This is a genomic window from Bradyrhizobium betae (assembly GCF_004123905.1).
In the GTDB taxonomy this organism is placed as follows: domain Bacteria; phylum Pseudomonadota; class Alphaproteobacteria; order Rhizobiales; family Xanthobacteraceae; genus Bradyrhizobium; species Bradyrhizobium betae_A.
Genome location: NZ_MZXW01000016.1, coordinates 788,840 through 844,896, shown reverse-complemented (window position 1 = coordinate 844,896; position 56,057 = coordinate 788,840). Strand labels below are relative to the sequence as shown.

The window sequence follows — 56,057 nt, the reverse complement described above, 5'->3', positions numbered from 1 at the left end:
CTGCCCTACCATATCGGCAACGGCTGGTTCGGTGGTCTGCTGCCGCCGATTGCGGTCGCGCTGGTCGCCGCGACGGGCAACATCTACGCAGGTCTCTGGTACCCGATTGCGATCGCGTCGATGACCTTCATCGTCGGCCTGATCTTTGTCCCCGAGACCAAGGACGTCGACATCACCAAGACCTGATCGCGTCGCAACGCATCTCTGCAACCGGCCGCGGATCACTCCGCGGCCGGTTTTCTTTCGGGCTCTACTGATTGCTACCGATGAATTGCAGCACGATCTCGCGGCGATGCGGACGAGCACGGTGCTCGACCAGATAGATCGCCTGCCACGTGCCGAGCGCGAGCCTGCCGTTCAGGACGGGGATCTGAAGCGCGGTCTGCGTCAGCATCGTCTTGATATGTGCGGGCATGTCGTCCGGCCCTTCGGTGTCATGCGTCCACCCGGCGTTCTCCGGCGCAAGCCTGGCGAGCGACGTGGTGAGATCGACCAGCACGGAAGGATCGGCGTTCTCCTGGATGGTGAGCGACGCCGAGGTGTGGCGGATGAACAGCGTCAGCGCGCCGTCGCGGCCGTGAACTTCAGTGATGAATTTTGCGGCTTCGCTGGTGAGGTCGGTGAAGCCGCGGCCCGGCGTCTGCACGGTCAGCAGCGACGATGTGACGGTGGTGGCTTGCACGGACGACGGTGGTGAGCGCGTGATGGATTTGGCTGAGGTCATGAAAGGTCTCGATTGATCGAACGCTGCCGTAGGGTAGGCAAAGCGGAGCGTGCCCAAGTCTTCCTTCATCGTTGGAGAGCCATGGTGGGCACGGCGTAAGAACGCCTTTGCCCACCCTACGGCAGCTCAACGCGTGGATAGCGCGGCGGGGTCCTCAAATTTTCCCCGACACGTCCTTCTGCACGCGATTGGCCATGTCGATCAGCCGGCGCCAGGCTTTTTCGAGGAACGACATCACGCGGTCCATGTCCCGGTCGCTCGGCAGCGGGATCTCGATCTTGCGGTCGCCCTCGGCGACCTTTGGTTCTTGTGCCTGCGGCTCCGCCTTCTTCAGCAGGTCGGATTTCGGCAGCGCGTCGTCGATCTTGCCCGACACGGTCGGCCCTGCCGCCAGCTGGCCCTTCAGCTTCTCGACTTCAGCCTGGAGCCGGCCGATCTCGGCGTCGAGCGCGGTCCGTTCGTCCGGCACCGCGTAGCAGGCCCAGCCGGCGCCGTTCCTGCTGCAGATCGACACAGTGCCGGCGCGGGTATCGAGCCGCAGCACGCCCTCGGGGATGGGCGTCATGCTGTAGCGGCCGTTTTCACTGTCGGGCGCGGATTGCGCGGCGACGAGGCCGCCGCCGACGGTGACCGCAGCGAATGCCGCTGCCGCAAGCCATGATGCTGTGGATGAATTCGCTGGTCTCATCGCACTCTCCGCCACGACGCTTCTGCGGCTTCTCTTCAATTCTACACCCCGGCGAGGCAATCTGCCGCCCAAAACGCGCACCCGATATCAACGATCGCAGCGATCCCTTTGATCCCGTCAGCAGGGCGAAATGGCGGCTGCATCCGCCGATCATGAGCACAGCTGCTGCGGTGCGGCGTCACGCTGTGTGCAGCGCTGCCGCACATGCCAATATCGTCAAATAAATCAGATACATAATAGAAAGAGACGCAATCGTGACTTGGCTTGACTTGATTATAGGCCATCAGTATGGTCCGCGCGGCTTTTGAGGGTGGCGGGCGTAATTTCCATTCAGCCGCAGCGTTTCGGGTCTTCGTTGCATGACAAATGGCACGGGACACGGCGAGAATGGAGATCGCGATAGATCGCCCGAGGAAGCTGCGCTTTCCGAACGGCTCGGAAATCTTGACCAGCGGTTGTCCGAATTTCGCGACCGCCACGTCAAGACCGAGCAACCCGCAGGTGACGGTGAAGACAGAGCGGCCAGAGCTTCGGCGATGGCGCTTGGTTTCCGGTTATCCTCCGAGTTGGTCGCCGGTGTCGTTGTCGGAGCGGGGATTGGCTGGGGGTTCGACCGCTTGCTGTCGACGTCGCCTTTCGGATTTATCGTATTCCTGCTGCTGGGCTTCGTGGCCGGCGTGGTGAATGTGGTGAGAACGGCAGGTGCGGGTCAAAACAGGCGCGGTGGTTCTTAAGCGATCCGCCCAGGAGAGGAATGATCGTACCGGCCTCGCCGGTACGGGCCGGCCCGGCCGGCACACCGAGACCCGCCGGCATTGCCCGGCAGACCAAGAGATGCCGCGCTGATGAAAATCGACCCGATCCACCAGTTCAACATCGAGCCTCTCTTCACCCTGGGCCATATCGGCAATCACACGATCGCCTTCACCAATTCGTCGCTCTACATGCTGGTGGCGGTCGCGATCATCTCGATCCTGATGCTCGCCAGCGGCACGCAGCTGGTTCCCGGGCGCCTGCAGTCGGTCGCCGAGATCTCCTACGAATTCGTCGCCTCGACCATCCGCTCGACGGCCGGCTCGGAAGGCATGAAGTTCTTTCCGCTGATCTTCTCGCTGTTCATGTTCATCTGCGTCTCGAACCTGGTCGGCATCATTCCCTACACCTTCACGATCTCGAGCCATCTGATCGTGACCGCCGCGCTGGCGCTGCTGGTGTTCTTCACCGTCCTGATCTACGGCGTTGCCAAGAACGGCCTGAAATTCTTCTCGATCTTCGTGCCCCACGGCGTCCCCGGCTACATCCTGCCGCTGGTGATGTTCATCGAGATCCTGTCGTTCTTCCTACGGCCGGTCTCCCACAGCGTCCGTCTGTTCGCCAACATGCTGGCCGGCCACATCGCGCTGAAGGTGTTCGCGGGCTTCGTCGCCATGCTCGGCTTCTCGCTCGGGGCGCTGGGCTGGATCGGCGGCGTGCTGCCGCTGGCGCTCACGGTCGCGCTGTACGCACTCGAGATTCTGGTCGCGTTCCTGCAGGCCTATGTGTTCGCGATCCTGACCTGCATCTACCTCAACGACGCCATTCATCCGGGACACTAAGCGGTCCGGGGAATTTCCACCCACAACCCAATCTTTCTTCCAAGGAGTCTAAAATGGATCCGGCAGCAGCAAAACTTATCGGCGCGGGCATCGCATGCATCGGCATGGGCGGCGCGGGCGTCGGTGTGGGCGTGATCTTCGGCAACTACCTCGCCGCAGCCGTTCGCAACCCGTCGGCTGCTCAGGGCCAGTTCGGCAACCTGATCTTCGGCTTCGCCGTGACCGAAGCGCTCGGCATTTTCTCGCTGCTGATCGCGCTGCTGCTGCTGTTCGTTCCGCTCTGAGGACGACTTTTCGCGCCGCTTCAACCGAAGCGGCGCGCATGACGGCAACAGGAGTAATCCATGGCTGAAAGTCATGGCGGGGCGAAAAGTCCGGCGGCGGGCGCCCACACCGAGGCCGAAGGCGGTCACGGTGGCGGTTTTCCGCCGTTTGAGAGCAGCACCTACGCTTCACAGCTGGTCTGGCTCGCGATTTTCTTCGTCGCGCTTTACGTGATCGTGTCCAAGCTCGCTCTGCCGAAGGTCGGCGGTGCGATCGAGGCGCGTCAGAACAAGATCGAGGGCGACCTCACCGAGGCGCAGACGCTGAGGGACCAGTCCGACGCGGCGCTGAAGGCCTATGAAGGCGAGCTCGCTTCGGCGCGCTCGCGGGCGCAGGCGATCGGCAACGAATCCCGCGACAAGGCGAACGCGCAGGCGGACGCCGAGCGCAAGACGCTGGAAGAGCAGCTGGCGGCCAAGCTCGCCGGGGCGGAGAAGACCATCGCCGCGACCCGCGCCACCGCCATGAGCAACGTCCGCGGCATCGCGGCCGATGCGGCAGGCCAGATCGTGCAGCAGCTGACCGGCGTCGTTCCCGACGCTGGGTCGGTCAATGCCGCGGTCGATGCGTCCCTGAAAGGTTAGTCGAGATGTTCTTCGATCCTGAAACCTGGGTCGCCATTGCCTTCGTGATCCTGATGGTCTTGTTCGGCTATCTCGGGGTCTTCAAGAAGGCGATGGTTGCGCTCGACCATCGCGCCGACCGCATCAAGGCCGAGCTCGACGACGCGACGCGCCTCAAGCAGGAAGCGGCCAAGGTGCTTGCCGACTACAAGGTACGCAGCGCCACGGCCGAGCGCGAGGCAGCCGACATCATCGCCAACGCCAAGTCCGAAGCCGAGCGCATCGCGACCGAGGCCAAGGCGAAGATGGAAGACTTCGTCGCCCGCCGCACCAAGACCGCGGAGAGCAAGATCGCGCTCGCCGAAGCCCAGGCGCTGGCCGATGTCCGCGCCGCAGCGGCGGAAGCCGCCGTCCAGGCCGCCTCCACGATCCTGTCGCAGTCAGTCAAGGGCCAGGTCGCCGACGATCTGCTCGCCAAGGGCATCACCGAGGTCCGGCAGAAGCTGAACTGAGGGATTTCGCCTTCACCAATCAAAAAGCCGGCGCATGAGCGCCGGCTTTTTTGTTGGCTGTGTGAAAGACGCTCGTGTCCGCGGCCGGCATGAAATGACGCGACGCTGAGCCGGGACCCAGTTTGCCGCGGCATGGGCCCCGGCTCAGCAGCGCACCGCTGAAGAAGCGCTGCGCTGCGTCCGGGGCACGAGCCCTCCTTACTTCTTCTTCGGCCTTGCCTTCGGCTCGGGCGCGAGCGCCTGCGGGTCGAAGCCGACATAGAAGACGTAGGAATCGGCATCCTTGGCCGAGGGCACCGGATAGGACAGATCCTCGGCGACAAAGGTGAAGGGCACGCTGCCGCCCTCGGTCATCTCGACCGTGGTCCGGTAGGCCTTCGAGGCGATCACCTTCTCGCCGACTCCGCCGTGCACCACGGCGATACGCAAGGGGACCTCGACAGTCGCAGGCGCACCGGCGGGACCGGCGATGACACGGCCCTGGATGCCGATCCGGGCCGTGATGCCCTCGGCGCTGCGGGCGCATTCACGCGCCATCTTGGTGATCGAGGCCTGGAAGCGGATCTCGTTGCCGACGGCCGGCTTGCCGGTGGCGCCAACCGCGTAGGTCGAGGCCCCCGCGCGAACCGTGACCTGCGGGCAATCGAGATCGTCCTCGGCCGGCTGGCCGGGCGCAGGCGGCGGCTTGGGCGGGGCCGGCTCGTCGGACTTGCCGCCGAACAGGCCCTTGAAGCGGTCGGTGAGCGACTGGGCCGCCACCGGCGAGACGGAGGCGAGCGCAAGTGACACCGCCAGCGCGATCCCCGTCCCACGCCACAACGCATTTCGCGATGACCGAAGCTCCTGCACTCTCAACGCCCGTACTCCATGACAATTGTCCGGCCGATCGCCGGCCGGGGCATGCGCGTTATATCGCCAAAATCGGCGAACCCAAGGCAGCAGCAATCAAGGCAGCACGACGAGACTTTGGCCACATGAATGAACGGGCTCAGCCGCGGAAATCCTCGTGCAGCAGGCCGAACAGCAAATGGTCCTGCCAGACCCCGTTGATGCAGAGATAGCGGCGCGCCAGCCCCTCGCGGGAGAAGCCGCACTTCTCAAGAACCCGGATCGACGGCGCATTGGTCGGGATGCAGGCGGCCTCGACCCGGTGCAAATTGAGCTCGCCGAACAGCGTCGGCAGCAGCACCCGCAGCGCCGCCGTCATGTAGCCGCGATGGGCATGGGGCTTGCCAACCCAATAGCCGATGGTGCCGGCCTGGACGATGCCGCGGCGGACATTGGCGAGCGTGATGCCGCCGACCATGGCGCCGTCGAGCTCGCGGAAGATCAGGAAGGGATAGGAGCGGTCCGCGGAGATGTCCTCGGAATAGCGGCGCAGCCGGCGGCGGAAGCCGGACCTGGTGAGATCGTCCGACGGCCAGATCGGCTCCCAAGGCGTCAAATAATCGCGGCTGGACTCGCGCAAATGCGCCCATTGCAGAAAGTCCGACATCTGCGGCGCGCGCAGCAGGAGCCCGTTGCCGCGCGGAGCGAGGGCGGCGGGTCCACTGGATGGCAGGCGAAAGAGGGCCATGGTGATGCTTCCCGGGGCAGATCAGCCCGTGCGCGGCTCCTAATGCAGCCGCGCTTTGGCACGTGCCCGCGTCAATCCTTCCGCAAAAGACACCGCCGTGTCCAGACCCCTGCCACTGCCTAATGCGACAACTGCAGGGCGGCTCCGCGAAAGCAGTGCACGCGCCGCATCCCGGGTCGATTCGACGCTGACGGCGTCGATCCGGGCCACCAGCTCCTCAACCGTCTGCGGCCGGCCATAGGCCAGCACGTGCCGGGCGAGTTGCTCGGCACGGGACGAGCAGCTCTCCAGCGCCATCAGGAGGCCCGCCTTCATCTGCGCCTTGGCCCGTGCGATCTCGCCCTCGGTCAGGGTCTCCACCGAATCGTTCATGATGTCGACCACGACCTCCATCATCTCCGGCGCGTCGGCCGGATCGGTCCCGGTGTAGAGCCCGAAGAAGCCGGTGTCGGTATAAGGCGCGTGGAAGCTGTAGATCGAGTAACAGAGGCCGCGTTTCTCGCGCACCTCCTGGAACAGCCGCGACGACATTCCGCCGCCGAGGATGTTGGTGAAGACTTGAAGCGAAAAAAGAGACAAGTCGCCCTGCGGCACGCCTTCCAGCGCCAGCGTCAGATGCGCTTGCTCGAGCTCGCGATGCACTACCTTGGTGCCGCCCTTGCCGAACTGAGCTGCCTGCGGCTTCGGACCCGGCGTCCCCTCAAAGCTCGCAAAGCGCTTCTCGACCTCGGCGACCACCTGCTTGTGATCGACCGCACCGGCCGCCGCCACCACCATGTCGGGGCCGCGATAATGCGTCGAGAGATAGTCGCGCAGCGAATCGCGGTTGAAGGCGCGCAAGGTCTTGGCGGTACCGAGCAGCGAGCGGCCCATCGGCTGGTCGGGATAGCAGAGCTCGTTGAGATGCTCGAACACGACGTCGTCGGGCGTGTCCTGCGCAGCACCAATCTCCTGCACGATGACGTTCTTCTCGCGCTCGAGCTCGTCGGGCTCGAAGGCGGGATTGGCGAGGATGTCGGCGAGCACGTCGAGCGCCAGCGGCACGTCGGCCTTCAGCACCCGCGCATAATAGGACGTGGTCTCGGTCGAGGTGCCGGCATTGAGGTCGCCGCCGACCGCCTCGATCTCCTCGACGATCTCGCGCGAGGAGCGCTTGGTCGTGCCTTTGAACGCCATGTGCTCGAGCAGATGCGAAATGCCGTGCTCGTTCGGCTTCTCGTCGCGCCCGCCAACGCCGGCCCAGACGCCGAGCGACGCGGTTTCGAGATGGGGCATCTTGTCGGTGACGACGGTCAGGCCGGAGGCAAGCTTGGAAATCTCGACGCTCATCCGGCAACTCCTTGTTTTGCGGCGCGGCTGACCGACAGCACGAACCGCTCGACCTCGGCCTGGTCGTTCTTCATCACCTTCATGTGTTCGGATTTGGTCATGAGACCGTCGAGCCAAGCCGGCAGTTGCGGTCGCTGGCCGCAGGCCGCGTCGACGGCATCGGGGAATTTGGCGGGATGGGCGGTGGATAGCACGATGCTGGGAACCGTCGTATCCGTGGTGTCGCGGTCGGCGACCGCGAGTGCGACTGCGGTATGGGGATCGACCAGCTCACCCGCCTCGCGCCAGGCGGCGCGGATCGCAGCCGCGGTCTCGGTCTCGTCGGCGCGGCCGGCGTCGAACTCCTCGCGGATCGCGGCGAGCGTTGCGTCGGGCAGCACGAAGCGCCCCGACTGCTTCAACGAGTCCATGAGACGGCGCACGGCGGCGGCATCGCGTTTGCCTGCTTCGAACATCAATCGCTCGAAATTCGAGGAGATCTGGATGTCCATGGACGGCGACGCGGTGGCATGCACCTCGCGCACCTCGTAAATGCCGGTCTTGAGCGTGCGGGCGAGGATGTCGTTGACGTTGGCGGCGATGCGCAGCGTCCGCACCGGAAGCCCCATGCGCTTGGCGACATAGCCGGCAAAGATGTCACCGAAATTGCCGGTCGGCACGACGAAGTCCACCGCGCGCGCCGGTGCACCGACGGCAACGGCGGAGGTGAAATAGTAGACCACCTGGGCGACGATACGCGCCCAATTGATGGAATTGACGCCGGAGAGCGAGGTCGCATCGCGGAAGCGATGGTTGTTGAACATCGCCTTCACGAGCGCCTGGCAGTCGTCGAAATTGCCTTCGACGGCGAGCGCATGAACGTTCGCCGCGCCCGTCGTCGTCATCATCCGCCGCTGCACCTCGGAGATGCGGCCGTGCGGAAATAGCACGATGAGATCGACGTTCTCGAGGCCGGCAAAGGCATCGACTGCGGCACCGCCGGTGTCGCCTGACGTCGCGACCACGATGGTGGTGCGCTGGCCGCGCTTGGCGAGCACGTGGTCCATCAGCCGCGAGATCAGCTGCATCGCCACGTCCTTGAAGGCGAGCGTCGGGCCGTGGAACAGCTCCAGCACGAACTGATGCGGCGACATCTGGCGCAGCGGCACCACGGCCGGATGGCGGAAGGTGGCATAGGCCTCGTTAGCCATGCGGCCGAGCTCGGCATCCGAAATCTCGCCGCCGACGAAGGGACGGATCACGTCGACCGCGACCTCCCAATAGGGACGGCCGAAGAAGCCGGCGATGGCCTCCGTCGAAAGTTGCGGCCAGGTCGCCGGCACATACAGGCCGCCGTCACGGGCGAGCCCGGTCAGCATCACATCGCAGAAGCCGAGTTCGGGGGCCTCGCCCCGGGTCGAGATATAACGAGTCAAACTGCCCTCCAAAGGCCGGCCGCGCCGAAGCTCGACCCGTAAGCCTTTGATTTTATGAAACTACTTATCAACAGCCAGAGGCTTTGGGCCACCATAAAGTGTTTTGCGGCATCGGGAAACCGCTTCCCGCGTGCCCCCTGTCCAACGAAAAAGGGCTGCGGCGATGCCGCAGCCCTTCTCTTGGAAGGTCTGTCGTTGTGTGCAGACCAGTTTGGCTCGTCCGGCGCGCCGGCCCGCTAAAACTGTCGACCGAAGCTTTCGTCGCCTGTCACGAAATCGTCAAGGGCGAAAACGACGAGAGCGGGAAGATGTTCCTGTTTTTCCCGATGCGGTTCAGCTTCCGCGAACGCATCGGGCGACCATCCTGACCTGCAATTCCCCTTTTTCCCGACATCTTGGGCCACCTCAGGAACGTTTTGTCGCCTCGGCCGATTGTGTCGGCGGATGGTATCGGCGGTGTCCATGCATTGCCCGGCTGCACGCCGAAACCGCTCCGCCCCCACCGAACCGGCTGCATCCTGGAGCAGCCGGTTCGGTGCTCAGGCCGCCAGTGCCCGGGGCGTCAATTCATGCCGATTTCCACCGCGATCCGGATCAGGTCGGAATGGTTCTTCGCCCCCAGCTTCTGCTTGAGCAGGGACGTGGTGTTGGCGACGGTCTTGTAGGAGATACCGAGCGCCTCGGCGACCTCGACGATCTTGTCGCCGCGGCCGAGCAGGCGGAGAATTTCGAGCTCCCGCGGCGTCATCTGCGAGGCCGGATTGGCCTTGATCGCGGCGCCGGAGAAGGTCACGGCCTCCGCGAGCTGCGGCGAGATGTAATTGTCGCCCGCGACCACCTTGCGGACCGCCTTGAGCAGGATCCGGGGATCGTCGCCCTTGGAGACATAGCCCTGCGCCCCCAGCTCGACCGCCCGCACCACGAAGGCCGGATCGTCGTTCATGCTGAACATGATGATCTTGGCGTCGGGATCGTCCTTGCGGATCCGCCGCATCAGCTCGAAGCCGGAAACATCGGGCAGGCTGATGTCGATCACGGTGACGTCGGGCCGCTTGCTGATATAGGCACGATGCCCGGATTTGGCGTCCGTCGCCTCGTCAATGCGGATCGAATGGTCGGATGCGAAAAGGGTGCGGCAACCTGACAGCACTACGGGGTGGTCGTCGACGATCAGGACCCTGGTCGCCAGCTTGGCGGTATCTTGCATGGCGCACTCTCTTGTTTTTCGACTCATAAACCGGCGGGAACAAATGGAAAGAGAAAATCCCGCCAATGCGCGTTAGAATTGACCTAATGTGGCGACGGCTCCCCTTCAGAACCCAATTGTTTCTCCCGCTCGGCCTGAGCTTTCTCGCCGCGCTGGCGATGGGCGGCGTGCTGCTCCAGACATTCGCCACAAGCCAGCTGGCGGACGAGAACGAGCCGGGCCGGCGCTCGACCCGAACTATCGCCGTAGCGCTCAACGACGCCCTCGGCGCATCGGACAATCCGCGGAAAACGCTCGACGCGTTTGTCCGTTCTCTGGGCACCTCCTCGGATATCCAATTCCATCCTGTGGGTGCGGGTCCTTCGCCTTCCGTCAGGGACGGTCTGCGGAATGTACATGGCGTGCCGCAATGGTTCATCGACTTGATCGCCATCCCGGACCTGGACGCAGCATTTCCCGTCATCATCGATGGCAGGCATGTCGGCGACATCGTGTTCATGCCCGACCTGTCGGCCGATCTATTCGAGAAATGGATTGGTCTGGTTGCGCTGGCCGGCTTCATCGCTGCGCTCACGACACTCACCGGCGTTACTGCTTTTGCATTTTCCGGATCGGTTCTGCGCCCCTTACAAAATCTTGGTGCAGGCCTTACCCGAATCCGTCGTGGCGATTACGCGACGCCGATCCCGGTGAAGGGGCCGCCGGAAATCCGGCAGAGCTGCGAGGAAGCCAATGCGCTGGCGACGACGCTGGCGCGGTTGAGTCAGGACAATCGCGACCTGCTGCACCGCCTGGTGTCGCTTCAGGACGACGAGCGGCGTGATCTCGCCCGCGAATTGCATGACGAGCTCGGCCCACTGCTGTTCAGCATCCGCGCCGGCACGATCGCGCTGAGCGAGGCCTCGCCGGCGGGAAATCTCGGCAACTCTGTGCTGGAGGTGATGCGGTCGGTCGAAGCGCTCCAGCAGACCAACCGCCGCATCCTCGACCGGCTGCGGCCGCTCTATATCGAGGAATTGGGACTCGAAACCAGCATCCAGACGCTGCTCCAGAACTTTCGCAGGCAGGCGCCGCATATCGGCCTGACGGCCACCGTCGATCCTGATCTAAACCGGATCGACCGGCCGCTGGCCCAGACCGTCTATCGCGTGATCCAGGAGGCGCTGACCAACGTGCTGCGCCATGCCGGGGCGAGCACTGCCGATGTGCAGGTGGCCATTTCCGGCGAAATGCTCGCCATCGAGATATCCGACGACGGTGGGGGCTTTCCCGAGGGCAACGTCTTCGGCCGCGGCCTGACCGGCATGCACGAGCGCGTGCGTGCGCTCAGCGGATCGCTGTCATTGCTGCGCGCGGACGAACGGACCTATGTGCGCTGCCGTTTGCCGGTGCAGGCGGCGAGAGACGAACCGCCGCGTAGCTAACACACGCAGCCGTCGTGCGCGTTCTGTCTCGCCGGCTCGCAAACCGTGCTGTGGATCTTGCCTTCCGCGCTGAAGCGAAACGAGGCGTGAATGCGCAGCGAGCCCGCGACGGAATATTCGAGATCGATACCGTCAGCCGCCGGATTGATCTCCTCCAGACCGAAGCCGGCCGAGGAGAACGCGCTGAGCCGCGGTCTCCAATAGGTTTCGAGCTCGCGACGTCCGCAATAGGAAAAGTGCGTGCCGTTGCAGGTGCATTTGACTTCGGCGTCGTCGGCATAGAGGTCGAGCAGCGTTGCGAGGTCGCCCTTGCGACAGGCATCCAGCCAATCGACGACAATTCCCATCTGATCGAAATCGCTCAACGCCAACATCCTGTCTGCCGCGAAAATTCACGTGCGGCTTAGGATCACCCTCGTGAACATGCGCTGAATAATAAACCCCGGGCGATACCGGGTTCCCTCCGGGAACCTACGGACAATTCAACCCGGTCTTCGTCCCCTCACCCAGACGCCGAATGCAATCAGCACCGCGCCCGCGAGCGCGAACCAGGTGATGGCGTATTGCAGATGATCGTCCTTCAGATGCACGTCGAGCGGTCCAGGACGCGGAATGCCATTCTCGGGCACTGGCCGCTCCAGATCGATGTAGAACGGCGCGACCGTGCCCCAGCCGAGCGCCCGGGACATGGCGAGATGATCGCGAGTGAACCACAGCCGTTTGTCATGCTCAGCGTCAGGCATCAGCACGCTGGCTGCCTCGGGGAAGCGGACGTAGCCGGTCAACATCGCCGGCTTGTTGGTAACGAGCCGCGCGACCGCCCGATCCTGCAGGGCGCGGTCCTGTTGGGTGTTCGGCACGAAGCCCGCGTTGACCGCGACCATATCGCCGCCGGGCAGCCGTGCGGGAAGGAAAGCCCAGGTGCCGGGACCGGAAATGTCGGAGCGGATGGCGGAGCCGGAACTGTAGACCATGGCATCCAGACGGGACTCGTAGGTCGCCGCAAAAGTGACCCGGCGGAACTCGTCCCGCTCCGGCGTCAGCGAGCTCCATTGCGACGGCGGCGGCAACGCAACAGGTGCCGCCGCGAGGCGCTCGGTCAATGCTGCGATCAACTGATGTTTCGCGACGCGCCGCTGCAATTGCCAGAGGCCGAGCGCGACGCACACGGCGGCGAGGAAAAGCGTGAACAGCGCGAAGCCGGCCACGCGAGGCTTGCGTGCGGTCTCGTTCATTTCGCGCGGTCGACCAGCCGGCCCGGTGCCGCCTTGTGGTGGAATTGCAGCGCGATCAGCAGCGACTTCATCGCGCGCAGCGGCAACAGCGTGGTGGCGAGGATCAACGGCAGCCACAGCACCGCGTGCAGCCAGTACGGCGGCTGGTATTTGACCTCGACGACGAGCGCGCAGCCGACCACGATCGCGCCGGCCAGCATGATGATGAAGATCGCAGGGCCATCGCCAGTGTCGATAAAGGCATAGTCGAGGCCGCAGCGGTCGCAGGACGGCGCGAGCGTCAGGAAGCCCGCATAGAGCTTGCCCTGGCCGCAGCCCGGGCATTTGCAGGCAAGCCCGCGCATCGCGCTCTGCAGGACGGTGGTTTCGGGCTCGGACTTGCCGGCGGTGTCGTTCATGTCGCGGACCCTATCACAGTTTCCGCCAGAACTTCCGGCGGCCGAAAAGCGAAAGGGCGGCCCTGCGGCCGCCCTTTCTGATCAATCAGTCGCGGCTCAGTGCGCGCCGTGCGCCATGGACTCGGCGCCGTGTCCCCACACATAGATGCAGAGGAACAGGAACAGCCACACCACGTCAACGAAGTGCCAGTACCAGGCAGCAAACTCGAAACCGAGATGCTGCGTCGGCGTGAAGTGGCCGGCGTAAGCGCGGAACAGGCAGACCAGCAGGAAGATGGTGCCGACCAGCACATGGAAGCCGTGGAAGCCGGTCGCCATGAAGAAGGTCGCGCCATAGACGTTGCCGGCGAAGGAGAACGCCGCGTGGCTGTACTCATAGGCCTGCACGCAGGTGAAGAGCGCACCGAGCACGACGGTGAGGATGAGGCCGTATTTCAGGCCCTGGCGATCGTTCTCGAGCAGCGCGTGGTGTGCCCAGGTCACCGTGGTGCCTGACGTCAGCAGGATCAGCGTGTTGAGCAGCGGCAGATGCCAGGGGTCGAAGGTCTCGATGCCGTGCGGCGGCCAGGTGCCAGGGACTGCGCAGGCGCCGGCCGCAGTGCCGAGTCCGCAACCGAACACCGCGTCGCGGGTGGCGTGGACGGCGTCGGCGGGGAACAGCGCCGCGTTGAAATAGGCCCAGAACCAGGCCACGAAGAACATCACCTCGGAGGCGATGAACAGGATCATGCCGTAGCGGTGATGGATCTGCACGACACGGGTGTGGTCGCCCTTGTACTGGGCTTCCTTGATCACGTCGCCCCACCAGCTCGCCATCGTGTAGAGCACGCCGACGGTGCCGACACCGAAGATGATCGGCGCGGCCGAGAACATGTGGTGCATCCAGGTGATCGCACCGACCGCCATGATGAAGGCCGAGATGGAGCCGACGACGGGCCACGGAGAGGGATCGACCAAATGGTAGTCGTGATGCTTGCCTTGCGCCGTAGCCATTTCCGTCTCTCTCCTCAATCCCGTGCCTATCAGGCACTTATCCCCTTGTGTCCAACCCCCCGCGGCTTGAAGCCCGGCGATCAGAGATTTCCCTTGCGCTTGTCGTCGTCGCCCGATGCCAGCGGCTTCACCACCGGATCCTTCACCGGATAGAACGTGTAGGACAGCGTGATCGTGTTCAGCCCGTCGTTCTCGTGGTCGTCGGCGATCGACGGATCGACATAGAACACGACCGGCATCTCCCGCTTCTCGCCGGGCGCCATGGCCTGCTCGGTGAAGCAGAAGCAGTTGATCTTCTGGAAGTAGGAGCCGACCGTCAGCGGCGCGACATTGTAGGCGGCCTGGCCAGCGGTGGTCCGCGCGGCCTGGTTGGTCACGGTGTAAAAGACGGTCACGACCTGGCCGATATTGACCTCGATCTCGTTCTGCTCCGGCTCGAACTTCCAGGGCAGGCCGGGCGCGACATTGGAATCGAAGCGCACCGCGATTTTTCGCGCGATCGGGCCGCTTGCGGGCGCGGAGGTCGCGACCTGGGTCGTGCCGTTGAAGCCGGTGGCGCGGCAGAACCAGTTGTAGAAGGGCACCGCCGCGTAGGAAGCGCCGACCATCAGCGCGACCACGCCGCCGCAAATCGAGGCGACCAGCACGTCACGACCGAAGCCTCTGGAACGCCCCTTGGTGGCGATCCGGCTCTGATCCCGCGATATGGTCGGCTCGTGATCCATGTTTCCTACATCGGCCGGACGAGCACTGCCGGTCCCTTGACCATGGTAACGGCGAAGAACAGCACCACGAGGACGCCGAGCGCCAAAGCAATGGCAATGGAGCGCTGGCGACGGCTCTTCTTCTGCGCCTCGGTGAGGACGATTCCATCTATCTCGGGTTTGTCGGCCATTTCAGCGATCATGCGCCCCCAACCATCGGAGCAAGCGCCCGGAACACGACCTCGGCCAGCAGGGTCGCGAACAGCGCGAACAGATACAGGATCGAGAAGGCAAACAGTTTTCGCGTCGCGCGCAGCGACTGGCTGCGCTCGCGGCGGATGTAGACGTTGATCGCGAGCACCAGCATGCCAGCACCGAGGATCAGCGAGACGATGCCGTAGACGGCGTCGAAATAGCCGAGCGCCCAGGGCGCGGCGGCGACCGCGATCAGCACGATGGTGTAGAGCAGGATCTGGAGACGCGTCGCATCAGGACCCGCGACATTGGGCAGCATCGGAATGCCGGCGCGCGCATAGTCGTCGGAGCGGAACAGCGCCAGCGCCCAGAAGTGCGGCGGGGTCCAGAAGAAGATGATGGCGAACAGCAGCAGCGGCTCGACGTCGACGGTGCCTGTGACCGCGGCCCAGGCCACCACAGGTGGCAGCGCGCCGGCCGCGCCGCCGATCACGATGTTCTGCGCGGTCCAGCGCTTCAGGCCCATCGTGTAGATCACGACGTAGAAGAAGATGGTGAAGGCAAGCAGCGCGCCCGCGATCCAGTTGACGAGGATGCCGAGCGTCATCACCGAGAAGAAGGCGAGCGTCATGCCGAACGTCATCGCCTCGGGCTTCGTGATGCGGCCGCGCGGGATCGGCCGGTTCGCCGTGCGCGACATCTTGGCGTCGATGTCGCCTTCCAGCGCCATGTTGAGCGCGCCGGAGGCGCCGGCACCGACCGCGATGCAGAGCAGCGAGGTGATCGCCAGCACCCAGTGGAAATGTCCGGGCGCCATCGCCATGCCGACCAGCGCAGTGAAGATCACCAGCGACATCACCCGCGGCTTCAGCAGCGCGAGATAATCGCCAACCTCCGCTTCGGAGATGCGGGGATTGATGTCGATGGCGTTGTGGTCGAGGACGGACACTGACTTTAACTCGCTTCGTTATGGAGCCGCGGCGCCCGTGACGGGCGCCGCGAGAGATCGATTACTGCACGCGGGGCAGCACTTCGAACTGATGGAAGGGCGGCGGCGAGGACAGCGTCCACTCCAGCGTGGTCGCACCTGCACCCCACGGATTGTCGGCAGCCGGCACCTTTTTCGCGAAGGCGTCGATCACGCAATAGAGGAAGATCAGCACGCCGAAGCCGGAGATGTAGGAGCCGACCGACGAGACCAGGTTCCAGCCCGCGAACGCGTCGGGATAGTCGACATAGCGGCGCGGCATGCCGGACAGGCCGAGGAAGTGCTGCGGGAAGAACACCAGATTGACGCCGATGAAGGTGACCCAGAAGTGCGCCTTGGCCAGCGTCTCGTTGTACATGTAGCCCGACATCTTCGGGAACCAGTAGTACCAGCCGGCAAAGATCCCGAACACCGCGCCGAGCGACAGCACGTAGTGGAAGTGCGCGACGACGTAGTAGGTCTCCTGCAGCACGCGGTCGACGCCGGCATTCGCCAGCACGACGCCCGTGACGCCGCCGACGGTGAACAGGAAGATGAAGCCCACCGCCCAGATCATCGGCGCGCGGAACTCGATCGAGCCGCCCCACATCGTGGCGATCCACGAGAAGATCTTCACGCCGGTCGGTACCGCAATCACCATCGTCGCGGCGACGAAGTAGGCCTGCGTCGCCGAGGACATGCCGACCGTGTACATGTGGTGCGCCCACACCACGAAGCCGATGCCGCCGATCGCGACCATGGCGTAGGCCATGCCGAGATAGCCGAACACGGGCTTGCGCGAGAAGGTCGAGACGATCTGGCTGACCATGCCGAAAGCCGGCAGGATCAGGATGTACACTTCGGGGTGGCCGAAGAACCAGAACAGATGCTGGAACAGCACGGGGTCGCCGCCACCGTCGGGCGCGAAGAACGTCGTGCCGAAATTGCGGTCGGTGAGCAGCATGGTGATCGCACCGGCGAGTACTGGCAGCGACAGCAGCAGCAGGAACACCGTCACCAGGATCGACCACACGAACAGCGGCATCTTGTGCAGGGTCATGCCCGGCGCGCGCATGTTGAAGATGGTGGTGATGAAGTTGATGGCGCCGAGGATCGACGAGGCACCCGCCAGATGCAGCGACAGGATCGCGAAGTCGACGGCCGGGCCCGGATGCCCCGAGCTCGACAGCGGCACATACATGGTCCAGCCGGCGCCGACACCGTTGGCACCCGGCTCACCCTCGACGAAGGTCGACATCAGCAGCAGCGCGAAGGAGGCCGGCAGCAGCCAGAACGAGATGTTGTTCATGCGCGGGAACGCCATGTCGGGCGCGCCGATCATCAGCGGCACGAACCAGTTGCCGAAGCCGCCGATCATCGCGGGCATGACCATGAAGAAGATCATGATCAGGCCGTGAGAGGTCACGAACACATTGTAGGTGTGCGTCTCGTGGAAGATCTGCACGCCCGGATACATCAGCTCGGCACGGATCGCGATCGACATCGCGGCACCGATGACGCCGGCGATGACCGCGAAGATCAGGTACATCGTGCCGATGTCCTTGTGGTTGGTCGAATAGACGTAGCGGCGCCATCCGGTCGGATGGGCGTGCTCGTCATGTCCGTGGTCTTGCGCGTGATCGCCGTGTGCCGCTGCGCTCGTTGCCATTTTCAAATCCTGCCTTGCGTCCCATGCGGACCTTATGCGGTCCCGCCCTTTATATCGCTTTCAGTCCCCTCGAGCCGTCGCCCGGCGCTTACTGCGTCGGCCCTGCCGCGGAGGCGTAGCTGCTGGTGCCGCCGCTCGCATATTTCTTCTTCGCCGTCTCGACCCAGGAGGCGAACTCCTTGTCCTCCACGACGCGAATCGCGATCGGCATGAAGGCGTGATCCTTGCCGCAGAGCTCCGAGCACTGGCCGTAGAACATGCCGACCTTGGTGGCCTTGAACCAGGTCTCGTTCAGCCGCCCCGGAATGGCGTCGATCTTGACGCCGAAAGCCGGCAGCGCGAAGGCGTGGATGACGTCTGCGCCGGTCACCTGGACACGAACCACCTTGTTCACCGGCACGACCATCTCGTTGTCGACGCCGAGCAGGCGGGGCTGCTTGTCCTGGGCCATCAGCGAGTCGAACTCGAACTTGCCGTTGTCAGGGTAGGCATAGGACCAGTACCACTGCTTGCCGGTCGCCTTGATGGTGATATCCGCCTTCGGCACGTCAAGCTCAAGGAACAGCAGGCGAAACGACGGCACCGAGATACCGACCAGGATCAGGACCGGAACCAGCGTCCAGGCCACCTCGATCAGCGTGTTGTGGGTGGTCCGCGACGGCACCGGATTGGCCTTCGCGTTGAACTTCATGACCACGATCACCAGCAGCGCCAGAACGAACAGCGTGATCAGCGTGATCAGCACGAACAGGAAGTTGTGGAACCAGACGATGTTATCCATCACCGGAGAGGCGGATTGCTGAAGCGTCCACTCCCACGGTGCCGGTTGCCCGAGCTCGGCGGCGAATGCCGCACCGCCCGTCGCCAGCGTCAGACCCGCCACGGCCAATCCCAGCAAGTGTCGGCCGACCTGGCCCATCGACATCCTCATGCCGTTCGCGCTCCCCTAACGAAATCACCCCGAGTGCATCCCCCTATTTCCGGGAAACGCTTATTCGATCCGCCCGTCTGACAAACCGCCGCGCAAGAATACCTCTAAGAGGAATTGGGGCCAGATCGTGAGAACGCCGAAATCAAGCCTCTCAAACCATAATTCTTGATCTATCGCAATGCAGTCTTGAGCCGGGTCTGTCAGCCATCACCCGCAAGATATTTCCTAGTAAGATCAGACAAAAATACCGTTTCCCGGGATGCCGCCGCTTGACAGCGGAAATGCCCGTTGTAGGCACTGGCAGACAGCCGCGCAGGAACCTGATTCGTGCGGGCGATGGCAGTGTGGGCGGCGCGGAATTTGCTTGCGAATCGCCTTCAAGACGCCGTCATTCCCGTATGAGTCCACCCGCGCAAGCGACCTAGGCGAGCAGAGGGACCGACCCCGATGGGGCTTTCGAGATGCATGGCAAGGCCGGATAGCAGCCTCAACGCGCTGATCGGCCTCCTGGCCGCCGCCCTCCTCCTCGTCCTGTTCGTGTTCTTGCCGGGCCTCGCCCATGCGCAGGGCGCGGTGCGCTCCGTCCACGGCGACTGGCAGATCCGCTGCGACACCCCGCCGGGCGCCCAGACCGAGCAATGCGCCCTGATCCAGAGCGTGGTGGCCGAAGACCGCTCCAATGCCGGCCTCACCGTGATCGTGCTCAAGACAGCCGACCAGAAGAGCCGCCTGATGCGCGTGGTCGCCCCGCTCGGCGTCCTCTTGCCTTCCGGCCTCGGCCTCAAGCTCGACAACCAGGATGTCGGCCGCGCCGGCTTCGTCCGCTGCCTGCCCAATGGCTGCGTCGCCGAGGTCGTCATGGACGACAAGCTGCTGGGCCAGCTCCGCAGCGCCAAGACCGCGACTTTCATCATCTTCGAGACGCCCGAGGAAGGCATCGGCTTCCCGCTCAGCCTGAACGGGCTGGGTGAGGGGTATGACAAGTTGCCGTAGAGCGGCGGGTTGGGCCTCAGAACAGCACGGACATCATCACGACATCGTGGAGACCGCCGTCAACCTGGACGGCAGCGCGCTGACATCCCTCGACTTCAAACCCAACCTTCTTGTACAGTACGATCGCGTTGACGTTGTCGCGCCGGACCGTCAGCTCGACGCGACGGAATCCAAACGCCTTCGCCGCATCGAGAGCCCTCAGCATCAGCCTCTCGCCAAGCCCCTGCCGCCGGAACGCCGGCAGCAAGGCGATCCCGAGCACGCCGCCATGTGCATGCACCGGCCGCGCCTTACGAACCACGTCACACCAGCCAACCACCTCCCCCGCCGAAAGCGCTACAAACTGCGGATAGCCGTTCGCGATGTTGTCCAGAACAAAGGCCCGCGTGGATACGATCGGAGGCGCCTCGAGGAAGGCCAAATAGCGCCGTTCCCGCGCAACCGTATCGAGCGCACGGTGGAAGCTTTCGATATGCGCTTCGGATATCGCAATGATTTCAATCATGTCGTTTCCGTAATGTGACGGCCCGCCCTCTCGCCGAACGGCCGGGAAGCCATTATCTTGCCAGACATCTCTCCGACAATGGGTGATCGATGACCAACCCTGCCACAACCTCCCTGCTCGACCGCGCCAATCTCGACCGCGACCAGGTTCGCAACGAGCTCGCGCGCGGGCTTGCCGGCGCCGACGACGGCGAATTGTTCCTGGAATACAGCCAGACCGAAGCGCTGATGTTCGACAATGGGCGGCTGAAGCAGGCGACCTACGACACCTCGCAGGGTTTTGGCTTACGCGCGGTCAAGGATGATGCCGTGGGCTACGCCCACTCCTCCGACGTGTCGCTGCCGGCGCTGATTCGCGCCGCTGACGCGGTCGCGGCGGTGCGCGGCGGCTATTCCGGCAGTTTTGCCGCGCCGCCCCCTCACACCAATGTACGGCTCTATGCCGACGACAATCCGCTCGATGCGCCGGGCTTCGAGACGAAAGTCAAACTGCTCGCCGAGATCGACGCCTATCTGCGCGACAAGGATCCGCGGGTGCGGCAGGTCAGCGTCAGCCTGGGCGCGACCTGGCAGGTCGTCGAGATCCTGCGTCCCGACGGCGAGAGCTATCGCGACATCCGCCCGCTGGTGCGCGTCAACGTCTCCGTCGTCGCCGGCCAGGGCGACCGTCAGGAGAGCGGCAGCAAGGGTTATGGCGGTCGCGCCGGCTATGCCGAATTCATCGAGAGCAAGAACTGGCGCGACGCCGCCGACGGTGCGCTGCGCGAGGCGCTGGTCAATCTCGAATCAATTCCGGCCCCCGCCGGCGAGATGGACGTCGTGCTTGGTGCCGGCTGGCCCGGCGTGATGCTGCATGAAGCCGTCGGCCACGGCCTCGAGGGCGACTTCAATCGCAAGAAGACGTCTGCGTTTGCCGGCCTGATGGGCCAGCAGGTCGCGGCCAAGGGCGTCACCGTCGTTGACGACGGCACCATCGCCTCGCGCCGCGGCTCGCTGTCGATCGACGACGAGGGCACGCCGACCAACCGCACCGTGCTGATCGAGGACGGCATCCTGGTCGGCTACATGCAGGACCGCCAGAACGCGCGGCTGATGAACATGAAGCCGACCGGCAATGGCCGCCGCCAGGGCTACGCCCATGTGCCGATGCCGCGCATGACCAACACCTACATGCTCGCGGGCGACCGCGATCCGGCCGAGATCCTCGCCTCGGTGAAGAACGGCGTGTTCGCCGCGAATTTCGGCGGTGGTCAGGTCGACATCACCTCGGGCAAGTACGTGTTCCAGTGCACCGAGGCCTACAAGATCGAGAACGGCAAGATCGGCGCGCCGCTGAAGGGCGCCATGCTGATCGGCAACGGGCCGACCGATTTGCATCGCATCCGCATGATCGGCAACGACCTCGCGCTCGATACCGGCATCGGCACCTGCGGCAAGAACGGCCAGGGCGTGCCTGTCGGTGTCGGCCAGCCCTCTCTTCTGATGGAGCGTATTACGGTGGGTGGAACGGGCGCATGAGCGTTGAGAAGGTAACTGTCGCTCCCAAGCGGAAGAGCAGCGGCTGGGCCGGCCAGCTGATGCAGCTCGCCGGCATCGTCGCCGCCGTGTTCATCGCCAAGGGCGCACTCGCCGAGCCGTTCTACGTGCCGTCAGGCTCGATGGAGCCGACGCTGCTGATCGGTGACGCGCTGCTCGCCTCGAAATTCCCCTATGGCTACGGCACCTCGTCGCTGCCGATCCAGATCAACCTGCCCGAGACCGGTCGCGTCTTCGCCGAGACGCCGAAGCAGGGTGACGTCGTGGTGTTCCGCTGGCCGGGCGATCGCTCGCAGGCCTGGGTCAAGCGCGTGGTGGGACTTCCCGGTGACCGCATCCAGATGCGTCAGGGCCAGCTCTTCATCAACGACCGTCCCGCCGAGTTGAAGCCGGATGGCGTTGGCGCTGCCGAGGACGACAATGGCGGCAGCGAGCCCGCCTACCGCTATATCGAGACCCTGCCGAACGGCGTGTCGCATCTGATCTTCAAGATGCGCGACAACGGCCCGCTCGACAACACGCCCGAAGTGAAAGTGCCACCCGGCCATCTCTTCGTGCTCGGCGATAACCGCGACAATTCCGCCGACAGCCGCGTGCCGCTGCGCTCCGGCGGCGTCGGCCTGTTGCCGATCGACAATCTGGTCGGCCGTGCGGATGCCGTGCTCGGCTCCTGGGATCTCGGTATGCGCGGCCAGCCGGTGTGGACCTGGCTGTCCGGTTTCAGGCTCGCGCGGTTCTTCACCGCCGTGCACTGAGCTGATCCCAATGACCTTCGACGACGTCAGAAAATTTGCGTTGACGTGGCCGGAGGTCGAGGACGGCACCTCCTACGGGACGCCCGCTCTGAAGGTGCGCGAGAAGATGCTGGCGCGCCTGAAAGAGGATGGCGACAGCCTGGTGATGCCTGATGTCCCGATCGACGAGCGCGCGATGCTGGTCGAGAGCCAACCAAAAATCTTCTACTTCACTGACCACTACGCCGATTATCCGATCGTGCTGATCCGCCTGTCCAAGGCGAAGCGCGCGGTCGTGGAGCCGTTTCTGCGGCGGCGCTGGCGCACGCTCGCATCGAAGGCGGCGCGCGCAGATTATGATGCAGGCATGCGCGCGTGACAGACGCCATGGATGAGGCTCGCTTCCTCACGCTGGCGCTGAAGAATCCGGTCAACGTCGCGATCCTCGATGAGCTCCATCGCCTGGCCGTGCCGGATGCCTGGCTCGTCTCGGGATGCCTCGTGCAAACGGTGTGGAACGTGATGACCGGCCGCGCCGTCGATCATGGCATCGCCGATTACGACGTCTTCTACTTCGATCCTGATACGTCCTGGGACGCGGAGGACGCCGTGATCCGCCGGCTCTCGGTGCAACTTGCGCATCTCGCGGTGAAGATCGAGGCGCGTAACCAGGCGCGCGTGCATCTGTGGTACCCCGCCAAGCACGGCCTGCCCTATCCGCCGCTCAGCCGCGCGACGGACGGCATCGACCGCTTCCTGACACAGAATACGCAAGTTGGCGTGAGGCGCAGCGGCGAGGGTTACGAAGTCTACGCACCGCATGGGTTCGACGATATTGCAGGGCTGATCGCGCGGCCCAATCCGGGGGCGAATTTCTCCGCAGCGAATTACGCAGCGAAAGCGGCACGATGGAAGACGCTGTGGCCGGAGATCACGGTGATTGCAGCGGAGTGAGATGCCGTAGGGTGGGCAAAGCGTAGCGTGCCCACCACAACGAAACGCAGTTGAGGATCGATGGTGGGCACGGCGCTCCGCGCCTCTGCCCACCCTACGGCACCTTTTCTATCTCACCACGCCAGACGTGAATCCCGCCTTCCGCCGCGGCGGCTTGATGTCCTTTTTCAGGAAGCAGCGCGCTTCGCGGCCGGTGTAACCGGGCCGGGCATAGGTGAAGGCGCGGCACTTGTTGTCGGCGGTGCAGGCGGCCTTGCAGGCCTCCTCGCCCTCGCCGTCCTTGAGCTCGAAATTGCGCAGGTCCCCGCCGGGGCGGTCGATCGACGTCTCGACGCCCTCGACCCGGGGCTCGATCACGCCGGCACCGCGGACACCTGAGATGCAGCAATTGCCCGGCACGCGCTGGGGCACCGTGTTCTTGAGCCAGCACACCGCCGAGCCGCCTTCGATGTCGGGATAGCTGAAGCTCCAGGAGCGGCATTTGCGGTCGCGCTCGCAGAGCAGCGCGCAATCCTCGGGATCACCTGACGTGATCGGCTGGCTGAAATAGTCGCCGCCGGGCCGGTCGAACGCCGTCTGGGCGCGCGCAGGCCAGCTCGCAAGCACGAGCGAAAACAACGCGGCGCAGGCCACGACGCTTGCCAAGCCCTTTGCCATGACGGCCCCGGACAGGCGGCCCTTCCCCATCGGAACAGCTTTCGAGTTATTGACGACGCTCAGGTTTTTTCAGCCGGTCATTTGATCGCCGCAAACCTGTATGGGCGATGAACGGCTTAAGTCCTGGTCGTTGGCCTATCGGCCTAGAGCGTTTTCGAGCGGAGGTGGGCACCGGTTCGCGTCAAGAAAACGCGTCAAAATGAGAATCTAGAGCCCTGTTCCGATTTATCGGAACGGACATGGCTCTAGAACGCGTATTCCGCGTAGGCCGGTTCCACGGAGCCATTCCAGGGGCCGTTGAACTTCTCAAGCATGTCCTCGGCCGGCGTCCGGCCGGAATCGATGATGCGGTCGAGCGGCTCCAGATATCGCGTCTCATCGCGGCCGAGCTGGTCGATCCGGCCGCGCCGGCGCAGGCCGGCATGTGCCAGAACGAGGCTTTCCTTGGCGATCTCGAACAGATAGCGGTCCTTGATCCGCGACTTGAAGCCGAAGCGCGGCACGTCGTCGCGCAGGGCCTGACGCTCATGTGCGCTCCAGTGCTTCACCAGGTCCCAGGCCGCGTCGAGCGACACGTCGTCGTAGAGCAGCCCGGCCCAGAACGCCGACAGCGCGGGCAGACGGCCCCACGGGCCACCGTCGGAGCCGCGCATCTCGAGATAGCGCTTCAGCCGCACCTCGGGGAAGATCGTCGAGAGATGATTGGCCCAATCCGACAGCGTCGGACGCTCACCGGGAAGATTGTTGTTGCGACCGTCGAAGAAGGCGCGGAACGAGGAGCCCGACACGTCGATGTAGTCCTCGTCGCGCTTGACGAAATACATCGGCACGTCGAGCGCGTAATCGACATAGCGTTCAAAGCCCATGCCGTCCTCGAACGCCCACGGCATCATGCCGGCGCGTGCGTTGTCGGTGTCGCGCCAGATCTCGGAGCGGAACGACAGGAAGCCGTTCGGCTTGCCTTCGGTGAAAGGCGAATTGGCAAACAGCGCGGTTGCGACCGGCTGCAGCGCGAGCGAGACGCGCAGCTTCTTGACCATGTCGGCTTCGGAGGAGAAGTCGAGATTGGTCTGCACCGTGCAGGTCCGGTACATCATGTCGAGGCCGTACTGACCGACCTTCGGCATGTAATTGGTCATGATCTTGTAGCGGCCCTTGGGCATCACCGGGATGTCGGCCCGTGACCAGGACGGCGTCATGCCGAGGCCAAGGAAGCCGATGCCGAGCGGGGTCGCGATCTCGCGGACCTGCGCCAGATGCGCCATCAGCTCGCTCTGGGTCTGGTGCACGTTCTCGACCGGCGCGCCGGAGAGTTCGAACTGTCCGCCGGGCTCGAGCGAGATCGCGCCGCCGCCGGTGACGTCGTAGAGGCCGATGATGTTGCCCTTCTCCATGATCGGCTCCCAGCCGAGCAGGAGCTTCATGCCTTCGAGCAGCGCACCGATGCCGCGCGCACCTTCGTAGGGCACCGGGCGGTGGCCTTCGAGCGTGAACGGCGTCTTCTCGTGCTCGGTGCCCATACGGAATTCGGACGGGTCCTTGCAGCCGGCCTCGAACCACGCGACGAGCTCGTCGCGCGATTGCAGCGGCGTCATATCGATCTGGTCTCGCGCCATATCAAACTCTAATCAAAAGGGCGCTTCGACGGAACGCGCGCGGGTGACGGGGATGGTCCGCGAACCCACCGGGCGCACGGACGAGCTGGTGTGCCGCGCGATCATCGCGACGGCGTGGTTTCGTTGGAGTGGACGACGGGCGGCAGCTTCATCTCGCCGCACGAACAGCCGAGGCGGTCGAGCAGACCGCTGAGCTTGACGGCATCCGCATCGGACAGTTTCGAGCCGACATATTTCTCGATCGCGGCCGAATAGGCGCCCCACATTCGCTTCTGCAATTCACGGCCGGCCTCCGTGATCTCCACGAACTGGCCGCGCTTGTCGATCTTGCATTCGCGGCGCGAGGCGAGGCCTTCGTCGACCAGACGGTCGATCAGGCGCGACGTGGAATATTGCGGGATCAGCATCTGCCGCTCGAGTTCCACCGGCCGCAGCTCGCCCGAGGGCGCGCGCGACAATTCGAGCAGGGCGTCGTACCATGCCAGTGGCGGGAAGCCGGCCTTCTTCAGATCCTGCTCGACACAGTCGAGCACACGGCTCTGCACCCGCATCAGGCGGATCCAGGCCGAAGTAGCCTCGGTCGATGGTTTGCGTTTCATGGTCCCACTCAAGCTCGTCGCCCGTCTCTTACTCCACTCGATGCACCTGCATCAATCTTGACTCTTTCATGCAGGTGCATGTAGGCGTTCTTTCGCCCCAGCCAAGCAACAAGAGGAGGAAATTCCATGAAACTCTATTACACGCCCGGCGCCTGCTCCCTGTCCCCCCACATCGCGCTCCTGGAAGCCGGCCTGCCCTATGAGCTGGTCAAGGTCGATCTCCGGGCCAAGAAGCTCGAAAATGGTGAGGATTATCTGAAGCTGAACCCCAAGGGCCAGGTGCCTGCGCTGGGCCTCGACAGCGGTGAGATCGTGACCGAAGGCCCGGTCATTGTCCAGATGATCGCCGACCGGGCTTCAGCCAAGGCGCTGGCGCCCGCGCACGGCAGCTCCGAGCGCTACAAGCTGCTCGAATGGCTGAACTTCCTGACCTCGGAGGTCCACAAGAGCTTCGGTCCGATGTTTGCGCCGGCGCTGAACGACGAGGCCAAGGCGTTCTTCAAGGATCGTGTCATGGGCAAGCTGAAATACATCGACAGCCAGCTCGCCGGCCGCGACTACCTGATGGGCCAGCAGTTCACGGTGGCCGACGGCTACCTCTTCACGATGCTGACCTGGGGCGACCGGATGAAGTTCGACCTGTCGGCGATGCCGAACCTGACCGCCTACAAGGCCCGCGTCGCGGCGCGGCCGCAGGTGCAGGAGGCGCTGAAGAAGGAAGGTCTCGCGCAGGCGAAATAACCGCGCAGGACCCCAAGAGCGAAGGGTCTAATCGACGATCCGGTCCTTTTTCATGGTGATCCATTCGATCGGTGCCGGCGTCGAAGTCCCAGGACACCTCCTCGAGACAGCCGCCCCATGAACATCATCGTCCTGATGATGGCGGCCAGCACCGCTTGCGATGCTTGGCCTGTCGACGCCGGATCTGCCGCAGCGCAATTGCATCTTCATGATCCACCCGCAGATCACCTCGGCCGTGTTCACGAGCAAGGAAGGAAAGATCGTCTTTCCGGATCGGCCGACCGAATATCCGTGCGGCTATGCCAGGAAGACGGGCGGAACGGACATCGCCTTTACCAACCAGAATGGCTGGCGCTTCGAGGTACGCATTGGGTGCGGCGACGAGGGCAGCTGGAAAGCCAATCTTGCCGATGATGCGGTCTCGGGCCGGGCGTTCTCGCCGTTCGGCGGGACGGAAGGGGGCGAGCCCATTTACCTTAACGGAGTGGGCTTGAACCCATCCCGCGCGCTCATCGTAACTATTAATTAGAACTTATGAACCTCTGTTCGTACTATGTAAGCACTTCTGTCTTGTTCCCGCCCGCGAAGGGCGCGAAGCTTGAGTTGCAGACCAGACACGCTCGTATCGGGGTTGAAGTTGACCGTTGCCTTTATCCTGATTCTCGTCAGTGCGTTGGCAGGACTGGCTACCGGATTCACGTATCGGGTCTGGGCCTTGGTCCTGATCTCACCGCTCATCGCGCTGTTTGCCGCGATCATCCTTCACATCTACGAATTTGGCCTCGTCGGAGGCGTTACGATCATTACCGCCTGTCTCGTGGTTTCGGAGCTCGCCTACCTAGGTGCGACATATCTGATGCACAGGCGGGAGATTTCAGTTCAGGACGAGATCGACGGCGACCCAGGCGAGCAGAGCCAGCAACGCGTCCGCCGACAGCACAAGTAGGGCCAAAGCCGCCCAAAAGATCGGTCCCTTTCGCCGCAGACGCGCGCCATTTGGTTGCGGCGAGAGACGGGCAAATGCGGGTGCAGCTACATATTTCGTGGCCAGTTCGGGGGCGAGCGTGGTCTTCTGGAGTGCAAGCGCATTCATTGCAGAACTTTCCTCGTAATCTTCAACGTGTCGGCTTAAGGCGGCCGTAGAAGTGTCGGCTTAAGGCGGCCGTCGAACCCCGCCTGCCCGAATTTCGTAGCAAAACTAATGCCAGAGCCGAGCAAAAGAACGGCACCGCTTTGACGCGCCCATGGAATTTGCGCGATATTGCAGCGGGAACTATGGCACGGTACCTACGCGGATTTTGTGACGGGTTCCACAACCTGGGAACGTCATGACACAACCGTGATAGAAGGCGCCAAAACCTGAACGGCCGGATCGCTGACCCGGCCGCTCTGTTCCTGCATCATTCGGATTGCGTCAAGCGCAATCCGGGTCTTCACGTGTTGGAGCTGTCCCGAATGACGCTACGCTCAATCCGGGACACAAGGTCAATAGATCAGGCCGCCGCCTTCTTCGGCGCGAAGCGGCCGTAGAAGGTTTCGCCCTTCGCCGCCATCTCCTCGAGCAGCTTCGGCGGGGTGAAGCGCGAGCCGTATTTCGCCTCGAGCTTGTGGCAGAGCGCGACGAACTGCTTCGTGCCCATGAAGTCGATGTAGGAGAGCGTGCCGCCCGTGAACGGTGCGAAGCCGAAGCCGAGGATCGAGCCGACATCGGCCTCGCGCGGATCGGTGATGACGTGATCCTCCACCGTGCGCGCGGCTTCCACCGCCTGCACCACCAGGAAGCGTTGCTTCAGCTCCTCGATATCGAGCGTATCAGGGTCGAGCTGCTTCGGCTGGAGTGCCGAGAGGCCGGGCCACAGGCTCTTCGAGCCCTTGCCCTTCTCGGGATAGTCGTAGAAGCCTTTGCTGTTCTTGCGGCCGAGGCGGCCCTGCTTCTCGACCATCTCCACCATCAGCTTCTTCTGATCGGGATTGATGGCGTTGGGGCCGAGATCGGCCTCCGTCGCTTTCATGATCTTGAGACCGAGGTCGAGTGCGACTTCATCGGACAGCGAGAGCGGGCCAACCGGCATGCCGGCCATCTTGGCGCAGTTCTCGATCATCGCCGGCGGCACGCCTTCGAGGAACATCTCGTTGCCCTCGGCGACGTAGCGGCCGACGCAGCGGTTGGCGAAGAAGCCGCGAGAGTCATTGACGACGATCGGCGTCTTGCCGATCTGCCGGACGTAATCGAGCGCAGTCGCGAGCGCGACATCGCCGGTGTTCTTGCCCTTGATGATCTCGACCAGCATCATCTTCTCGACCGGCGAGAAGAAGTGGATGCCGACGAACTTGCCCTGGTCCTTGAAGCCTTCTGCCAGCGAGGTGATCGGCAGCGTCGAGGTGTTCGACGCGAAGATCACGTCCGGCTTCATATGCTCCTGCGCCTTGGCAAAGGTGTCGGCCTTGACCTTGCGGTCCTCGAACACGGCCTCGATGACGAGGTCGACATCCTTCAGCGCGGCATAGTCGGCGGTCGGCGTGATACGCGCGAGCAGCGCTTCGGCATCACCAGGTTTGGCGCGGCCCTTCTTGATCTGCTCCTCGATCACCTTCTGCGCATGCGCCTTGCCCTTGTCGGCGCTCTCCTGGTCGCGGTCGATCAGGACGACGTCGAGGCCAGCGCGGGCCGAGACGTAGCCGACGCTCGCGCCCATGAAGCCGGCGCCGATCACGGCGATCTTCTTCACCTTGGTTGCGGGCACATCCTTCGGACGGCGCGCGCCCTTGTTCAATTCCTGCATCGACAGGAACAGGCTGCGGATCATCGCGGCCGCTTCCTTCGAGCGCAGCACCGAAGTGAAGTAACGGGACTCCACGCGCAGCGCGGCGTCGATCGGCAATTGCAGGCCTTCATAGACGCAGCTCATGATCGCGCGCGCGGCCGGATAGTTGTCGTAGGTCTCGCGGCGATAGATCGCGTTGCCGGCCGGAAACATCATCATGCCGGCCTTGGAGAACACCGGACCGCCCGGGAGCTTGAAACCCTTCTCGTCCCAGGGCGCGACGGCCTTGCCGCCGCCCTTGATCCAGTCCTTCGCGGCCTTGATGAGATCGGCCGCGGGGACGATGGCGTGAATCAAATTCAGCGCCTTGGCCTTCTCCACCGCAACCGGATCGCCCTTGAGCAGGATCGTCATCGCGTCCTGCGGCGGCACCAGCCGCGGCACGCGCTGCGTGCCGCCGGCGCCGGGGAACAGGCCGACCTTGACCTCGGGCAGGCCGAGACGGGTCTTGGGGTTTTCCGCGGCCACACGATAGTGGCAGCACAGCGTGATCTCGAAACCGCCGCCGAGCGCGAGGCCGTTGATCGCGGCCGCCCACGGCTTGCCTGATGTTTCGATCGAGCGCAGCACCTGCGAGAAGCGGCGGGCCTGGTCGAACAGCATCTGGTTTGCCGCGGTCTCGTCCTGCTCCTTCAGCACCTTGGCGTAGGCCTGGTTCATGCCTTCGAGCATGGAGAGATCAGCCCCGGCGCAGAAAGCCTCTTTCGCCGAGGTGATGACCACGCCCTTCACCGCGGCATCAGCCGTGGTGTCCTTGACGATCGCGTCGAGCTCGCTGGTCGAGGTCTCGTCGAGCACGTTCATCGAACGGCCCGGGATGTCCCAGGTGACGAGCGCGATGCCATCAGAATCGGTCTCAACCTTGAAGTTCTTGTAAGCCATGTTGGTTGCTCCCTACCCTTAAACCCGCTCGATGATGGTCGCGGTGCCCATGCCGCCGCCGATGCACAGCGTCACCAGGGCCGTGGACTTGTTAGTGCGCTCGAGTTCGTCGAGCACTGTGCCCAAAATCATCGCACCGGTCGCACCAAGCGGATGGCCGAGCGCAATCGCGCCGCCATTGACGTTGATCTTGGCGTTGTCGATGTCGAAGGCCTGGATGTAGCGCAGCACGACCGAGGCAAAGGCCTCGTTGAGCTCGAACAGGTCGATGTCCGACTTCGTCATGCCGGAGCGTGCGAACAGCTTTTCGGTGACGTCGACCGGTCCGGTGAGCATCATCGCCGGCTCGGAGCCAATGTTCGCGAACGCGCGGATTTTTGCACGCGGCTTCAGGCCATACTTGCTGGCCGCTTCCTTGCTGCCGAGCAGTACGGCGCCGGCGCCGTCGACGATGCCCGAAGAATTGCCGGCGTGGTGCACGTAGTTGACGCGCTCGATCTCGGGATGCGACTGCACCGCGACGCCGTCAAAACCGCCCATCTGCGCCATCATCGTGAACGACGGCTGCAGCTGCGCCAGCGACTGCATCGTCGTCGAGGGACGCATATGCTCGTCCTTGGCGAGGATGGTGAGGCCGTTGATGTCCTTCACCGGCACCACGGACTTGTTGAAGCGGCCCTCCTCCCAGGACTTGGCCGCACGCTGCTGGCTCTGCACAGCATAGGCGTCGACGTCGTCGCGCGAGAAGCCATATTTGGTGGCGATCAGATCGGCCGAGACGCCCTGCGGCATGAAGTAGGACGGCACCGCCATCGACGGATCCATCGGCCAGGCACCGCCGGAGGCGCCGATGCCGACGCGGCTCATCGATTCGGCGCCGCCACCGATCACCAGCTCATGCTGGCCGCTCATCACCTGCGCGGCAGCAAAGTTCACGGCGTCGAGGCCGGAAGCACAGAAGCGGCTGATCTGCACGCCGGGCACGGCCTCGCCGAGGCCCGCCTTGAGCGCGGCGAAGCGCGCGATGTCGGAGCCGGCTTCGCCGACCGGATCGACCACGCCGAGAATGACGTCGTCGACGGAGTCTTCAGGAAGGTTGTTGCGGTCCTTCAGCGCCTTCAGCGGCACCGTCGCAAGCGCGAGCGCGGTCACCTCGTGGAGCGCGCCGTCGGCCTTGCCGCGGCCGCGCGGGGTCCGGACGTGATCGTAGATATAGGCATCTGCCATGGGAGCCTCCTGATTGCAGTTATTTTGTTATGACCGTCGCGCGGTCGCGATCATTCGTGGGCGAAAGCCTCAGAACGCTTCCGCCGGCAGTTCCATGATGGTGGCGCAGCCGGACTGGATGCGCGCGAGATTGGCGGCGGTCTCCGGCAACATGCGCTCCATGAAGAAGCGGCCGGTGACGAGTTTTGTGGAGAGATAGGGCGTCGCCCCGCTCTCGGCAATCTTCCCTAGCGTCACCTTCGCCATCTTCGCCCACATGTAACCGAGCGCGACGAAGCCGAAGAGATGCAGGTAGTCGGTTGCGGCGGCGCCCGCGTTATCCGGCTTCATCATCGCGTTCTGCATCAGCCACGTGGTGGCCTGCTGGAGATGCCCGAGCGAAGCCGACAGCGGGGTGACGAACGGCTTCATGGCCTCGTCGCCGCCATTCTCCTTGGCAAACGCGCCGACCTCACCGAAGAACGCCATGATGGCACGCCCGCCATCGCGCGGCAGCTTGCGGCCGACGAGGTCGAGCGCCTGGATGCCGTTGGCGCCTTCATAGATCATCGCAATACGCGCGTCGCGCACGAACTGCTCCATGCCCTGCTCGGCGATGTAGCCGTGGCCGCCATACATCTGCTGCGCCTGCACCGCATTGGCGAAGCCGTACTCGGTGAGAAAACCCTTCAGCACCGGCGTCATCAGGCCCATGTGATCGTCGGCGGCCTGGCGGTCCTTCGGATCTTCGGAGCGATGCGCGACGTCGCTCTTCAGCGCGGTCCACATCACGAAGGCGCGCGCGGCCTCGTTGAAGGCGCGGATCGACAGCAGCGTGCGGCGCACGTCGGGATGCACGATGATCGGATCGGCCTGCTTGTCCGGTGCCTTGGCGCCGGTGAGGGAGCGGCCCTGGATGCGCTCGCGGGCATAGGCGACCGCGTTCTGATAGGCGACCTCGGACTGCGCGAGGCCCTGCACGGCGACGCCGAGACGGGCTTCGTTCATCATCACGAACATGCCCTGCATGCCCTTGTTCTCTTCGCCGATCAGCCAGCCGGTGGCGCTGTCGTAGTTCATCACGCAGGTGGAATTGCCGTGGATGCCCATCTTGTGCTCGATCGAGCCGCAGACCACGCCGTTGCGTGCGCCGACCGAACCATCGGCATTCACCAGGAATTTCGGCACCACGAACAACGACACGCCCTTGATGCCGGCGGGCGCACCCTCGATGCGGGCGAGCACGAGGTGGATGATGTTGGGGGCGAGGTCATGCTCGCCGGCCGAGATGAAGATCTTGGTGCCGGTGATCTTGAAGCTGCCGTCGGCCTGACGCACCGCCTTGGTGCGGAGCATGCCGAGATCGGTGCCGCATTGCGGCTCGGTCAGGTTCATGGTGCCGGTCCATTCGCCGGCCACCATTTTCGGCACGTAGGTCTTCTTTTGCTCGGGCGAGCCATGCACGATCAACGCCGCGGTCGCGCCCATGGTGAGGCCGCCATACATCGAGAACGCCATGTTGGCGGAGATCTGGAATTCGTTGACCGCCTGGGAGAGTGTCACCGGCAGGCCCTGGCCGCCAAACTCGGTCGGCGCCGACAGACCAAGCCAGCCGCCCTCGGCGACCTGCTTGAACGCGTCCTTAAAGCCCTTCGGCGTGGTGACGCTGCCGTCGTCGGCGCGCTTGCAGCCTTCGAGATCGCCGACGCGATTGAGCGGCTGGAGCACCTCTTCGGCGAGCTTGGCGGCTTCGCCCAAAATCGCTTCGCGCACGTCGCTCGACGCATCGGAGAAGCCGGCGAGGTTGTCGTAGCGGTCGATCTGGAAGACGTCGTTGAGCAGGAAGTTCACGTCTTCGACGGGGGCTTTATAGATCGGCATAGTGGTCTCCCGGCATGGGCTCTGAAGTGGTGGAATTCTCTACGATTGGGCGGCCAACTGCTCGGCCATCAGGCGATGCAGCATGTTGATCGCCTTGAGCGGACGCACCATCACCTTGAAATGGGTGATGCGTCCCTCGGCATCGAAAGTGATGATGTCGACACCGTTGATCTCGATGCCGTCGATGACATTCTTGAATTCGAGCACGGCACCATTGGCGCTGCGCCACTCGCCGACATAGCTGAAGCCGGGACCGCCGAGCACCTTTTCGGCGCTGGCCAGGTATTTGAAGGTGATGTCGCGCCCGCGCTGCGGCGAGTGCACGACGGGGCTTTCGAACACGGCGTCGGGATGGAGCAGGTCCCAGAGCGCTTTGCCGTCATGGGCCTTCATGAAGGCGTACCAGGAATCGAGGCCGGTCATTGTCAGGTGCCTCCCTTGGATCAAAGGCCTTAACAAAAAACTCGAAAACAACCCCATACACAGTAGCGAAGGGGTTGATTCCGCTGGGTTTTTGGGTCGGGTCTCGAGGCCCGACCGTGGGCCGCTTCATATGCACATTGACGCATATGCACCAATGCGCATAAAGTCAAGTCAATTGGTCGAGACTTCTAAAGGGAGCTGGTGCCATGGCGCTGGGCGACGCAATCCTCGCATGCCTGACGGAACGTCCGATGACGGGCTACGAGCTCGCCAAGACGTTCGACTCCTCGATCGGCTTCTTCTGGAAGGCCGATCACCAGCAGATCTACCGCGAGCTCTCCAAGCTACGCGACCGCGGCTACATCCAGGGCCGCGAGGTCGTGCAATCAGGCAAACCCAATAAGCTCATCTATACGCTCACTCCGGAAGGGCGAACAGCGCTGCGGCACTGGGCCGCGCGGCCAAGCACGCCCCCCTCGATCAAGGACGACCTGCTGGTCCGCCTGCATGCGCTCGACAGCATCGACATCGAGCCGATGCGGACCGATCTGATGGCCCGCCTGGAGCACCACCGCGACCGCCACACCAATTACGAGCGCATCCTGAAAAAGCGTTTTCCGGAAGGGACGGCGTCCGGCGTGCTCGACCTCGGTAATCTGCTGCTGCTCCAGCTCGGCGCCCGCCACGAGCAGCTGGTGGCCGACTTTTGCGAGGAGGCCCTCGAGGCGCTGTCGGCGATGAGCGGCAAGGGTAAGGATACGGGCACGGTGGTGCCGCTGGAGGACGGCAAGCGGGAGGGGAAGGGCTAGTCGACCGCCCGATGCTGCGAGAGACTGTCATCACACCCACCGTGTCATGCCCCGCAAAGGCGGGGCATCCAGTACTGCGAGGGCGGCGCGGCTGGAATCGAGCCGCCGCGGCGTACTGGATCGCCCGCCTTCGCGGGCGACGACGCTGAGTATGTGGCGGCGGCAGCGGATGCAGCGACACCGGTCCAGCCAGCCACCCCCAGGGTTCCGGCCGCCCAACTTTAAGACACCGTCAACGGGTTCCTTAACCCGTTATTTACCGTAACAGACAAAAGTCGGTTTTCGAGGCAGACGACCCGCGCCAAATCCGATTGTCTTTGCAACCGGCACGCGAGGGAAGGCTGGAGGTGCCGGGTGGGGCGCCGAAGTCGGAACCGGACAGAGTCATGAATTCGCGCGTATCGTGGAGTGTTGACGGCATCGATCCATCCGTCAGGGAGCGGGCCGAAGCTGCTGCGCGTCGTGCCGGCATGTCACTCAACGATTGGCTGAACTCCACGCTCGGCGAGACTGCCCCGCCAAACTTTCGCGGCCCTTACGATCAGCGCCAAGATCAACGTCACGATCAACGTCAGGATCAACGTCACGATCCGCGCGCGCAGCAAATGCCGAGCCAGGCACCGAGCCAGGAGAGTCGCGAAGTCGCCGACATCCATCAGCGGCTCGACGCGATCACCCAGCAGATCGAACGGATTTCGAAGCCCTCACCGCGCCAGGACCCGTCTCGCGAAAGAGACGTCTCGCGCGAGCAGGGCGTTGCGCGTCAGCTCAACGACGCAATCTCGCGGCTCGATGCGCGCCTGTCGCAAATCTCAAAGCCGCAGCAACAGCCTCAGGCTCCGCGGCAGGCACCGGCACCCGTCGAAACACGCCAGCGCCAGGCCGATGCGGTCGAACGCGCGGCAGCGCAAGTCTATCGCAGCTCACCTCCCCTGAGCCCCGCGTCGTTCGACGTGGCCGTCGCCGAGATCACGGCGCGCCAGAGCGAGCTCGACGGTTTTGCGCCGCGCCAGGTGCCGCCGCGCGCTGCGCCCTCGATTGCGCCCAGTGCTGCTCCCTGGACTGCTCCTTACGCGCCTTCGATGGCGCCGCCCGCGCCTGCCTATGCTCCGCCGCCACCGCAAGCAGGGCCGGATTTCTCGTCGCTCGAACGCCATTTGCTGAAGATCACGAGCCAGATCGAATCGCTGCAGCGTCCTGACAATACCGAGCAGGCGATCAACGGCTTCCGTTCCGAGCTCGCCGAGATCCGCAACGCCATCACCGAAGCGATGCCGCGGCGCGCGATCGAGTCGATCGAGAACGAGATCCGCTCGCTGCACCGTCGCATCGACGAGACCCGGTCCAACGGCACCGACGGACAGGTGTTGTCAGGCATCGAGCGCGCGCTGTCCGACATCAAGCAGGTGCTGCGCACGCTGACGCCGGCCGAGCAGCTCACCGGCTATGACGAGGCGATCCGCAATCTCGGCGCCAAGCTCGACCTGATCCTGCGCGCCAATGACGATCCCTCGACGGTGCGTCAGCTCGAAGGCGCGATCGCCGCGCTGCGCGGCATCGTCTCCAACGTCGCCTCCAACGAAGCGCTGGCACGGCTTTCGGACGACGTGCAGCTGCTGTCGTCCAAGGTCGACCAGGTCAACCGCTCGTCCGGCAACGGCGACAGCTTTGCGGTGCTGGAGCAGCGTATCGCTGCGCTCACAGCCGCGCTGGAAACGCGCGAGCGACCGCAACCGACCGAGAGCAGCGAACATCTGGAAGCCGCGATCCGCGCACTGTCGGACCGGTTCGACCGTATGCAGGTCGGCAACGATTCCGCCTCGACCTTTGCCCATCTCGAACAGCGGGTCTCGTATCTGCTGGAGCGCATCGAGGCCGCCTCCGATCCGCGCGGCGGCAATCTCAGCCGCGTCGAGGACGGGCTGCACGACATCCTCAGGCATCTGGAACGGCAGCAGGCGACCTATTCGGCACTCGCCGAGAGCCGCAATTCCGCTCCCCCCGCCGATTCCGGAATGGTCGATCTCGTCAAGCGCGAGCTCTCCGACATCCGCTTCAGCCAGTCCGAGACCAACCGCAGCACCCAGGACTCGCTCGACGCCGTCCACAGTGCGCTCGGCCATGTCGTCGACCGTCTCTCGATGATCGAGGGTGATCTGCGCGCGGTGCGCACCGCGCCGCCGGCCCCCGCGCCGATGCCCATGACGATGCCGATGGCCGCCCCGATGGAGCCCGCGCCGATGGCGCGTGAGCCGCGGCCACAGCAGCAGCACCAGCAGCCGAAATACGATCCGAAGCCGGAGCTTCCCAACCCGGCCGCTGCACAACACGCGCAGTCGGCATTCGTCGCTGCGCCGCGCGAATTCCACGCTGCCGCCGCACCGGCCGCACCGCCGCCGCCAGTGCCGATGGCGCCGCAAGTCGCACCACCCTTGCCGCCGCGCGCGATCAGCGAGATCCTCGAGCCGCACACGGCGCCCGCGCGCGCCGCGATCGCGCCCGAATTGCCGCCGGATCATCCGCTCGAGCCGGGCACCCGGCCGGGCGGGCGCGTTGCCACGCCGTCGGAGCGCATTGCCGCCTCCGAGAGCGCGATCAGCGAAATTCCCGCCGCGCCGAAGGAGCCGGTGTCGTCGTCGAGCTTCATCGCCGCCGCGCGCCGCGCCGCGCAAGCTGCCGCCGCGCAACCGCCGGAAAAGCCCGCCCGCGGCGCCAAGGCCGCAATCGCTCGTGCCAAGGACAAGGGCCAGGAAGGCGCCTCGACCATCACCTCAAAAATCCGCTCGCTGCTGGTCGGCGCGAGCGTGGTCGTGATCGTGCTCGGCACCTTCAAGATGGCGATGAACCTGCTCGATGGCGGCAGCCCGCCGCCGTCACCGCAGGCGATGGAGAATTCCTCGCCCGCGCCCGCGCCGCAGGCACCGCCGCCGGTCGAGACCAAGCCGGCGACCCCCGAGCAGATCACGCCGTCGATGACTTCGCCGACGCCGATCGGCAAGCAATCGCAGAACAATGCCGCGCCGGCCCTGCCCGCGAACGCCGGCAGCTCGGCCTCGGTTGAAATTCCGCCGGCCCCAGTCGCGCCGCCGCCTGCCTCCAGCGACGTCACCGGCGCGCTGTCGGCCGCCAGCCGCGCGCGGCTCAGCATGGTGCAGGTGCCGCCCAGCGAGAAGCTGCCCGACGGCATCGGCGGCCCCGGCTTGCGTACTGCCGCGATGAAGGGCGACGCGACCGCGGCCTATGAGGTCGGCGTGCGCTTTGCCGAGGGCAAGGGCGTGGCTGCAAACTATGACGAAGCCGCGAAATGGTATGACCGCGCGGCGCAGGCTGGCGTGGTGCCCGCAACCTTCCGCCTCGGCACGCTCTACGAAAAGGGCCTCGGCGTGAAGAAAGACGCCGACATCGCCCGCCGCTACTACACCCAGGCCGCCGAGCGCGGCAATGCCAAGGCCATGCACAATCTCGCGGTGCTCGATGCCGACGGCGGCGGACGCGGCGCCAATTACAAGAGCGCGGCACAGTGGTTCCGCAAGGCCGCCGATCGCGGCGTCGCCGACAGCCAGTTCAACCTCGGCATCCTCTATGCCCGCGGCATCGGCGTCGAACAGAACCTCGCAGAATCCTACAAATGGTTCAGCCTCGCGGCCGCCCAGGGTGACGCGGATGCGTCCGGCAAGCGCGACGATGTCGCCACGCGTCTCGACCCGCAATCGCTCGCCGCCGCCAAGCTCGCGATCCAGACGTTCAGCGCCGAGCCGCAGCCCGACGACGCCGTCAACGTTCCGGCCCCGAACGGCGGCTGGGACAGCGCGCCGCAGGCAAACGCAAAGCCCGCGCCGAAGCCGGTCGCGAGCAAGAAGTCGGCGTCGGCCGCGCGCTGATCGACTTAGTACGCTCTTTCCTCTTGCTCTTGTCGTCGCCCGGCTTGACCGGGCGATCCAGTATTCCAGAGGCCGGCGTTAAGGAGCTCGCTCTCACAACAACGCGCGCGGCGTACTGGATGCCCCGGTCAAGCCGGGGCATGACAGCGGAGAATGTGGCGAGCTTCTCGGCAGGTAGTAACCTCCCATCTGATCCCCGCCGCCATCATTCACCACGCCCCAAATTCCTGATCCCTCCCCGCGATGAATTCCGCTATTGAGGGACGCGGCAATCGATCCGTCCCGCCGGTGCGTGGTTCAATGCAGCTTTATCTCCCGATCGCCGATCTTCCGGTCAACGTCTTCCTGGTGCTGGCGATGGGCGCGGCGGTCGGCTTCGTCTCCGGCATGTTCGGGATCGGCGGTGGTTTTCTGATGACGCCGCTTTTGATCTTCATCGGCATCACGCCGGCGGTCGCGGTCGCCTCCGTGGCGAGCCACATCGCGGCCTCCTCATTTTCTGGCGCGCTGTCCTACTGGCGGCGGCGCGCGATCGATCCGGCGCTGGCGAGCGTATTGCTGTGCGGCGGCGTGACCGGGACGGCGCTCGGCGTGTGGACTTTCACGCAGCTGCGCGCGCTCGGGCAGCTCGACCTGATGATCGCGCTGTCCTACGTCGTGCTGCTCACCACCGTCGGCAGCCTGATGTTCTCCGAGGGCCTGCGCGCGCTGATGCGGACCCGGCGCGGCGCGGTGCCGCCACGGCGCACGCATAACTGGATCCATGGCCTGCCGCTGAAAATGCGGTTCAAGCGCTCGAAGATCTATCTCTCGGTCATTCCGATCGTGATCGTCGGCATCGTGATCGGCTTCATCGGCGCCATCATGGGCATCGGCGGCGGTTTTATTCTCGTGCCGATCATGATCTATGTCTTGCGAGTGCCGACATCGACGGTGATCGGGACCTCGATGGTCCTGACGCTGGTCACCATGCTGTTCGCGACCTTGCTGCACGCGGTGACCAATCATCTCGTCGATGCCGTGCTGGCGCTGATCCTGATGGTCGGCGGCGTCACCGGCGCGCAGTTCGGCGCCCGTGCCGGCCAGAAGATCCGCGGCGAGCAGCTGCGGCTGCTGCTGGGCTTGCTGATCCTCTCGGTCGGCGTCCGCTTTGCGATCGAGCTGGTGATCCGGCCCGAGGACCTCTTCACCATCCGTGAGCTCGGGGTGAGCGGATGATGCGCACACTTTTGGCAGCCCTGCTCGTCCTGCTGCTCGGCTCAATCGCGCACGCCGAGCGGCTGATCGTGTCGGTCTCCAACCACCGGGTCACCGTGACGCCGAATTATTCGGGCGAGGAGCTGGTGCTGTTCGGCTCGGTCGAGAAGGACGCCACGACGCCTGCCGACCGCACCGCTTACGATCTCGTCGTCACCGTGATGGGCCCGCGCGCCGACATGGTGACGCGGCGCAAGGAGCGCACCTTCGGCATCTGGATCAACACGGATTACCGGCAGTTCCTGCAAGTGCCGAGCTATCTGGCGCTGTTCGCGAACCGCTCCTTCGACGTCATCACCTCGCCCGAGATCGCGCGGCGGCAGCAGATCGGGCTGAACAACGTGCTGCTGACCCAGCGTGTCAGCGGCGATTATGCCGATGTGGTGCCGAACGATGCTTTTCGATCTGCGTTCATTCGCTTGCGCACCCAGCGCGGGCTCTATCGCGAGGATGCGAGCGCGGTGACGTTTTTGACGCCGACACTGTTCCGCACCGGCATTCCGCTGCCGGCCGAGGTGCCGATCGGCACCTATGAGGTCGAGATCAAGCTGTTTGCCAACGGCGCGTTCATCGGCAAGACCGAGACCGCCTTCGAGATCGTCAAGGTCGGCTTCGAGCAGTTCGTCGCAACGACCGCGCGGCAGAACGGGCTGATCTATGGCCTCGTCACGGCGGCGATGGCGCTGATGACGGGATGGATGGCGTCGATTGTTTTCAGGAAGGATTGAGGGGCGACGCTCTCTCCTCTCGTCGTCGCCCGGCTTGACCGGGCGACCCAGTATTCCAGAGGCCGGCGTTAAGGAGCTCGCTCTCACAACGACCGCCGCGGCGTGCTGGATGCCCCGGTCAAGCCGGGGCATGACAGCTGCGGCAGCTACGGCGCTTCGACCACCGTCGGCACGCCCGGCTCCAGCAGGCGCAGCCGCGTGCCGAAACCCAGCACGTCAAACGTCTTGCGCAGATCCTCGCTGTTCTGGCGGAAATGTGCCCAGCCTTCGGTGTGCACGGGCACGATCATCGCATCGGGAAAGGCGCGCGCGGTCTCGATGGTGTCGTTGGTGTCCATGGTGAGATGGAACGGCCCGCGCGTTTGCGCGGCGCCGGCGAAGGGCAGCACCACGCCACATTTGAAGCGGCGCGCGACCTCGGCGACGCCGTCGAACCAGGTGGTGTCGCCGCTGATATAGACCGAGGTGGTGTCCTTCCGGCTCGAGGACACCACGAAGCCGATGACATCGCCCGACAGCGGCTCGATGCCGGCCGGGCCATGGCGCGCAGGTGTCGCGGTGATCGTCAGCGCATTGCCGTCGCGGTCTTTCAGATGCGCGGTCGCCCAGGGCGCAAGACCCTCGGCATGCCCGCCGAGCCGCTTGGCACCGGCCTCTGTCGTCAGCACGCGCTTGGCGTGCTTCAGGAATTCACGGCCCGCATTGTCGAGATTGTCCGAATGCTGGTCGTGGCTGAGCAGCACGGCATCGACCGGGCCGATCGCGTCGGCCTTCATCGCGGGACCGATGGTCTTCTCCAGCTTCACATGTGGCAGCTGATAGGCGGTGTGCGCGTCGTCGAAGGTCGGATCGGTGAGCAGGCGAAAGCCGTCGATCTCGATCAGCGCGGTGGGGCCGCCGATCAGGGTGATGGAGATGGGCATGTTGAACTCCTCCTAAGAGACCGATTTGGCGGGCCGCGTCACGAGATAGATGCCGAGTGCGACCGGAATGATTCCGAGCAGATCACGGGCCTCGACATGCTCGCCGAGCACGAGGAAGGCGAACAGCATGCCGAGCGGCGGCATCAGGAAATGATAGGCGCTGGCAGCGGTGGCGCCACACACTTTCAGGAGATGAAACCAGAGCCAGTAGGCGAGGATCGAGCCGCCGAGCACCAGGAAGGCGAAGGCGCCGATCAGACCCGGCGTAAAGTCAATGGCGTGGACGTCGGCAAAGGTGAGCGCGACCGGCGTCAGCACGATGCCGGCCGCGAGATTCTGCACGCCGTTGCCGATCCACAGGCTTCCCTTGGGCGCGAGCAGCTTGAACAGGATCGTGCCGGCGACGATGGAGGCGAGTGAGGCCAGCGTGAAGACAATGCCGTGAAACGAGTCGGTGCCGACCGACAGCCGGTGCCAGACGATTGCCGTCACGCCGATGATGCCGAGTAGGAGGCCGCTCGCCTTGCGCCAGGTCATGCCTTCGCCGAGCAACAGCGCCGCTAACGCGGCGGTGAAGACCGGATTGGCCGAGACGATCAGACCGCCGAGGCCGGCGGAGACCGATTGCAGGCCGGTATAGCCAAGCCCGAGATAGAGCGCGTTGTTGGCGATCCCGAGCACCGCGAAGATCGCGGCATCGCGCCACGACAGCGACCAGTCGCCACGGACCATCGTGGCCCCCAGGATCAAGATGCCGGCGAGCGAGAAACGCGCGGCGAGCAGGATCAGCGGCGGGCAATGGGTGACGCCGATCTTGCCGGCGACGAAGGCATAGCTCCAGAGCAGGCAAAACAGCCCGATGGCGAACGGCAGCGTGCTGAAGCGGCTGCGGGGGGCGGGAAGCGAGGTGGCGAGCGACATGGGGCATTCTCCTGAGCTTCCGATCTAGGGAGCCGGCTTGCCATTTGGAAATTAAATGATTAACTGCCAATCAGTGGATTTTCGAATGGAGGCGGATATGCTCGATCTCGAGCTGCTGCGCAGCTTCGTCTCGGTGGTCGAGGCCGGCGGCTTCACCCGCGCCGGCGAGCGGGTCCACCGCACCCAATCGACCGTGAGCCAGCAGATCAAGCGGCTGGAGGAAGACGTCGGCCAGGTGCTGCTGCATCGCGACGGCAAGGACGTGCGCCCCACCGAAGCCGGCGAACGGCTGCTGTCCTATGCGCGGCGGCTGCTGTCGCTTGCGGAAGAAGCACGCGACGTGCTGCGCGAGCCCGACGGGGGCGCGGTCCGGCTCGGCATCCCTGAGGATTTTGCGGCATACCGTCTGGCAAAGTTGCTGGGCGCCTTTGCACGCTCGCATCCGAACCTTCGGCTCGACGTGCGCGCCGACCAGAGCAAGAACCTCGCCCGCGATCTCGAACGCGGCGAGCTCGATCTCGCGCTGTTCAAGCGCGAGGCCGGAGGGAGGGACGCGATCGCCGTATGGCCCGAGGAAGTGCATTGGGTCACCAGCAAGAGTCATCCTGTCGACGTCAACGTGCCGTCTGTGCCGCTGATCGGCTTTCCGCTCGGCTGCCTCTACCGCGCCGGCGCGATTCATGCGCTCGAGAGCTCCGGCCGTGCGTGGCACATGTCCTATATGTCGTCGAGCCTCGCCGGTATTCAGGCCGCAGTTGCCGCCGGCATGGGCCTGAGCATTCTGTCGGAGATGTCGATCCAGTCAGACCATCGCGTGCTGACGGCCAAGGACGGCTTTGCGCCGATCAATCGCACCGAGGTGGCACTGATGGCCGCGCCGAACGCGAGCTCCGCGACGCTGCGGCTCGCGGAGCGGCTGGCGGAGTTTTGCGAGGACGTGCAGGCGAAGGCGGCCTGAGCTCGCGAACCGCGCGGCGGCGCCTCAATTCGCGACCAGCCTGTCCCCGCACGCATTTGCATAGAACTTGCCGCCGCATTGACGCTTGATGGCGGCGCAACGGGCGGCGGGCGACGCATTTTGCGGGACAGAAAAGCCGCAGCTGAGGCCGTCGGCGCTGCGGCCGGATTTGCCAGCGGCAAACGCAGCGCTGGACGCGGTGATGCAGACGACGAGCAGGCCCGCAGCGGCGATTTCGATCAGCAGTCGCGTCAGCAGTTTCATGGCGCGTTTCCTCCACACTGATGGCTGAATTGGCCGCCATTCTAGCAGCAAATCTGCGTTTCTCCGTGCTCGCCCGGGTTCCCAAACCGGCCCGTTCCTTGCATAATTTTACGCCAGCGCAGTTCATGTCCGCACCAGCGATGGTACCGGTGCAAAGGCACGATGCGTAGGGTTAGTGGTGTTTCTGTCGACCAGGAAGTGACGGCCTTGCAAGATCAATCGTTCCAGCCAAATTTTTCCGCCCCCACGCAGCCCATCGACGAGCTCGCGCTGGCCGAGATCAAGGGCGCGATCCTGGCGAAGCTGCGCCTTGCCATCGGCAAGGACGCCGGCATGGCGACCAAGCACGACTGGTATCAGGCCGCGGCGCTGGCGCTGCGCGATCGCATCGTGCATCGCTGGCTCACGGCCGAGAAGCACAGCTACGACGCGGGCCGCAAGCGCGTCTATTATCTCTCGCTCGAATTTCTGATCGGCCGCCTCTTCACCGACGCGCTGAACAACATGGGGCTGCTGAAAATCTTCGAGGTCGCGCTCGGCGACCTCGGCGTGTCGCTGCCTGAGCTGCGCAAATGCGAACCGGATGCGGCGCTCGGCAATGGCGGCCTCGGCCGCCTCGCCGCCTGCTTCATGGAGAGCATGGCGACGCTGTCGATCCCCGCGATCGGTTACGGCATCCGCTACGATTTCGGCCTGTTCCGCCAGATCATCAATCAAGGCTGGCAGCAGGAATATCCGGACGAATGGCTCGGCTTCGGCAACCCCTGGGAATTGCAGCGGCCCGAAGTGATCTACGACATCAATTTCGGCGGCGGCGTCGAGCATGTCGACGACAAGGGCCGCGACCGCGCGATCTGGCATCCGTCCGAGACCGTGCAGGCGCTCGCCTATGACACGCCGATCGTCGGCTGGCGCGGCCAGCACGTCAATGCGCTGCGGCTGTGGTCGGCGCGCTCGCCCGATCCGTTGAAGCTCGACGCCTTCAACAAGGGCGACTATGTCAGCGCCAGCGCCGAGCAGTCGCGCGCCGAAGCCATCTGCAAATTCCTCTATCCGAACGATGAGAGCCCCGCGGGGCGCGAATTGCGCCTGCGCCAGGAATATTTCTTCGTCTCGGCTTCGCTGCAGGATCTGGTGAAGCGCCACCTCTCGTCCGACGGACAGCTCCGCAGCCTGTCGTCCAAGGTCGCGGTGCAGCTCAACGATACGCATCCGAGCCTTGCCGTCACCGAGCTGATGCGGATCCTGATCGACCTGCACAATTTCCGCTGGGACGAGGCCTGGAAGATCACGGTCGCAACCCTCTCCTACACCAACCACACGCTGCTGCCGGAAGCGCTGGAGACCTGGCCGGTCGAGCTGTTCGAGCGGCTGCTGCCGCGCCATCTTGAGATCATCTACCGCATCAACGTCCAGCATCTGGCGCTCGCCGAAGCGCGCGCGCCCGGCGACATCGATTTCCGCGCCTCGGTCTCGCTGATCGACGAGAAGAGCGGCCGCCGCGTGCGCATGGGTCAGCTCGCCTTCGTCGGCTCGCACCGCATCAACGGCGTCTCGGCGATGCATTCGGACTTGATGCGCGAGACCGTGTTTCACGATCTCAACCATCTCTATCCCGGCCGCATCACCAACAAGACCAACGGCATCACCTTCCGCCGCTGGCTGATGCTGGCGAACCCGAAGCTAACGGATTTGTTGCGCGAGACCTGCGGCGACGCCGTGCTCGACGATCCCACCCAGCTCTCGCTGATCGAGGCGCGCGCCAGCGACGTCGAATTCCAGAAGAAATTTCGCAGCGTCAAGCTTCACAACAAGACCGCGCTGGCGCGCCTGATCGGTGAGCGGCTCGGCATCAAGGTCGACCCGAATGCGCTGTTCGACGTGCAGATCAAGCGCATCCACGAATACAAGCGCCAGTTGCTCAACGTCATCGAGACGGTCGCGCTGTACCAGGCGATCAAGGACGATCCCAACGGCAATTGGGTGCCGCGGGTCAAGATCTTCGCCGGCAAGGCGGCGGCGAGCTACAAATACGCAAAACTGATCATCAAGCTGATCAACGACGTCGCGGAAGTCGTCAACAACGATCCCGCGATCGGCGGCAAGCTCAAGGTCGTGTTCCTGCCGGACTACAATGTCAGCCTCGCCGAGATCATCATTCCCGCCGCCGATTTGTCCGAGCAGATCTCGACCGCCGGCATGGAGGCCTCGGGCACCGGCAACATGAAGCTGTCGCTGAACGGTGCCCTCACCATCGGCACGCTCGACGGCGCCAATATCGAAATCCGCGACCATGTCGGCAACGAGAACATCGCGATCTTCGGCATGGAAGCCGGCGACGTGATGATCCGGCGCAAGCAGGGCCTGGACGCCTCCGACGTGATCCGCAACTCGCCAAAACTCCAGCGCGCCATCAATGCGATCGGCGGCGGCGAGTTCTCGCCCGGCGACCCCGGACGTTTCGAATCCATCGCACACGCGCTGCGTTATCTCGACCATTACATGGTCAGCGCCGATTTCGATTCCTATTACGAGGCGCAGCGCAGTGTCGATGCGCGCTGGCAGGTGGCGCCGGCCTGGACGCGCGCCTCCATCCTCAACGTCGCGCGCATGGCGTGGTTCTCGTCGGATCGCACCATCCGCGAATACGCCGAGGAGATCTGGAACGTGCCGGTCAACCCGACCACGCCGCTGCTGCCAAACCTGCGCGACGCGGCAGGCTGATTTTTCCGCGGCGTGAAATCGGCGTTACGCGACAGGTAATTGCACAAGCCGGCGGCGGACGTGATATGACGGCCGTCATTGAAAGCCGGATCAGAAAATGCACGCCAGGCTCCCGCACCCGTTCGACGACGCCACCCGCATCACCGCGGGTGACTCTAGCTGGCAGGGACACACCAGCGACGACTACTGGGCCTTTGTCGGCCCGTTCGGCGGCGCCACGGCCGCAACCATCTTGCGCGCGCTGATTGAGCATCCGCAAGCCGCCGGCGAACCGCTGGCACTCACCGTCAATTACTGCGCACCGATCGCGAAGGGGCCGTTCGATCTCGACATGCGGCTGGTGAAGGCCAACCGCTCCAGCCAGCATTGGAGCGTCGAACTGTCGCAGGGCGGCGGCGAGGTCGCGACACTCGCCACCGCCGTGTTCGCCGAGCGCCGGCCGTCCTGGGAGCACAGGGTGGCGCAATATCCGGATACCAAGCCGTTCGAAGCGACGCTGCCGTTCCCGAAGATCCAGGCCACCTGGGCCAACCAGTATGAATTCCGCTTCGTCGAGGGCGAGATGCGCATCGGCCCGCCGCAGGCCGAGCTCGCCAGCACCTATTCGAAAATCTGGATCAGCGATCGTGAGCCGCGCAAGCTCGACATGCTGTCGCTGATGTCGATGTCGGACGCGTTCTTCGGCCGCATCTTCCACGCAAGGCGCGAGCTGGTGCCGTTCGGCACGGTGTCGCTCACGACGTATTTCCACACCGACAGCGACGAGCTCGCAGCCGAAGACATCACGCGCGTGCTGGCGACGGCCGATTCGAAGATCATGCACAAGAGCTACGCCGACCAGAACGCCGAGCTATGGTCGCCGAACGGACGGCTGCTCGCGACGAGCACGCAGATCGCGTATTTCAAGGCGTAGCTGCCGGCACACGCTCGTCATTGCGAGCGTAGCGAAGCAATCCAGACTGTCTCCGCGGAGGGATTCTGGATTGCTTCGCTCCGCTCGCAATGACGGTGGAGAGAGCTCGTGAGAAACAAAAAGGGCGGCCGCGCGGCCGCCCTTTTGCGTTCCAAGCGATGGAGTCTTACTCCGCCGCGAGCTTCACGTCCGGCGCGGCGGCGCGGACTTCGGCGTCGACCTGGGCTTCGAACTTGGCGAAGTTCTTCTGGAACATGCCGACCAGCGCGCGCGCGGTCTTGTCGAACTCGTCCTTGTCCTTCCAGGTGTTGACCGGGTTGAGGATTTCGCTCGGCACGCCCGGCAGCGCGGTCGGCACCGCGAAGCCGAAATATTTGTCGGTACGGAATTCGACGTTGCGCAGCGAGCCATCGAGCGCCGCGGTGAGCAGCGCACGCGTCACCTTGATCGGCATGCGCGAGCCCGTGCCGTACTTGCCGCCGGTCCAGCCGGTGTTGACCAGCCAGCAATCGACATTGTGCTGGGCAATGAGGTCGCGCAGCATGTTGCCGTAGACGCTCGGATCGAGCGGCAGGAAAGGCGAGCCGAAGCAGGTCGAGAATTCCGGCTGCGGCTCGTTGCCGAGGCCGCGCTCGGTGCCGGCGACCTTGGCGGTGTAGCCGGACAGGAAGTGATACATCGCCTGCGCCGGCGAGAGTTTTGCAATCGGCGGCAACACGCCGAAGGCGTCGGCGGCGAGCATCACCACGTTCTTCGGCTGCGGCGCACGGCCGGTGCGCGAGGCGTTGGGGATGAAGTCGAGCGGATAGGCCGAGCGCGTGTTCTCGGTCTTGGAGCCGTCGTCGAAATCGACCACGCGGGTGTCTTCGTCGAGCACGCAGTTCTCGAGCACTGCGCCGAAGCGGGTCGAGGCCGCGAAAATCTCGGGCTCGGCTTCCTGCGACAGCTTGATGCACTTGGCGTAGCAGCCGCCTTCGAAATTGAAGATACCGTTCGGGCCCCAGCCGTGCTCGTCGTCACCGATCAGCGTGCGGTTCGGATCGGCCGACAGCGTGGTCTTGCCGGTGCCTGACAGACCGAAGAAGATCGCGGCGTCGCCCTTGGCGCCGACATTGGCCGAGCAGTGCATCGGCATCACGCCGCGCTCGGGCAGGTAATAGTTGAGCGTGGTGAAGACCGACTTCTTCATCTCTCCGGCATAGTAGGAGCCGGCGATCAGCACGATCTTGCGAGCGAAGTCGATCGCGACGACGTTCTCGGACTTGCAGCCATGGCGCTTCGGATCGGCGCGGAAGCTCGGCATGTCGATGATGGTGAGCTCCGGCGTGAAGCTCGACAGCTCGACCGCCTCGGGGCGGATCAGCAGCGTGCGGATGAACAGCGAGTGCCAGGCAAGCTCGGTGAAGACGCGGGTCTTGATCCGGTAGGCCGGATCGGCGCCGCCATAGAGGTCCTGCGCGAACAGGCTCTTGCCTTCGGCGTGCTTGAGGAAGTCCTGGTAGAGCGTCTCGAACTGCTCGGCGGTGATCGACTGGTTGCCGGCCCACCACATCTTCTTGTCGGTGGTGGCGTCACGCACCGTGAACTTGTCCTTAGGGCTGCGGCCGGTGAACTCACCGGTGTCGGCGCAAAGCGCGCCATCGGCGGACAGCACCGCCTCGCCCGCTGCGAGCGAGTATTGATAGAGTTGCGGCGCACCCAGGTTCCAGTGAACCTGCTTGAGATTCTTTAAGCCGAATTTGTCGGCGCCGAAGGCACCGTTGCGCACGCCCATCTCTTGCACGAAAAAATCCTCCTAGAACCCGCGACACTCAGCACGACCAAGCTTTGGCACCATCGCGGTCACCGTGAACAATAGGCCATCCAGCCTCGGCTGGGCGACCTAATACTGATGAACGCTGGCGTTGCCAAGCTGATCCCGCAGGATTTGGTTTATTCAAGGACCGCGCCAAACGCCGCGCATGTCAGCCCTGAGCAGGTGCATCAAAAAATCGCGGATGGTCGCGCAACCAAATGCGTGATTCAGCGTTTCCCACGGTTATTGCGACGCACAATCCGTCAAGCGGGCTTATCGTACCTCGCCTTCGCCAATCAGCGCGAACGGCCCCCACATCGCGGGATACGCGTTGCGCGGCGACGAGGTGTCATCAACGTAGGTTAACATCGCGCGGCGCAAAGCTTCGGCACGGCCGATTCCTGGTTCGTTTTTGAGCAGAGCGAAAGTCGAAATGGTCAAGCGGGTGGCAGCTTCCGAATCCACCGCCCAATGCGAGACCAGCAGCGCGCGGGCGCCGGCATAGAAGAACGCGCGCGCCAGCCCCGACAATGCCTCGGCCCCGGGCTTGTCACCGGCGATGGTGTTGCAGGCCGACAGCACAACCCAATCCGCATTGAGCTTGAGCTGGGCGACTTCGCTCGCGGTGAGCAGGCCATCGTCAAGCTCCGTGGGCTGATCGGGAATGGAGAGCGCAAGCGAGGGCTCGCCCAGTCCCTTGACGTCGCCCGCAACGAGGCCGTGGGTCGCAAAGTAAATGATGCTGTATTGAGCAAGCGCTGCACGCTTGAGCGTCGTTTCGCTGGCATCGCGGCCGAGATGGATGTCGGCCTCGCCGGCGCCAACATCCTTGGCCACCGCGTTCAGCTCGTCCGCGGTATCCGGCAGTTGCGGCAGCGCCTGCGCAAGCCGCGCGCGATCGACACCGGCACCGCGCCAGAAATCGGTATAGGCAATCGTCGCGATGCTGCGCGCGGCAACCTTGTCCCTCGCCGCGCGACGATCGGTAGGCCCTTCGGCCGCAGGGTTGAACACAGGATCGCCAAAGCCGGTCATCGGCTTGACGCCTTGATCCCTGCGCGCAAAGGCGCGCAGCGATTTCAGGCTGATCACCGACGGCAGCACCGAGACGGCTTGACGCCGCAGCAACCAGGCCGCGTTGCGATAGCCTTCGAGCTTGGCCGGGATCGCAGCTTGCGGCATCTCGGTGACGAGCAGATGAAACGGCAACGCCGTCAGGGCGGCCGACGGCACCACCAAAAGGCTGCGCTTGTCTTTCGTCAGCGCCTCGACCGGTCCGAGCAGCGCGACATAGAGCTCGTTGGCGAGCGCAAGATCGAACAATCCCGATTTGCCCGAGGCATCGCGCGCCTTGCCGACGTCGAGCCCTTTGCGGAACGCCGTCACCTTCTGCGTCAGCGCGTCCGCGCCGAGGGAAATCTCCTTCCAGTCGACGCCGTCGCGCGTGATCGCGATGACATAGCTTCGCTTGTCGACGACGGAATAGATCGTCATGGCTTCGTCGGCCGACAACAGCGGCTGGATGTCCTTCACCGCGAGCGGCAGCGGGTTGGAGAGCGAGGCATAGTCGGGAAATTCGACCGCGAGCGTCTTCTGCAGGCCGGCGCGCTCGCTCGCGATCGCCGCGATCCGCGCGCGGCTGCGCTGCTCGGCCGCGACGTCGCGCTGCGCGGCCTGCTTGGACACCGCCGTGATGATCGCCTTGTCGAGCGCCTCGGCCTCGGCCGCGAGATCCTGGTCCTTGCGCACGAGCTCGGCGAGCCGGTCGCTGCCGGCGGCAAGCCGCACCGCGAGCTTGTTCACGGCGGAGGCGGCGGAAGACTGCGTGCCGCGCTGGATCGCGGCCAGCGCTTCGTCGAGCGCCTCGTCATCGGGCAGCAGATGCTGTTGCCGCGCGGAGAACAAAATCGGCAGCACCACACGCAGCTGCGCGCGATCGCCGCGAAGCGTCCGTTCCGCCAGCGGCAGCGCGTCGGCGGTGCGTCCGGAGACATAAAGGAAATAAGCGAGATTGCTGGTCGAGGTCACGACGTCAGGGTGATCCGGCCCGAGCGCACGCTCACGGATCGCGAGAGCTCGGTGGTAGAGCGGCTCGGCATCGGCATAGCGCTGCTGGTGCTCGTAGAGCCCGGCGAGGTTGTTCAGCGAGCGCGCGACATCGGGATGATCCGCCCCCAGCACCTTTTCGCGAATCGCGAGGGAACGCTTGATCGGCGCCTCCGCATCCGCATCGCGATTGAGGTCGCGATCGACCTGGCCGATGTTGTTGAGGACCGTGGCAACCGCGGGATGCTCGGGCCCACCAGCCTTCTGATAGATCGCGAGCGCACGCTGGAACAGCGGTTCGGCCTCGGCCTGCCGTTCCTGCTTGACGTAGAGCGTGGCGAGATTGTTGAGGGCCCGGCCCACATCAGGATGCTCGCGCGACAGGCCCTTTTCGCTCACAGTCAGCGCACGCTTGAACAGCGGCTCGGCTTCAGTGAAGCGGCCCTGCCGCTGATAGAGCGCGGCGAGATTGGTCAGCTCAGCCGAAACCAGCGGCGTTTCGAGACCGAGCGATTTCTCCATCAGCGCGATAGCGCGCTTGTAGAGCGGCTCAGCCAGATCGTCGCGGCCCTGACCGGCATAGACCTGGCCGAGATTGTTGAGAGCGGCGGCGAGCTCGCGGCCGTTGTCCTTCTCCAGACTCGTGACCATGCCTTGCGCGAGCGGCAGCGCTTCCGAATATTTGCCGGCACTCATGAGTGCATTGATCCGCGCGCTTTCCGCGGCGAGACCTTTCTGGGCAAGGGCTGGCGTGGCGAGCGATCCAGCGATCACGAGCGCCAAGCCCGCGACCAGCATCAAGCGACGGCGTGTCATGAATCCTCTCGCTGCCAACCCCGAACCGTTACGGTGTTGGGTCGCAGCGATGGGCTGCGGCGTTCAATCCCGACGCGGCTCGTCCACCTTCGCGCGGGCCTCGCCAGCGAGGCGGACCAGCATCTTGCGCAGCGCCATGCCGTTGGTCACCCGCTCCGGGAAGTCCAGCCGAAGCGCGGTCTGGCCGTCCTGCATGTCGAGGCCTTCGGGGTCGCAGCCGGTGCAGCGCCAGTCGCCCGCGGCCGCGCCCAGCAGCCTGGTTGCGTAGAGGCCCATGGCATCGCGGTGGTCGGCGTTCATGTGCTCCACGGCCCCCGCCTCGGCCGCCAGCAAATCCTCAGCGCCGGCAAGGTCGGTCAGGAACTGCTCGGGCTTGAGATCGACGATGCGGCCGAAGCCCGCCACCAGATGGGTTCCCGTTGGCCGGATCCTGAAGAACGAAAAGTCCTTAAATGAAACAAAGGCTTCCGCCGACGGATGGGCATTGAGATACCTCCGGTGGAGCAGCTCCTTCTCGGGGTCGGCCTGTTCCGCCCGGCCGGACAGCATGATCCGGGCGCCCTCCAGCGGATCGCCGGCGGCGCGCTCGTCCAGCATCAGGGACACCCGGCCATCCGCCAGGATATTTTTGGTGTGCACGGCCAGGCCTGAAATCAGCAGGATCGGCGAGCCATCCGGATGGCTCGCCAGATTGACCGGGGAACAATAGGGATCGCCGGAGCCCACCATCAATGTTGCGAGAGCCCCCTGCCGCGACCGCCGCAGCAGCGATTTGGCGAGCTTGCCGGGGTCGAAATCAGGGGTCGGTTGCATTGGCTTTCTCGGCTCAGGTGGTTGCATGGAGGGCCTTTTTTCGGGTAAACGAGGGCCCGGTTATGGGTCGAGATGCGGCGAATCTGCCGCCTTTCGTGGAACTTGGTCACACTTCAGCCCAGCTTGCATTGCTCGGTGACAAGGTTCGAACGCCAATTCGGCACCCATCTATGCGGCGCATCAGTGGATTGCTCGCCGTTTAAGCCACGACCCAAACGGACAGCAGAAAGCAGAGGCTCATGCCCACAATCGCTTTGGTCGACGACGACCGCAACATTCTAACATCCGTCTCGATCGCGCTGGAGGCCGAAGGCTATCGCATCATGACCTACACCGACGGCGCCTCCGCGCTCGACGGTTTCCGCACCACCCAGCCCGATCTCGCCATCCTCGACATCAAGATGCCGCGCATGGACGGCATGGAGACGCTGCGCCGTCTCAGGCAGAAGTCCGACCTGCCGGTGATCTTCCTGACCTCCAAGGACGAAGAGATCGACGAATTGTTCGGCCTCAAGATGGGCGCGGACGACTTCATCCGCAAACCGTTCTCGCAGCGCCTTTTGGTCGAGCGCGTCAAGGCCGTGCTGCGCCGCTCGGCGCCGAAGGACCCGACCGTCGCGCCGAAGGAGAACGATGCCAAGGCGCTCGACCGCGGCCTGCTGCGCATGGATCCGGAACGCCATACCTGCACCTGGAAGAACGAGCCGGTGACGCTGACCGTCACCGAATTCCTGATCCTCCAGGCACTCGCGACCCGGCCCGGCGTGGTGAAGAGCCGCAACGCGCTGATGGACGCCGCCTATGACGACCAGGTCTATGTCGATGACCGCACCATCGACAGCCACATCAAGCGGCTGCGCAAGAAGTTCAAGGTGGTCGACAACGAGTTCGAGATGATCGAGACGCTCTACGGCGTCGGCTACCGCTTCAAGGAAGCCTGAGGCGCAAGGCGCTTTCACGAAAGAACGACTGAGAGCATCCGGTTCTGATTCCGTCACGACCCGGATAGCTCTAGGATGCGGGGACCCTTCGCACGAGATGTCCTAACGCGGGCGTGAGCATTGCTTGACCGAACGCAGCCTGACGAGAACCAGAACGCCGGGGACATCGTATCCGACGGCGCTCTGGAGCACGTCGCCGGTGACAAGCCGGCTGCGCAAGGCTGGCGGCCGCTGAACTGGCTCAAGCGCGCCGGGCAGTTCTTCTTCGCGCTGTCCTTCTCGAGCCTGACCCGCCGCATCGTCTCGCTCAACCTAGCGGGCCTCGTCGCGCTGGTCGCGAGCATCCTGTATCTGTCGCAGTTCCGCGCCGGCCTGATCGACGCGCGCGCGCAGAGCCTGCTGGTGCAGGCCGAGATCATCGCGGGCGCGATCGCGGCCTCCGCAACCGTGCAGACCAACGCCATTACCATCGACCCCGACCGCCTGCTCGACCTCAAGACAGGCGACAGCTATGGCGGGACGGACGATTCGCTCGATTTCCCGATCAATCCGGAGCGCGTGGCGCCGGTGCTGCGCACGCTGATCTCGCCGACCAAGACCCGCGCGCGGATCTTCGATCCCAACGGGACGCTGCTGCTCGACAGCCGCGACCTCGACAACGTGCTGACCTTCCCGCTGCCGCCGCCGTCGCTGCAACCGGGCCTGGTCGAGCGCGGCATGGTCGCGGTCCGCACCTGGCTGAACCGCGGCGACCTGCCGCTCTATCGCGAACTCGGGCGCGAGAACGGCAATGGCTATGCGGAAGTGGGCGATGCGCTCCAGGGCCAGAAGCGCTCGATGGTGCGGGTCAATTCACGCGGCGAGGTGATCGTCTCCGTCGCGGTCCCTGTGCTGCGCTCGCGCGCCATCCACGGTGCGCTGATGCTGTCGACCCAGGGCGACGAGATCGACCAGATGGTGACGGCCGAGCGCCTCGCCATCCTCAAGGTCGGCGGCGTCGCCGCCGCGGTCATGATCATGCTGTCGCTGCTGCTTGCGAGCACGATCGCGGGTCCGGTGCGCCGGCTTGCCGACAGCGCCGAGCGCGTCCGCCGCCGCATCAAGACCCGCGTCGAGATTCCCGACTTCACCCGCCGTCGCGACGAGATCGGGCATCTGTCCGGCGCGCTGCGCGACATGACCAACGCGCTCTACAGCCGCATCGAGGCGATCGAGATGTTCGCCGCCGACGTCGCCCACGAGCTGAAGAACCCGCTGACCTCGCTGCGCTCCGCGGTCGAAACCTTGCCGCTGGCGCGCAACGAGAACAGCCGCGCGCGCCTGCTCGAGGTGATCGAGCATGACGTCAAGCGGCTCGACCGCCTGATCTCGGACATTTCGGATGCCAGCCGGCTCGATGCCGAGCTGCAACGGCAGGACGCGGTCCCGGTCGATCTACGTCGCCTGCTGGGCACGCTGGTCTCGGTCGCGAACGAGACCAAGCTCGGCCACGACGTCGCGGTCGAGGCGCGCTTCGAGGGACGCGGGGCGAACGACAATTTCGCCGTGACCGGCCACGATTCACGGCTGGGACAGGTGGTCTCGAACCTGCTCTCCAACGCGCAGTCCTTCTCGGAAGCCGGCAGCAAGGTCCGCCTCATTTGCCGCCGCGTGCGCGGAGAGATCGAGATCGTGGTCGACGACGACGGTCCCGGCATTCGCGATGACGCGCTGGATCGCATCTTCGAGCGCTTCTACACCGACCGTCCGCATCAAGGCTTTGGCCAGAACTCCGGCCTCGGGCTTTCGATCTCGAAGCAGATCGTCGATGCCCATGGCGGACGCATCTGGGCCGAGAACCGCGCTGGGCCCCCGGACGACGAGGGCCTCGCGACGGTCTCGGGCGCGCGCTTCGTGGTGAGGCTGCCGGCGCTATGAGCCAAGGCCGCTTGAACGACGGCCGCTTGAACGAAGCCGGGCCCAGCGTGCACGCCTCCGCGGTCAAGGTCGGACAAATGGCCGTGCTGATCCGAGGGCCCTCGGGCTCCGGCAAGTCGCGCCTTGCCTTCGATTTGATCATGGCGGGGCGGTCAGGAATGGTCGAAAGGGCCGTTCTGGTCGGTGATGACCGTGTCCATCTGGCGACAGTCGGCAATGAAATTGAGGTCCGCCCAGCGCCCGCGCTGGCCGGCCTGATCGAGATTCGGGGCTTGGGAATCCGCCGCTGCGACTTTGCGGAGCATGCGACCGTCGGTCTCGTGGTCGATCTGGACGCCGCGGACGCCGAAC

56 protein-coding genes (2 of these 56 running past the window's edge) are annotated in these 56,057 nt (G+C 64.5%); 25 read left to right on the top strand and 31 right to left on the bottom strand.

The genetic code is table 11. From position 1 onward, the window contains the following. Positions 1–186, top strand: partial view of an MFS transporter gene (locus tag B5V03_RS14265; protein WP_129270917.1) — the final stretch only. The gene continues 1,500 nt to the left of window position 1, outside the view; only the last 186 of its 1,686 coding nucleotides appear in the window; its start codon lies beyond the left edge, outside the window; its stop codon occupies positions 184–186. Positions 187–250: 64 nt separating this feature from the next. Here the strand turns inward: B5V03_RS14265 and B5V03_RS14260 are convergent, their stop codons facing one another. The 3 genes from B5V03_RS14260 to B5V03_RS41440 form a co-directional block, all read right to left on the bottom strand. Continuing rightward, on the bottom strand, positions 251–724 hold the full coding sequence (locus B5V03_RS14260) for a secondary thiamine-phosphate synthase enzyme YjbQ (RefSeq protein ID WP_129270916.1): 474 nt from the start codon (positions 722–724) through the stop codon (positions 251–253). A gap of 154 nt (positions 725–878) precedes the next feature. Beyond that, the gene (locus tag B5V03_RS14255; protein ID WP_129270915.1) at positions 879–1,412 is read right to left on the bottom strand and encodes a hypothetical protein; all 534 of its coding nucleotides are present in this window, start codon (positions 1,410–1,412) and stop codon (positions 879–881) included. Between the two features lie 41 nt (positions 1,413–1,453). Continuing rightward, entirely contained in the window at positions 1,454–1,696 is a 243-nt protein-coding gene (locus B5V03_RS41440) for a hypothetical protein (protein ID WP_164987995.1), read from the bottom strand. 75 nt (positions 1,697–1,771) lie between these two features. Here B5V03_RS41440 and B5V03_RS14245 point away from each other — a divergent pair, with 75 nt between their 5' ends. The 5 genes from B5V03_RS14245 to B5V03_RS14225 all read left to right on the top strand — a co-directional run bounded on the left by B5V03_RS14245 (position 1,772) and on the right by B5V03_RS14225 (position 4,406). Beyond that, positions 1,772–2,146, top strand: a complete 375-nt coding sequence (locus B5V03_RS14245; protein WP_129270913.1) for an AtpZ/AtpI family protein — start codon at positions 1,772–1,774, stop codon at positions 2,144–2,146. A gap of 111 nt (positions 2,147–2,257) precedes the next feature. Further along, entirely contained in the window at positions 2,258–3,007 is a 750-nt protein-coding gene (locus B5V03_RS14240; protein WP_129270912.1) for a F0F1 ATP synthase subunit A, read from the top strand. Positions 3,008–3,060: 53 nt separating this feature from the next. Further along, a complete protein-coding gene (locus B5V03_RS14235) occupies positions 3,061–3,291 on the top strand; it encodes a F0F1 ATP synthase subunit C (protein ID WP_007599451.1) in 231 nt (76 codons plus the stop codon). Between the two features lie 60 nt (positions 3,292–3,351). Beyond that, complete coding sequence (locus B5V03_RS14230) at positions 3,352–3,915, top strand: F0F1 ATP synthase subunit B' (protein WP_129270911.1); 564 nt, start codon at positions 3,352–3,354, stop codon at positions 3,913–3,915. Between the two features lie 5 nt (positions 3,916–3,920). Further along, positions 3,921–4,406 carry an ATP F0F1 synthase subunit B gene (locus B5V03_RS14225; RefSeq protein ID WP_129270910.1) on the top strand — a complete coding sequence of 162 codons (486 nt, stop codon included), beginning with the start codon at positions 3,921–3,923 and terminating at the stop codon, positions 4,404–4,406. Between the two features lie 198 nt (positions 4,407–4,604). Here B5V03_RS14225 and B5V03_RS14220 read toward each other — a convergent pair whose 3' ends face one another. The 5 genes from B5V03_RS14220 to B5V03_RS14200 all read right to left on the bottom strand — a co-directional run bounded on the left by B5V03_RS14220 (position 4,605) and on the right by B5V03_RS14200 (position 9,933). Continuing rightward, positions 4,605–5,201, bottom strand: coding sequence for a hypothetical protein (locus tag B5V03_RS14220; RefSeq protein ID WP_433995338.1), 597 nt, complete (start codon positions 5,199–5,201; stop codon positions 4,605–4,607). A 193-nt stretch (positions 5,202–5,394) separates the two neighbouring features. Then, positions 5,395–5,982 (bottom strand): GNAT family N-acetyltransferase, encoded by a 588-nt coding sequence (locus B5V03_RS14215; protein ID WP_129270908.1) that lies wholly within the window; start codon positions 5,980–5,982, stop codon positions 5,395–5,397. A gap of 39 nt (positions 5,983–6,021) precedes the next feature. Then, positions 6,022–7,311, bottom strand: coding sequence for a M16 family metallopeptidase (locus tag B5V03_RS14210; RefSeq protein WP_129270907.1), 1,290 nt, complete (start codon positions 7,309–7,311; stop codon positions 6,022–6,024). Then, positions 7,308–8,726 (bottom strand): threonine synthase, encoded by a 1,419-nt coding sequence (thrC, locus tag B5V03_RS14205; protein ID WP_164987994.1) that lies wholly within the window; start codon positions 8,724–8,726, stop codon positions 7,308–7,310. The genes B5V03_RS14210 and thrC overlap by 4 nt, the downstream gene beginning before the upstream one ends. 562 nt (positions 8,727–9,288) lie before the next feature. Further along, the gene (locus B5V03_RS14200) at positions 9,289–9,933 is read right to left on the bottom strand and encodes a response regulator transcription factor (protein WP_129270905.1); all 645 of its coding nucleotides are present in this window, start codon (positions 9,931–9,933) and stop codon (positions 9,289–9,291) included. Between the two features lie 86 nt (positions 9,934–10,019). On the opposite strand from B5V03_RS14200, the gene B5V03_RS14195 reads away from it, so the two are divergent. After that, the gene (locus B5V03_RS14195; protein WP_129270904.1) at positions 10,020–11,357 is read left to right on the top strand and encodes an ATP-binding protein; all 1,338 of its coding nucleotides are present in this window, start codon (positions 10,020–10,022) and stop codon (positions 11,355–11,357) included. On the opposite strand, the gene B5V03_RS14190 is transcribed toward B5V03_RS14195, so the two are convergent. From B5V03_RS14190 to coxB, 9 genes are all read right to left on the bottom strand, one after another. After that, positions 11,354–11,722 (bottom strand): nuclear transport factor 2 family protein, encoded by a 369-nt coding sequence (locus B5V03_RS14190; protein ID WP_129270903.1) that lies wholly within the window; start codon positions 11,720–11,722, stop codon positions 11,354–11,356. The two genes, B5V03_RS14195 and B5V03_RS14190, sit on opposite strands and share 4 nt — an antisense overlap. 117 nt (positions 11,723–11,839) lie before the next feature. After that, positions 11,840–12,592, bottom strand: a complete 753-nt coding sequence (locus B5V03_RS14185; protein WP_129270902.1) for an SURF1 family protein — start codon at positions 12,590–12,592, stop codon at positions 11,840–11,842. After that, on the bottom strand, positions 12,589–12,990 hold the full coding sequence (locus B5V03_RS14180) for a DUF983 domain-containing protein (RefSeq protein WP_129270901.1): 402 nt from the start codon (positions 12,988–12,990) through the stop codon (positions 12,589–12,591). The genes B5V03_RS14185 and B5V03_RS14180 overlap by 4 nt, the downstream gene beginning before the upstream one ends. A 96-nt stretch (positions 12,991–13,086) precedes the next feature. Then, complete coding sequence (locus B5V03_RS14175; RefSeq protein WP_129270900.1) at positions 13,087–13,983, bottom strand: cytochrome c oxidase subunit 3; 897 nt, start codon at positions 13,981–13,983, stop codon at positions 13,087–13,089. A gap of 80 nt (positions 13,984–14,063) precedes the next feature. After that, entirely contained in the window at positions 14,064–14,708 is a 645-nt protein-coding gene (locus B5V03_RS14170; protein ID WP_129270899.1) for a cytochrome c oxidase assembly protein, read from the bottom strand. A 5-nt stretch (positions 14,709–14,713) separates the two neighbouring features. Then, complete coding sequence (locus tag B5V03_RS14165) at positions 14,714–14,890, bottom strand: CoxF protein (RefSeq protein ID WP_129270898.1); 177 nt, start codon at positions 14,888–14,890, stop codon at positions 14,714–14,716. Beyond that, the gene (locus tag B5V03_RS14160; protein ID WP_129270897.1) at positions 14,887–15,831 is read right to left on the bottom strand and encodes a heme o synthase; all 945 of its coding nucleotides are present in this window, start codon (positions 15,829–15,831) and stop codon (positions 14,887–14,889) included. Before B5V03_RS14160 ends, B5V03_RS14165 begins: the two co-directional genes overlap by 4 nt. Before the next feature lie 61 nt (positions 15,832–15,892). Beyond that, positions 15,893–17,518 carry a cytochrome c oxidase subunit I gene (gene ctaD, locus B5V03_RS14155; RefSeq protein ID WP_129270896.1) on the bottom strand — a complete coding sequence of 542 codons (1,626 nt, stop codon included), beginning with the start codon at positions 17,516–17,518 and terminating at the stop codon, positions 15,893–15,895. An 88-nt stretch (positions 17,519–17,606) separates the two neighbouring features. After that, the gene (coxB, locus tag B5V03_RS14150; protein WP_129270895.1) at positions 17,607–18,449 is read right to left on the bottom strand and encodes a cytochrome c oxidase subunit II; all 843 of its coding nucleotides are present in this window, start codon (positions 18,447–18,449) and stop codon (positions 17,607–17,609) included. A gap of 447 nt (positions 18,450–18,896) precedes the next feature. Between coxB and B5V03_RS14145 the strand changes: the two genes are divergently transcribed. After that, a complete protein-coding gene (locus B5V03_RS14145) occupies positions 18,897–19,442 on the top strand; it encodes an invasion associated locus B family protein (protein WP_433995333.1) in 546 nt (181 codons plus the stop codon). A 16-nt stretch (positions 19,443–19,458) separates the two neighbouring features. Here the strand turns inward: B5V03_RS14145 and B5V03_RS14140 are convergent, their stop codons facing one another. Continuing rightward, positions 19,459–19,947 carry a GNAT family N-acetyltransferase gene (locus B5V03_RS14140; RefSeq protein WP_129270893.1) on the bottom strand — a complete coding sequence of 163 codons (489 nt, stop codon included), beginning with the start codon at positions 19,945–19,947 and terminating at the stop codon, positions 19,459–19,461. 89 nt (positions 19,948–20,036) lie between these two features. On the opposite strand from B5V03_RS14140, the gene tldD reads away from it, so the two are divergent. The 4 genes from tldD to B5V03_RS14120 are packed head-to-tail and all read left to right on the top strand — an operon-like array spanning position 20,037 to position 23,170. Continuing rightward, positions 20,037–21,464 carry a metalloprotease TldD gene (gene tldD, locus B5V03_RS14135; RefSeq protein WP_129270892.1) on the top strand — a complete coding sequence of 476 codons (1,428 nt, stop codon included), beginning with the start codon at positions 20,037–20,039 and terminating at the stop codon, positions 21,462–21,464. After that, on the top strand, positions 21,461–22,237 hold the full coding sequence (lepB, locus tag B5V03_RS14130) for a signal peptidase I (protein ID WP_129270891.1): 777 nt from the start codon (positions 21,461–21,463) through the stop codon (positions 22,235–22,237). Before tldD ends, lepB begins: the two co-directional genes overlap by 4 nt. A 10-nt stretch (positions 22,238–22,247) precedes the next feature. Next, positions 22,248–22,595 (top strand): MmcQ/YjbR family DNA-binding protein, encoded by a 348-nt coding sequence (locus B5V03_RS14125; RefSeq protein ID WP_129270890.1) that lies wholly within the window; start codon positions 22,248–22,250, stop codon positions 22,593–22,595. Between the two features lie 8 nt (positions 22,596–22,603). Next, entirely contained in the window at positions 22,604–23,170 is a 567-nt protein-coding gene (locus B5V03_RS14120) for a nucleotidyltransferase family protein (protein ID WP_129270889.1), read from the top strand. Between the two features lie 108 nt (positions 23,171–23,278). Here B5V03_RS14120 and B5V03_RS14115 read toward each other — a convergent pair whose 3' ends face one another. The 3 genes from B5V03_RS14115 to B5V03_RS14105 all read right to left on the bottom strand — a co-directional run bounded on the left by B5V03_RS14115 (position 23,279) and on the right by B5V03_RS14105 (position 26,042). After that, complete coding sequence (locus B5V03_RS14115; protein ID WP_129270888.1) at positions 23,279–23,857, bottom strand: PAN domain-containing protein; 579 nt, start codon at positions 23,855–23,857, stop codon at positions 23,279–23,281. Positions 23,858–24,072: 215 nt separating this feature from the next. Next, positions 24,073–25,443 carry a glutamate--cysteine ligase gene (locus B5V03_RS14110; protein WP_129270887.1) on the bottom strand — a complete coding sequence of 457 codons (1,371 nt, stop codon included), beginning with the start codon at positions 25,441–25,443 and terminating at the stop codon, positions 24,073–24,075. A 101-nt stretch (positions 25,444–25,544) separates the two neighbouring features. Continuing rightward, positions 25,545–26,042 (bottom strand): MarR family winged helix-turn-helix transcriptional regulator, encoded by a 498-nt coding sequence (locus B5V03_RS14105; protein ID WP_129270886.1) that lies wholly within the window; start codon positions 26,040–26,042, stop codon positions 25,545–25,547. 126 nt (positions 26,043–26,168) lie between these two features. Here B5V03_RS14105 and gstA point away from each other — a divergent pair, with 126 nt between their 5' ends. The 3 genes from gstA (at position 26,169) to B5V03_RS14090 (ending at position 27,729) form a co-directional block, all read left to right on the top strand. Next, positions 26,169–26,783, top strand: coding sequence for a glutathione transferase GstA (gstA, locus tag B5V03_RS14100; RefSeq protein ID WP_129270885.1), 615 nt, complete (start codon positions 26,169–26,171; stop codon positions 26,781–26,783). 160 nt (positions 26,784–26,943) lie between these two features. Beyond that, positions 26,944–27,312, top strand: a complete 369-nt coding sequence (locus B5V03_RS14095; protein WP_206736144.1) for a hypothetical protein — start codon at positions 26,944–26,946, stop codon at positions 27,310–27,312. Positions 27,313–27,420: 108 nt separating this feature from the next. Continuing rightward, positions 27,421–27,729 carry a hypothetical protein gene (locus B5V03_RS14090; protein WP_164987993.1) on the top strand — a complete coding sequence of 103 codons (309 nt, stop codon included), beginning with the start codon at positions 27,421–27,423 and terminating at the stop codon, positions 27,727–27,729. 547 nt (positions 27,730–28,276) lie between these two features. Here the strand turns inward: B5V03_RS14090 and B5V03_RS14080 are convergent. The 4 genes from B5V03_RS14080 to B5V03_RS14065 form a co-directional block, all read right to left on the bottom strand. After that, a complete protein-coding gene (locus B5V03_RS14080) occupies positions 28,277–30,490 on the bottom strand; it encodes an FAD-dependent oxidoreductase (protein ID WP_129270882.1) in 2,214 nt (737 codons plus the stop codon). A gap of 18 nt (positions 30,491–30,508) precedes the next feature. Continuing rightward, entirely contained in the window at positions 30,509–31,717 is a 1,209-nt protein-coding gene (locus tag B5V03_RS14075) for an acetyl-CoA C-acetyltransferase (RefSeq protein ID WP_129270881.1), read from the bottom strand. 69 nt (positions 31,718–31,786) lie between these two features. After that, on the bottom strand, positions 31,787–33,577 hold the full coding sequence (locus tag B5V03_RS14070; protein WP_129270880.1) for an acyl-CoA dehydrogenase C-terminal domain-containing protein: 1,791 nt from the start codon (positions 33,575–33,577) through the stop codon (positions 31,787–31,789). Positions 33,578–33,616: 39 nt separating this feature from the next. Then, positions 33,617–34,000: a nuclear transport factor 2 family protein gene (locus B5V03_RS14065; RefSeq protein ID WP_164987992.1), complete on the bottom strand. Its 384-nt coding sequence runs from the start codon at positions 33,998–34,000 to the stop codon at positions 33,617–33,619. Positions 34,001–34,206: 206 nt separating this feature from the next. Here B5V03_RS14065 and B5V03_RS14060 point away from each other — a divergent pair, with 206 nt between their 5' ends. From B5V03_RS14060 to B5V03_RS14040, 4 genes are all read left to right on the top strand, one after another. After that, positions 34,207–34,809, top strand: a complete 603-nt coding sequence (locus tag B5V03_RS14060; protein WP_129270878.1) for a PadR family transcriptional regulator — start codon at positions 34,207–34,209, stop codon at positions 34,807–34,809. 386 nt (positions 34,810–35,195) lie between these two features. Beyond that, entirely contained in the window at positions 35,196–38,690 is a 3,495-nt protein-coding gene (locus tag B5V03_RS14055) for a tetratricopeptide repeat protein (protein WP_129270877.1), read from the top strand. A 300-nt stretch (positions 38,691–38,990) separates the two neighbouring features. Next, the gene (locus tag B5V03_RS14045) at positions 38,991–39,908 is read left to right on the top strand and encodes a sulfite exporter TauE/SafE family protein (RefSeq protein WP_129270875.1); all 918 of its coding nucleotides are present in this window, start codon (positions 38,991–38,993) and stop codon (positions 39,906–39,908) included. After that, positions 39,905–40,675: a TIGR02186 family protein gene (locus tag B5V03_RS14040; RefSeq protein ID WP_129270874.1), complete on the top strand. Its 771-nt coding sequence runs from the start codon at positions 39,905–39,907 to the stop codon at positions 40,673–40,675. The genes B5V03_RS14045 and B5V03_RS14040 overlap by 4 nt, the downstream gene beginning before the upstream one ends. A 146-nt stretch (positions 40,676–40,821) precedes the next feature. Here B5V03_RS14040 and B5V03_RS14035 read toward each other — a convergent pair whose 3' ends face one another. After that, positions 40,822–41,598 carry an MBL fold metallo-hydrolase gene (locus B5V03_RS14035; protein WP_129270873.1) on the bottom strand — a complete coding sequence of 259 codons (777 nt, stop codon included), beginning with the start codon at positions 41,596–41,598 and terminating at the stop codon, positions 40,822–40,824. A gap of 12 nt (positions 41,599–41,610) precedes the next feature. Continuing rightward, the gene (locus B5V03_RS14030; RefSeq protein WP_129270872.1) at positions 41,611–42,519 is read right to left on the bottom strand and encodes a DMT family transporter; all 909 of its coding nucleotides are present in this window, start codon (positions 42,517–42,519) and stop codon (positions 41,611–41,613) included. Positions 42,520–42,616: 97 nt separating this feature from the next. Here B5V03_RS14030 and B5V03_RS14025 point away from each other — a divergent pair, with 97 nt between their 5' ends. Then, on the top strand, positions 42,617–43,477 hold the full coding sequence (locus B5V03_RS14025; protein ID WP_164987991.1) for a LysR family transcriptional regulator: 861 nt from the start codon (positions 42,617–42,619) through the stop codon (positions 43,475–43,477). A 24-nt stretch (positions 43,478–43,501) separates the two neighbouring features. On the opposite strand, the gene B5V03_RS14020 is transcribed toward B5V03_RS14025, so the two are convergent. Further along, on the bottom strand, positions 43,502–43,741 hold the full coding sequence (locus B5V03_RS14020) for a hypothetical protein (RefSeq protein WP_129270870.1): 240 nt from the start codon (positions 43,739–43,741) through the stop codon (positions 43,502–43,504). Between the two features lie 207 nt (positions 43,742–43,948). Here B5V03_RS14020 and B5V03_RS14015 point away from each other — a divergent pair, with 207 nt between their 5' ends. Together B5V03_RS14015 and B5V03_RS14010 are read left to right on the top strand one after the other, a co-directional pair. Continuing rightward, the gene (locus B5V03_RS14015) at positions 43,949–46,465 is read left to right on the top strand and encodes a glycogen/starch/alpha-glucan phosphorylase (RefSeq protein WP_164987990.1); all 2,517 of its coding nucleotides are present in this window, start codon (positions 43,949–43,951) and stop codon (positions 46,463–46,465) included. A 97-nt stretch (positions 46,466–46,562) separates the two neighbouring features. After that, positions 46,563–47,378, top strand: coding sequence for an acyl-CoA thioesterase (locus B5V03_RS14010; protein WP_129270868.1), 816 nt, complete (start codon positions 46,563–46,565; stop codon positions 47,376–47,378). 166 nt (positions 47,379–47,544) lie between these two features. On the opposite strand, the gene B5V03_RS14005 is transcribed toward B5V03_RS14010, so the two are convergent. The 3 genes from B5V03_RS14005 to B5V03_RS13995 all read right to left on the bottom strand — a co-directional run bounded on the left by B5V03_RS14005 (position 47,545) and on the right by B5V03_RS13995 (position 52,848). Continuing rightward, a complete protein-coding gene (locus tag B5V03_RS14005; protein ID WP_129270867.1) occupies positions 47,545–49,161 on the bottom strand; it encodes a phosphoenolpyruvate carboxykinase in 1,617 nt (538 codons plus the stop codon). A gap of 285 nt (positions 49,162–49,446) precedes the next feature. Further along, positions 49,447–52,035 (bottom strand): CHAT domain-containing tetratricopeptide repeat protein, encoded by a 2,589-nt coding sequence (locus B5V03_RS14000; RefSeq protein WP_129270866.1) that lies wholly within the window; start codon positions 52,033–52,035, stop codon positions 49,447–49,449. A 63-nt stretch (positions 52,036–52,098) separates the two neighbouring features. Then, a complete protein-coding gene (locus B5V03_RS13995; protein ID WP_129270865.1) occupies positions 52,099–52,848 on the bottom strand; it encodes a HugZ family protein in 750 nt (249 codons plus the stop codon). Positions 52,849–53,087: 239 nt separating this feature from the next. Between B5V03_RS13995 and B5V03_RS13990 the strand changes: the two genes are divergently transcribed. From B5V03_RS13990 to B5V03_RS13980, 3 genes are all read left to right on the top strand, one after another. Next, positions 53,088–53,789 (top strand): response regulator transcription factor, encoded by a 702-nt coding sequence (locus B5V03_RS13990; RefSeq protein WP_008542552.1) that lies wholly within the window; start codon positions 53,088–53,090, stop codon positions 53,787–53,789. A gap of 120 nt (positions 53,790–53,909) precedes the next feature. Next, positions 53,910–55,706, top strand: coding sequence for a sensor histidine kinase (locus tag B5V03_RS13985; protein WP_164987989.1), 1,797 nt, complete (start codon positions 53,910–53,912; stop codon positions 55,704–55,706). Further along, positions 55,703–56,057: the 5' portion of an HPr kinase/phosphorylase gene (locus tag B5V03_RS13980; RefSeq protein ID WP_283811537.1), read on the top strand. Its footprint extends 125 nt past the window's final position; only the first 355 of its 480 coding nucleotides appear in the window; its start codon is at positions 55,703–55,705; its stop codon lies beyond the right edge, outside the window. The genes B5V03_RS13985 and B5V03_RS13980 overlap by 4 nt, the downstream gene beginning before the upstream one ends.

Bases quoted from the DNA above. Each gene is read 5' to 3' on its own strand.
- coxB (WP_129270895.1), bottom strand. From the start codon at position 18,449: ATGAGGATGTCGATGGGCCAGGTCGGCCGACACTTGCTGGGATTGGCC.
- B5V03_RS14245 (WP_129270913.1), top strand. From the start codon at position 1,772: ATGACAAATGGCACGGGACACGGCGAGAATGGAGATCGCGATAGATCG.
- B5V03_RS14170 (WP_129270899.1), bottom strand. From the start codon at position 14,708: ATGGATCACGAGCCGACCATATCGCGGGATCAGAGCCGGATCGCCACC.
- B5V03_RS14065 (WP_164987992.1), bottom strand. From the start codon at position 34,000: ATGACCGGCCTCGATTCCTGGTACGCCTTCATGAAGGCCCATGACGGC.
- B5V03_RS13990 (WP_008542552.1), top strand. From the start codon at position 53,088: ATGCCCACAATCGCTTTGGTCGACGACGACCGCAACATTCTAACATCC.
- B5V03_RS14120 (WP_129270889.1), top strand. From the start codon at position 22,604: ATGGATGAGGCTCGCTTCCTCACGCTGGCGCTGAAGAATCCGGTCAAC.
- B5V03_RS14075 (WP_129270881.1), bottom strand. From the start codon at position 31,717: ATGGCAGATGCCTATATCTACGATCACGTCCGGACCCCGCGCGGCCGC.
- ctaD (WP_129270896.1), bottom strand. From the start codon at position 17,518: ATGGCAACGAGCGCAGCGGCACACGGCGATCACGCGCAAGACCACGGA.
- B5V03_RS14025 (WP_164987991.1), top strand. From the start codon at position 42,617: ATGCTCGATCTCGAGCTGCTGCGCAGCTTCGTCTCGGTGGTCGAGGCC.
- B5V03_RS14145 (WP_433995333.1), top strand. From the start codon at position 18,897: ATGGGGCTTTCGAGATGCATGGCAAGGCCGGATAGCAGCCTCAACGCG.
- B5V03_RS14195 (WP_129270904.1), top strand. From the start codon at position 10,020: ATGTGGCGACGGCTCCCCTTCAGAACCCAATTGTTTCTCCCGCTCGGC.
- B5V03_RS14035 (WP_129270873.1), bottom strand. From the start codon at position 41,598: ATGCCCATCTCCATCACCCTGATCGGCGGCCCCACCGCGCTGATCGAG.
- gstA (WP_129270885.1), top strand. From the start codon at position 26,169: ATGAAACTCTATTACACGCCCGGCGCCTGCTCCCTGTCCCCCCACATC.
- B5V03_RS14040 (WP_129270874.1), top strand. From the start codon at position 39,905: ATGATGCGCACACTTTTGGCAGCCCTGCTCGTCCTGCTGCTCGGCTCA.
- B5V03_RS41440 (WP_164987995.1), bottom strand. From the start codon at position 1,696: ATGGCCTATAATCAAGTCAAGCCAAGTCACGATTGCGTCTCTTTCTAT.
- B5V03_RS14185 (WP_129270902.1), bottom strand. From the start codon at position 12,592: ATGAACGAGACCGCACGCAAGCCTCGCGTGGCCGGCTTCGCGCTGTTC.
- B5V03_RS14105 (WP_129270886.1), bottom strand. From the start codon at position 26,042: ATGAAACGCAAACCATCGACCGAGGCTACTTCGGCCTGGATCCGCCTG.
- B5V03_RS14095 (WP_206736144.1), top strand. From the start codon at position 26,944: ATGCTTGGCCTGTCGACGCCGGATCTGCCGCAGCGCAATTGCATCTTC.
- B5V03_RS14020 (WP_129270870.1), bottom strand. From the start codon at position 43,741: ATGAAACTGCTGACGCGACTGCTGATCGAAATCGCCGCTGCGGGCCTG.
- B5V03_RS14200 (WP_129270905.1), bottom strand. From the start codon at position 9,933: ATGCAAGATACCGCCAAGCTGGCGACCAGGGTCCTGATCGTCGACGAC.
- B5V03_RS13995 (WP_129270865.1), bottom strand. From the start codon at position 52,848: ATGCAACCGACCCCTGATTTCGACCCCGGCAAGCTCGCCAAATCGCTG.
- B5V03_RS14180 (WP_129270901.1), bottom strand. From the start codon at position 12,990: ATGAACGACACCGCCGGCAAGTCCGAGCCCGAAACCACCGTCCTGCAG.
- B5V03_RS14225 (WP_129270910.1), top strand. From the start codon at position 3,921: ATGTTCTTCGATCCTGAAACCTGGGTCGCCATTGCCTTCGTGATCCTG.
- B5V03_RS14260 (WP_129270916.1), bottom strand. From the start codon at position 724: ATGACCTCAGCCAAATCCATCACGCGCTCACCACCGTCGTCCGTGCAA.
- B5V03_RS14240 (WP_129270912.1), top strand. From the start codon at position 2,258: ATGAAAATCGACCCGATCCACCAGTTCAACATCGAGCCTCTCTTCACC.
- B5V03_RS14215 (WP_129270908.1), bottom strand. From the start codon at position 5,982: ATGGCCCTCTTTCGCCTGCCATCCAGTGGACCCGCCGCCCTCGCTCCG.
- lepB (WP_129270891.1), top strand. From the start codon at position 21,461: ATGAGCGTTGAGAAGGTAACTGTCGCTCCCAAGCGGAAGAGCAGCGGC.
- B5V03_RS14030 (WP_129270872.1), bottom strand. From the start codon at position 42,519: ATGTCGCTCGCCACCTCGCTTCCCGCCCCCCGCAGCCGCTTCAGCACG.
- B5V03_RS14165 (WP_129270898.1), bottom strand. From the start codon at position 14,890: ATGATCGCTGAAATGGCCGACAAACCCGAGATAGATGGAATCGTCCTC.
- B5V03_RS14175 (WP_129270900.1), bottom strand. From the start codon at position 13,983: ATGGCTACGGCGCAAGGCAAGCATCACGACTACCATTTGGTCGATCCC.
- B5V03_RS14070 (WP_129270880.1), bottom strand. From the start codon at position 33,577: ATGCCGATCTATAAAGCCCCCGTCGAAGACGTGAACTTCCTGCTCAAC.
- B5V03_RS14110 (WP_129270887.1), bottom strand. From the start codon at position 25,443: ATGGCGCGAGACCAGATCGATATGACGCCGCTGCAATCGCGCGACGAG.
- B5V03_RS14060 (WP_129270878.1), top strand. From the start codon at position 34,207: ATGGCGCTGGGCGACGCAATCCTCGCATGCCTGACGGAACGTCCGATG.
- B5V03_RS14210 (WP_129270907.1), bottom strand. From the start codon at position 7,311: ATGAGCGTCGAGATTTCCAAGCTTGCCTCCGGCCTGACCGTCGTCACC.
- B5V03_RS14230 (WP_129270911.1), top strand. From the start codon at position 3,352: ATGGCTGAAAGTCATGGCGGGGCGAAAAGTCCGGCGGCGGGCGCCCAC.
- B5V03_RS14045 (WP_129270875.1), top strand. From the start codon at position 38,991: ATGCAGCTTTATCTCCCGATCGCCGATCTTCCGGTCAACGTCTTCCTG.
- B5V03_RS14125 (WP_129270890.1), top strand. From the start codon at position 22,248: ATGACCTTCGACGACGTCAGAAAATTTGCGTTGACGTGGCCGGAGGTC.
- B5V03_RS14055 (WP_129270877.1), top strand. From the start codon at position 35,196: ATGAATTCGCGCGTATCGTGGAGTGTTGACGGCATCGATCCATCCGTC.
- tldD (WP_129270892.1), top strand. From the start codon at position 20,037: ATGACCAACCCTGCCACAACCTCCCTGCTCGACCGCGCCAATCTCGAC.
- B5V03_RS14000 (WP_129270866.1), bottom strand. From the start codon at position 52,035: ATGACACGCCGTCGCTTGATGCTGGTCGCGGGCTTGGCGCTCGTGATC.
- B5V03_RS14235 (WP_007599451.1), top strand. From the start codon at position 3,061: ATGGATCCGGCAGCAGCAAAACTTATCGGCGCGGGCATCGCATGCATC.
- B5V03_RS14115 (WP_129270888.1), bottom strand. From the start codon at position 23,857: ATGGGGAAGGGCCGCCTGTCCGGGGCCGTCATGGCAAAGGGCTTGGCA.
- B5V03_RS14140 (WP_129270893.1), bottom strand. From the start codon at position 19,947: ATGATTGAAATCATTGCGATATCCGAAGCGCATATCGAAAGCTTCCAC.
- B5V03_RS14080 (WP_129270882.1), bottom strand. From the start codon at position 30,490: ATGGCTTACAAGAACTTCAAGGTTGAGACCGATTCTGATGGCATCGCG.
- B5V03_RS14255 (WP_129270915.1), bottom strand. From the start codon at position 1,412: ATGAGACCAGCGAATTCATCCACAGCATCATGGCTTGCGGCAGCGGCA.
- B5V03_RS14010 (WP_129270868.1), top strand. From the start codon at position 46,563: ATGCACGCCAGGCTCCCGCACCCGTTCGACGACGCCACCCGCATCACC.